At 73.3% G+C, this 57671-nt stretch carries 49 protein-coding genes and 3 pseudogenes (2 of these 52 cut by a window edge); 38 read left to right on the forward strand and 14 right to left on the reverse strand.

The window, feature by feature from the left end; all coding sequences use genetic code 11:
• On the forward strand, positions 1-162 hold the 3' portion of the coding sequence (locus AB0O48_RS21480) for a CDP-alcohol phosphatidyltransferase family protein (RefSeq protein WP_357250978.1). 528 nt of this gene lie to the left of the window's left edge; the window shows 162 of its 690 coding nt (coding positions 529-690); the start codon falls outside the window, past its left edge; the stop codon is at positions 160-162.
• Between the two features lie 10 nt (positions 163-172).
• Here the strand turns inward: AB0O48_RS21480 and crtI are convergent, their stop codons facing one another.
• From crtI to AB0O48_RS21510, 6 genes are read right to left on the reverse strand one after another with little or no spacing between them, the layout of a single operon-like run.
• Positions 173-1660, reverse strand: coding sequence for a phytoene desaturase family protein (gene crtI, locus AB0O48_RS21485; RefSeq protein ID WP_365067837.1), 1488 nt, complete (start codon positions 1658-1660; stop codon positions 173-175).
• An 11-nt stretch (positions 1661-1671) separates the two neighbouring features.
• On the reverse strand, positions 1672-2796 hold the full coding sequence (locus AB0O48_RS21490) for a glycosyltransferase family 2 protein (RefSeq protein WP_365067840.1): 1125 nt from the start codon (positions 2794-2796) through the stop codon (positions 1672-1674).
• Positions 2793-3629, reverse strand: coding sequence for a carotenoid biosynthesis protein (locus AB0O48_RS21495; RefSeq protein WP_365067843.1), 837 nt, complete (start codon positions 3627-3629; stop codon positions 2793-2795). Before AB0O48_RS21495 ends, AB0O48_RS21490 begins: the two co-directional genes overlap by 4 nt.
• Positions 3626-4177 carry a GNAT family N-acetyltransferase gene (locus tag AB0O48_RS21500; RefSeq protein WP_357250990.1) on the reverse strand — a complete coding sequence of 184 codons (552 nt, stop codon included), beginning with the start codon at positions 4175-4177 and terminating at the stop codon, positions 3626-3628. Before AB0O48_RS21500 ends, AB0O48_RS21495 begins: the two co-directional genes overlap by 4 nt.
• Positions 4174-4935 carry a monooxygenase gene (locus AB0O48_RS21505; RefSeq protein WP_357571470.1) on the reverse strand — a complete coding sequence of 254 codons (762 nt, stop codon included), beginning with the start codon at positions 4933-4935 and terminating at the stop codon, positions 4174-4176. Before AB0O48_RS21505 ends, AB0O48_RS21500 begins: the two co-directional genes overlap by 4 nt.
• On the reverse strand, positions 4932-5420 hold the full coding sequence (locus AB0O48_RS21510; protein ID WP_357250996.1) for a YbaK/EbsC family protein: 489 nt from the start codon (positions 5418-5420) through the stop codon (positions 4932-4934). Before AB0O48_RS21510 ends, AB0O48_RS21505 begins: the two co-directional genes overlap by 4 nt.
• Before the next feature lie 444 nt (positions 5421-5864).
• On the opposite strand from AB0O48_RS21510, the gene AB0O48_RS21515 reads away from it, so the two are divergent.
• From AB0O48_RS21515 to AB0O48_RS21555, 9 genes are all read left to right on the forward strand, one after another.
• The gene (locus tag AB0O48_RS21515) at positions 5865-6314 is read left to right on the forward strand and encodes an SAV_6107 family HEPN domain-containing protein (RefSeq protein ID WP_007463070.1); all 450 of its coding nucleotides are present in this window, start codon (positions 5865-5867) and stop codon (positions 6312-6314) included.
• Positions 6315-6428: 114 nt separating this feature from the next.
• Positions 6429-7154: a hypothetical protein gene (locus tag AB0O48_RS21520; protein ID WP_357250999.1), complete on the forward strand. Its 726-nt coding sequence runs from the start codon at positions 6429-6431 to the stop codon at positions 7152-7154.
• On the forward strand, positions 7151-8878 hold the full coding sequence (locus tag AB0O48_RS21525) for a DNA polymerase Y family protein (protein ID WP_357251002.1): 1728 nt from the start codon (positions 7151-7153) through the stop codon (positions 8876-8878). Before AB0O48_RS21520 ends, AB0O48_RS21525 begins: the two co-directional genes overlap by 4 nt.
• 42 nt (positions 8879-8920) lie before the next feature.
• Positions 8921-12286, forward strand: coding sequence for an error-prone DNA polymerase (locus tag AB0O48_RS21530; protein WP_357571472.1), 3366 nt, complete (start codon positions 8921-8923; stop codon positions 12284-12286).
• A 93-nt stretch (positions 12287-12379) separates the two neighbouring features.
• Positions 12380-12556: a hypothetical protein gene (locus AB0O48_RS21535; RefSeq protein ID WP_357251008.1), complete on the forward strand. Its 177-nt coding sequence runs from the start codon at positions 12380-12382 to the stop codon at positions 12554-12556.
• Between the two features lie 18 nt (positions 12557-12574).
• The gene (locus AB0O48_RS21540) at positions 12575-13324 is read left to right on the forward strand and encodes a methyltransferase domain-containing protein (protein ID WP_357251011.1); all 750 of its coding nucleotides are present in this window, start codon (positions 12575-12577) and stop codon (positions 13322-13324) included.
• A complete protein-coding gene (locus AB0O48_RS21545) occupies positions 13321-14487 on the forward strand; it encodes a nucleotide pyrophosphatase/phosphodiesterase family protein (RefSeq protein ID WP_357571473.1) in 1167 nt (388 codons plus the stop codon). The genes AB0O48_RS21540 and AB0O48_RS21545 overlap by 4 nt, the downstream gene beginning before the upstream one ends.
• 62 nt (positions 14488-14549) lie before the next feature.
• Entirely contained in the window at positions 14550-15809 is a 1260-nt protein-coding gene (locus AB0O48_RS21550) for a DNA polymerase IV (protein WP_357251017.1), read from the forward strand.
• A 116-nt stretch (positions 15810-15925) separates the two neighbouring features.
• On the forward strand, positions 15926-16324 hold the full coding sequence (locus tag AB0O48_RS21555) for a DUF3040 domain-containing protein (RefSeq protein WP_088988398.1): 399 nt from the start codon (positions 15926-15928) through the stop codon (positions 16322-16324).
• A 291-nt stretch (positions 16325-16615) separates the two neighbouring features.
• Here AB0O48_RS21555 and AB0O48_RS21560 read toward each other — a convergent pair whose 3' ends face one another.
• The 3 genes from AB0O48_RS21560 to AB0O48_RS21570 are packed head-to-tail and all read right to left on the reverse strand — an operon-like array spanning position 16616 to position 21462.
• The gene (locus AB0O48_RS21560; protein WP_357251020.1) at positions 16616-19093 is read right to left on the reverse strand and encodes a DUF3488 and transglutaminase-like domain-containing protein; all 2478 of its coding nucleotides are present in this window, start codon (positions 19091-19093) and stop codon (positions 16616-16618) included.
• 16 nt (positions 19094-19109) lie between these two features.
• A complete protein-coding gene (locus tag AB0O48_RS21565) occupies positions 19110-20408 on the reverse strand; it encodes a DUF58 domain-containing protein (protein WP_357251023.1) in 1299 nt (432 codons plus the stop codon).
• Between the two features lies 1 nt (position 20409).
• Positions 20410-21462, reverse strand: coding sequence for a MoxR family ATPase (locus AB0O48_RS21570; protein ID WP_357251025.1), 1053 nt, complete (start codon positions 21460-21462; stop codon positions 20410-20412).
• Positions 21463-21865: 403 nt separating this feature from the next.
• On the opposite strand from AB0O48_RS21570, the gene leuS reads away from it, so the two are divergent.
• On the forward strand, positions 21866-24706 hold the full coding sequence (leuS, locus tag AB0O48_RS21575; RefSeq protein WP_365067857.1) for a leucine--tRNA ligase: 2841 nt from the start codon (positions 21866-21868) through the stop codon (positions 24704-24706).
• 103 nt (positions 24707-24809) lie between these two features.
• Here the strand turns inward: leuS and AB0O48_RS21580 are convergent, their stop codons facing one another.
• From AB0O48_RS21580 to AB0O48_RS21595, 4 genes are read right to left on the reverse strand one after another with little or no spacing between them, the layout of a single operon-like run.
• Positions 24810-25595, reverse strand: a complete 786-nt coding sequence (locus AB0O48_RS21580) for a phosphotransferase (RefSeq protein WP_365067860.1) — start codon at positions 25593-25595, stop codon at positions 24810-24812.
• A gap of 2 nt (positions 25596-25597) precedes the next feature.
• Positions 25598-26281 (reverse strand): VTT domain-containing protein, encoded by a 684-nt coding sequence (locus AB0O48_RS21585; RefSeq protein ID WP_357571476.1) that lies wholly within the window; start codon positions 26279-26281, stop codon positions 25598-25600.
• Positions 26278-26997, reverse strand: a complete 720-nt coding sequence (locus AB0O48_RS21590) for a glutamine amidotransferase (protein ID WP_357251035.1) — start codon at positions 26995-26997, stop codon at positions 26278-26280. Before AB0O48_RS21590 ends, AB0O48_RS21585 begins: the two co-directional genes overlap by 4 nt.
• Complete coding sequence (locus AB0O48_RS21595) at positions 26987-28234, reverse strand: MurT ligase domain-containing protein (RefSeq protein WP_357251425.1); 1248 nt, start codon at positions 28232-28234, stop codon at positions 26987-26989. Before AB0O48_RS21595 ends, AB0O48_RS21590 begins: the two co-directional genes overlap by 11 nt.
• 355 nt (positions 28235-28589) lie before the next feature.
• Here AB0O48_RS21595 and mraZ point away from each other — a divergent pair, with 355 nt between their 5' ends.
• The 26 genes and pseudogenes from mraZ to AB0O48_RS21725 all read left to right on the forward strand — a co-directional run bounded on the left by mraZ (position 28590) and on the right by AB0O48_RS21725 (position 55643).
• Positions 28590-29021, forward strand: a complete 432-nt coding sequence (mraZ, locus tag AB0O48_RS21600) for a division/cell wall cluster transcriptional repressor MraZ (RefSeq protein WP_357251037.1) — start codon at positions 28590-28592, stop codon at positions 29019-29021.
• Positions 29022-29226: 205 nt separating this feature from the next.
• A pseudogene (gene rsmH, locus AB0O48_RS21605) lies at positions 29227-30336 on the forward strand (16S rRNA (cytosine(1402)-N(4))-methyltransferase RsmH).
• On the forward strand, positions 30326-30931 hold the full coding sequence (locus AB0O48_RS21610; protein ID WP_357251040.1) for a hypothetical protein: 606 nt from the start codon (positions 30326-30328) through the stop codon (positions 30929-30931). Before rsmH ends, AB0O48_RS21610 begins: the two are co-directional and overlap by 11 nt.
• A 3-nt stretch (positions 30932-30934) precedes the next feature.
• The gene (locus AB0O48_RS21615) at positions 30935-33142 is read left to right on the forward strand and encodes a penicillin-binding protein 2 (RefSeq protein WP_365067867.1); all 2208 of its coding nucleotides are present in this window, start codon (positions 30935-30937) and stop codon (positions 33140-33142) included.
• Positions 33143-33233: 91 nt separating this feature from the next.
• Positions 33234-34757 (forward strand): UDP-N-acetylmuramoyl-L-alanyl-D-glutamate--2,6-diaminopimelate ligase, encoded by a 1524-nt coding sequence (locus AB0O48_RS21620; RefSeq protein WP_357571478.1) that lies wholly within the window; start codon positions 33234-33236, stop codon positions 34755-34757.
• Entirely contained in the window at positions 34754-36151 is a 1398-nt protein-coding gene (gene murF / locus AB0O48_RS21625; protein WP_365067871.1) for a UDP-N-acetylmuramoyl-tripeptide--D-alanyl-D-alanine ligase, read from the forward strand. The genes AB0O48_RS21620 and murF overlap by 4 nt, the downstream gene beginning before the upstream one ends.
• Positions 36148-37272 carry a phospho-N-acetylmuramoyl-pentapeptide-transferase gene (gene mraY, locus AB0O48_RS21630; RefSeq protein ID WP_357571480.1) on the forward strand — a complete coding sequence of 375 codons (1125 nt, stop codon included), beginning with the start codon at positions 36148-36150 and terminating at the stop codon, positions 37270-37272. The genes murF and mraY overlap by 4 nt, the downstream gene beginning before the upstream one ends.
• A gap of 310 nt (positions 37273-37582) precedes the next feature.
• Entirely contained in the window at positions 37583-39025 is a 1443-nt protein-coding gene (locus AB0O48_RS21635; RefSeq protein WP_357251428.1) for a putative peptidoglycan glycosyltransferase FtsW, read from the forward strand.
• Positions 39025-40131 (forward strand): undecaprenyldiphospho-muramoylpentapeptide beta-N-acetylglucosaminyltransferase, encoded by a 1107-nt coding sequence (murG, locus tag AB0O48_RS21640; RefSeq protein ID WP_357251053.1) that lies wholly within the window; start codon positions 39025-39027, stop codon positions 40129-40131. The genes AB0O48_RS21635 and murG overlap by 1 nt, the downstream gene beginning before the upstream one ends.
• Positions 40128-41693, forward strand: coding sequence for a UDP-N-acetylmuramate--L-alanine ligase (murC, locus tag AB0O48_RS21645; RefSeq protein ID WP_357251056.1), 1566 nt, complete (start codon positions 40128-40130; stop codon positions 41691-41693). The genes murG and murC overlap by 4 nt, the downstream gene beginning before the upstream one ends.
• A complete protein-coding gene (locus AB0O48_RS21650) occupies positions 41690-42508 on the forward strand; it encodes an FtsQ-type POTRA domain-containing protein (RefSeq protein ID WP_365067876.1) in 819 nt (272 codons plus the stop codon). Before murC ends, AB0O48_RS21650 begins: the two co-directional genes overlap by 4 nt.
• Before the next feature lie 245 nt (positions 42509-42753).
• Positions 42754-43869, forward strand: coding sequence for a cell division protein FtsZ (ftsZ, locus tag AB0O48_RS21655; protein ID WP_357251061.1), 1116 nt, complete (start codon positions 42754-42756; stop codon positions 43867-43869).
• Positions 43870-43878: 9 nt separating this feature from the next.
• Positions 43879-44622: a YggS family pyridoxal phosphate-dependent enzyme gene (locus AB0O48_RS21660; RefSeq protein WP_365067880.1), complete on the forward strand. Its 744-nt coding sequence runs from the start codon at positions 43879-43881 to the stop codon at positions 44620-44622.
• Positions 44623-44811: 189 nt separating this feature from the next.
• On the forward strand, positions 44812-45504 hold the full coding sequence (locus tag AB0O48_RS21665) for a cell division protein SepF (RefSeq protein ID WP_357251067.1): 693 nt from the start codon (positions 44812-44814) through the stop codon (positions 45502-45504).
• A 31-nt stretch (positions 45505-45535) separates the two neighbouring features.
• Positions 45536-45841, forward strand: coding sequence for a YggT family protein (locus tag AB0O48_RS21670; protein ID WP_030334503.1), 306 nt, complete (start codon positions 45536-45538; stop codon positions 45839-45841).
• Positions 45842-45885: 44 nt separating this feature from the next.
• Positions 45886-46692, forward strand: a complete 807-nt coding sequence (locus AB0O48_RS21675) for a DivIVA domain-containing protein (RefSeq protein ID WP_357251070.1) — start codon at positions 45886-45888, stop codon at positions 46690-46692.
• Between the two features lie 116 nt (positions 46693-46808).
• A pseudogene (locus AB0O48_RS21680) lies at positions 46809-47114 on the forward strand (hypothetical protein); the annotation flags it as partial.
• Between the two features lie 249 nt (positions 47115-47363).
• A pseudogene (locus AB0O48_RS21685) lies at positions 47364-47597 on the forward strand (hypothetical protein); the annotation flags it as partial.
• A 10-nt stretch (positions 47598-47607) separates the two neighbouring features.
• Positions 47608-47913, forward strand: a complete 306-nt coding sequence (locus AB0O48_RS21690) for a DUF167 domain-containing protein (RefSeq protein ID WP_357251073.1) — start codon at positions 47608-47610, stop codon at positions 47911-47913.
• A 22-nt stretch (positions 47914-47935) separates the two neighbouring features.
• A complete protein-coding gene (locus AB0O48_RS21695) occupies positions 47936-49435 on the forward strand; it encodes a potassium/proton antiporter (protein WP_365067884.1) in 1500 nt (499 codons plus the stop codon).
• A gap of 230 nt (positions 49436-49665) precedes the next feature.
• Positions 49666-50085: a TraR/DksA C4-type zinc finger protein gene (locus AB0O48_RS21700; protein ID WP_357251079.1), complete on the forward strand. Its 420-nt coding sequence runs from the start codon at positions 49666-49668 to the stop codon at positions 50083-50085.
• Positions 50086-50150: 65 nt separating this feature from the next.
• On the forward strand, positions 50151-50765 hold the full coding sequence (lspA, locus tag AB0O48_RS21705; RefSeq protein ID WP_357251082.1) for a signal peptidase II: 615 nt from the start codon (positions 50151-50153) through the stop codon (positions 50763-50765).
• Positions 50762-51706 (forward strand): RluA family pseudouridine synthase, encoded by a 945-nt coding sequence (locus AB0O48_RS21710; RefSeq protein ID WP_357251084.1) that lies wholly within the window; start codon positions 50762-50764, stop codon positions 51704-51706. Before lspA ends, AB0O48_RS21710 begins: the two co-directional genes overlap by 4 nt.
• 42 nt (positions 51707-51748) lie before the next feature.
• Positions 51749-52780, forward strand: coding sequence for a hypothetical protein (locus AB0O48_RS21715; protein ID WP_365067889.1), 1032 nt, complete (start codon positions 51749-51751; stop codon positions 52778-52780).
• A 74-nt stretch (positions 52781-52854) separates the two neighbouring features.
• Complete coding sequence (locus tag AB0O48_RS21720; RefSeq protein ID WP_365067892.1) at positions 52855-54660, forward strand: AAA family ATPase; 1806 nt, start codon at positions 52855-52857, stop codon at positions 54658-54660.
• A gap of 266 nt (positions 54661-54926) precedes the next feature.
• Positions 54927-55643: a DUF2567 domain-containing protein gene (locus AB0O48_RS21725; protein ID WP_365068026.1), complete on the forward strand. Its 717-nt coding sequence runs from the start codon at positions 54927-54929 to the stop codon at positions 55641-55643.
• Here AB0O48_RS21725 and AB0O48_RS21730 read toward each other — a convergent pair.
• Positions 55558-56262: an LON peptidase substrate-binding domain-containing protein gene (locus tag AB0O48_RS21730; protein WP_357251095.1), complete on the reverse strand. Its 705-nt coding sequence runs from the start codon at positions 56260-56262 to the stop codon at positions 55558-55560. The two genes, AB0O48_RS21725 and AB0O48_RS21730, sit on opposite strands and share 86 nt — an antisense overlap.
• A 106-nt stretch (positions 56263-56368) precedes the next feature.
• Here AB0O48_RS21730 and hisD point away from each other — a divergent pair, with 106 nt between their 5' ends.
• On the forward strand, positions 56369-57671 hold the 5' portion of the coding sequence (gene hisD / locus AB0O48_RS21735; RefSeq protein WP_357251097.1) for a histidinol dehydrogenase. It continues 20 nt past the right edge of the window; only the first 1303 of its 1323 coding nucleotides appear in the window; the start codon lies at positions 56369-56371; its stop codon lies beyond the right edge, outside the window.

Raw genomic sequence — 57671 nt, forward strand, 5'->3', positions numbered from 1 at the left:
GCGCTGGCCGGCCTGGTGGTCGCCGGGCTGGCCGGCCTGATCGAGGCGGACCTGGCCGCCGGCACCATCACCATGGCGACCGCGGTGTGGGTGCTGCTGGCCGGCTTCGGCCTCGGGCAATTGCTCTCCAGCATCCGGCGCGCCCTGCTCGACGCCGGCTGAGCGGCTGGCCCTACCAGGCGGGGCCGATCTCGTCGGCGACGATCTGCGCGGAGAGGGTCACCATCGGCAACCCGCCGCCCGGGTGGGTGGAGCCACCCACCAGCCACAGCCCGTTCGCCGGGCCGCGGTTGGCGGGGCGGAGCAACCCGCCGGCGGTGCCGTAGATCGAACCGCCCGGCGCGCCGGTCGCCGTGCCCAGGTCGGCGGGGGTGCGGATCTCGCGGAACAGCAGCCGGTCGCGCACGTCCACGCCGCGCCGGGCCAGCACCTCCAGGATCCGGTCGGCGTACGCGTCGGCCAGCCCCGGGCGTCGCCAGTCGACCGCGCCCGCCGCGCTGCCGTGGCGGGGGGCATTGACCAGCACGAACCACGCCTCGTGCCCGGCCGGACGGACCATCGGGTCGTCGGCCACGGTGACGAACACCGTCGGGTCGACCGCCGGCCGGGCCCGTACGCCGCGCCCGGGGTTCCCGAAGACGGCGTCGAACTCCGCGTCGTAGTCGTCCGGGAAGAAGACGGTGTGGTGGGCCAGCCCGGTGCTGCCGGAGACACCGAGCAGCAGCACGAAGCCGGCGAGGCTGCGGTCGGTCAGCCCGGCCAGCCGACGCGGGTGCGGCAGCAGGTCACGGTAGACGGTCAGCGCGTCCACGTTGGCCACCACCACGTCGGCGGGCACCGGCGCGGTGACGCCGGCGAGGCGTACCCCGTGCACCCGGCCGCCGGTGGCGTCGATCCGGGTGACCGTGGTGTCGGTCTGCACGACCACGCCGAGGTCCAGGCAGCGGGTCAGCAGCGCGTCGGCGAGGGTGCCCAGCCCACCGCGCAGGTACCAGCCACCGAAGGCCAGCTCGGCGTAGGGGACCGCGACCAGCGCCGCCGGCGCCCGGCGCGGGTCGGCGCCGGTGTAGGTGGCGTACCGGTCCAGCATCATCCGCAGCCGCGGGTCGGACAGGTGCCCGCGGCCCAACCCGCGCAGGGTGCGGCCCGGGGCGATGGCGGCCAGGTCGCCGAGCCGCCAGGCCAACGACGCGAGATCGCGGGGGGAGTCGACGGTACGGCGCAGGATGTCGCGTTCGGAGGCCCGCCACACCCGTTCGGCGCGGTGCCACAGCCGTTGCCAGTCGGCCGCCGCCCGGTCACCGAGGGCGGCCCCGATCCGGGTGGTGAACTCCGCCGGGTCGGCGCACGAGTCCAGGGTCGGGCCGCCGCCGGGAAAGACGTGCCGGACGATCGGGTCCAACGGGACCAGGTCGAGATATTCGTCGAGCTTCGCCCCGGTCGCCTCGAACAGGTCGTGGAAGACCTGGGGCAGGGTGAGCAGGCTCGGCCCGGTGTCGAAGTGGAACGGACCGGCCGGGGTGTCGTGCGCGTACCGGCCGAGCTTGCCACCGACCGTGTCGGCGGCCTCGAAGACGGTCACCTGGTGCCCGGTGGCGGCCAGCCGGGCGGCGGTGGCGAGGCCACCCACCCCGGCGCCGACGACCACGATCCGCGCCATGCCACGCCCTCCTAGCTGACCGGGCGGCCCCGCCAGGTCAGGCGACGTCGCTTTCGCAGATGGTACGACCGTAGGGTCAACCAACCGAGGACCACGACCGACACGGGGTGTGCGAGCGCGTCGGGCCACCACCGGCCTCCGGTCGCCCGGGCGGTGAGCACCCGTCCGGCCACCCCCAGCAGGTATGCGATGAGCGCAACCATCGACACCCGCGGAGCTGTCGAGGCGAACCCCAGCGCGATCAGCGGCGGGGCGGTGTAGAGCAGCAGCAGCGCCGCCACCACGGCCGCCGCCGCGCCCGGGTGCCCGAACGACGCCCAGAGCGACTTCGCGTACCCGTCGCGCAGTTGCGGCCAGTCGTCGTACATCCGGCAGGTGGCCAGCCGGGAGCCGTCGGCCAGGGCGATCCGCCCACCGGCGCGTTTGACCGCCCGGGCCAGCTCGACGTCCTCCAGGATCTTGTCGGCGACCGCGGCGTGCCCGCCGGCGGCGGTGTAGCCGGCCCGGTCCAGCACCAGGAACTGGCCGCCCGCCGCGGCCAGCGACGGCCGCCGCGAGCGTTCCATCGCGCGCAGCGGCAGGAACGTCAACCACAACCACTGCAACAGCGGCTGCACCAGCCGGTCGGCCGCCGTCGCCACCACGATCCGGGGGTACGGCGACAGCAGCGTCACGCGGGCGTCGCGCAACTCGGTGACGGCCGCCGCCACCGCGTGCGGGGCGAGCACCACGTCGGCGTCGACGAAGACCAGCGCGGTGGCGTCCGGGTCGGCCCGGGTGGCCAACTGCCAGCAGGCGTGCGGCTTGCCCAGCCAGCCCGGCGGCGGGGCGACCCCGGTGAGCAGCGTGACCCGGGGATCGTCGCCGACCACCGCGCGGACCACGTCGGCGGTGCCGTCGGTGGACCCGTCGTCGAGGACCACGACGCGCAGCCCCGGTACACCGCGTTGGGCGAGCAGGGCGCGCAGGCAGGGCGTGACCCGGGCGGCCTCGTCGCGCAGCGGCAGCAGCACGGCGACCGGCTCGTCGAGGGCGTCGGGTCGGTCGGCAGGCCGGCGCAGCCAGCGGGTGGCGTTGAGCCAGGTGTGCCCGGTCAGCGCGGCGACGGCGATGAGCAGGGCGAGCAGGACGGTCATCGGGTCGCGTCGACGCCGGGGCGGTGTGGCTGGTGGGCCTTCCGACCGGAGTCACCGCCCCGGCGGGCACGCAGGACGGTCACCGCCAGGGGTATGGCGGTCACCGACATGCCGGCCGCCCCCCAGAGCGCCGACGCGGGCAGGTCGAGGAAGACCGCGTGGGCCAGGATGCTGGAGAAGTACGTCCACAGGTAGAGCGCGGCCATCGGGTCGTCGCGCCGGTCGGTGTGCTCGGCGGCCGATCCGGCCAGCGGACGCAGGGCGCTCATCATCAGCACCGCGAAGAGCAACCAGCCCAGGTAGTTGCTGACCGGAATGCCGGCCAGGCCGGGCAACGCGGGGGTGGCGTCCCGCCAGACCCAGTAGCCCTCGGCCACCATCTGCGGGTCGAGGAAGAGGTCCCAGGCGGCCAGCCCCACGGTGGCCAGCGCGATCCGCCGTACCCACCGAGCAGCCGCCGACCCGCCGCCGCCGGTCAGCCGGACCGCCGCCAGCCAGGCCGGCCAGGCCATCCAGGTCCAGGCCAGCGGAATGATCAGCGGCACTCCGGCCAGCTTGGGACCCAGTTCCCCGGAGTAGTCGTAGCTGCCGAACGGCACACCGGTGGCCACCCCGACCGCCTCGATCGCGAACCCACCGCCGGTGGCCACCGCCACCAGCGCCGCCGCGACCCGCGGACCCCGGCTGAGCAGCGCGTGGCCCACCGAGAGCAGCCACCCGAGTACGACGGTGGCCACGGTGAGCCTGGCCCGGGTGGCGCCGGTGGTGAGCGGGTAGCAGATCTGGGCGAGCACCAGGACGGCGAGCAGTGTCCAGGAGATCCGCCGGGTCATGACGCCGGTGGCTCGAGCGGCAGATCCCGACCGAGCACGCCGAACGGTCGCTCGTCGCCGGGGAAGTGGAAGTTGCGCAGCACGTCGACGAAACCGAAGCGCCGGTACAACCGCCAGGCCCGCGAGGTCTGCTCGTCGGCCTCCGGGGTGGACAGCAGCGTGGTGTCGCCCTCGGCCATGCCGAGCAGCGCGCGCAGTTGGCCGGTGCCCAGGCCGTGGCCCTGCGCCGGTGGCCGGACGTGCAACTCGACCACCTCGAAGCAGTGGGTGAGCCAGCGCGTGCGGGTCGGGGTGTCCAGCGCCCGGTACACCTGGTCGTGCCACCACTGACCGGAGGCGCCCAGGTAGCCGTAGCCGAAACCGGCGAGGTGCCCCTCGCTGGTCAGGCTGGCGACCGCCCGGAAACCCGGCCGGCGGACGTGGGTGGCGATGTAGCCGCGTCGGGCCTCGAGCAGGTCGGTGCGGTATCCCATCGCCTCGCCGTAGACGGCCACCACGTCGTCCAGCCGCCGGACGAGATCGTCCGGCGTCCAGCGCACCAACCTCATGCCCGTCCACCCTTCACCGTTTCCGGGCCACCGTCGGCGACCCACCCGAGCACCGACCGGTCGCCGACCACGTCGCGCACCTCGAACCGGGCGAACAACTCCTCGGCGTACCAGCCCTCGGTGGGGGTTCGCATGATCGCCGCCCGGTGCTCCGGGTGACGGTACGCGAACGCCACCAGGTCTGTCGGGTCGCGCCACACGCTCACCGTGCCCTGCCAACCCAGCGGTGCCTCCCCGACCCCGAACCGGGCCAGCAACCCGGGCGCGTCGCGCAGGGCGGCGGCCACCGGCGGGATCGCCCGCCAGAAGGTGGCCGCCCGGCGTACCCGCAACCGGGCCCGGGTCAGCGCCAGCACCGGGCCGGTGACCCGGCCGCCCGCGGGCTCGCCGAACGGTCGTTGACCGGACCACTCGCCCCGGCTGCTCAGCGGACGCAGGTCGACCCGGGCCTGGGCGCGGGCGATGCGGGCCCAGGCGCGGCCGACCGGCGAGTCGTCGAAGTCGGCCGCCGAGGCGGGGGAGTCCCAGACGGTCAGCGCCGCCCACCGGGTCAGGTCGGCGTCGCCGGGTCCGAAGCCGGTGCCGGTCCCGGTGCCCAGCAGCTTGCCGAACCGGACGCCCGGGTGGGTCCGCAGCCGGCGCGGGTCCACCGCCATCCGGATCAGCGCCCGGGGCAGCGCACCGGGGGAGGTCCGCCAGACGTGCAGGGTGACCAACTCCGGTACGGCGCTGCCGGGCTCACCGGTTGGCTCGCTCACGCCACCTCGGCCGGGGTGCCGGCGGTGACCCGCAGCAGTTCGGCGTAGGTGGTCGGAAAGACCGCCTGCGGTACGCCACCCGCGGCCCAGATCTCGGGGTACGTCGCCAGCGCCGTGTCCACCAGGGTGCGCAGCGGGTGCGGGTGCCCGAGCGGGGCGACCCCGCCGATCGGCTGCCCGGTGTGCGTCCGGACGAACTCCGGGGTGGCCCGGCGCAGCCGGGTGACCCCGATCGACGCGGCCAGGCCGGCGGTGTCCACCCGGTGCGCGCCGGAGGTGAGCACGAGCAGCGGCGCGTCGTCCGCGTCGAAGATCAACGAGTTGGCGATCTGGCCGACCTCGACGTCGAGCGCCTCGGCGGCGGCCGCCGCGGTGTGCACCGCCTCGGGCAGCAGGCGGATCGTGCTGGGCTCACCGGCGCCGTCGAGCGTGCCGGCGGCGGTGAGCGCGTCCTGCACCGCCCGTACGTTCGGGTGTGGCTGCATCCCGCCATTCTTCCCGGTCCGCTGGCGCCCGGTTCAGTCGGCCGGCACGGGCGGCGCGTCACACGTTGCATTTTCGTCGGAGGGGAGGTGTACTGTCAGCAGCAGTTAGAACGAGTGTTCGATTGCCTCGAACGCCCGTTCCAACCAGCCGGAGCGCGGCGTTTCGCGGCGCCAGCTCCGGCCGGTGTGGCTCCGCGGGCCGCACCTGGGTTTCCGGGCAGTCGCGAGCCTGGTCCCGACAGGCAGGAGCGTCGCTCGCCGCCCACGACCCCCGGGCGGCGGGCGACGCACCCGCCGGTACGCCGGCCGGGTGTGGTGTGGGGAAGCGTCCACACCCGGCCGGCCACACCCGGTGCGTCTTCCTCCGCACCACCCGACCTCGGCGTCTCGTCGGTGGCATCAGCCGCCGGAGCGACGTCTCGGCCACGTGGAGGAGAGACACCCATGCCGACCAACCCGGCTCAGGCACCGACGGTGCCGGCGCACGTGCTGCCGCACCGCACCCCCGCCCAACTCCTCACGTTGGCGCGGCGCGGGCTGGTCGAGGCCGGCCAGACCCGACCCGACGGCCTGCGCTACGCGGCTGCCCACCTGGCGGCGCTGCGGGCGGCGGCTGCCCTGCTCGCCGCCCGCGCCCGGCCCGCGCCCAGTCGACGCAACCGGATCACCAGTGTCTGGGTCCTCCTCTGCGCCGTCGCTCCGGAGCTCGACGAGTGGTCCCGATTCTTCGCCGCCGGAGCCAGCAAGCGCGCCGCCGCCGAGGCCGGCATCCCCCGGGTGGTCAGCGCCCGGGAAGCCGACGACCTGCTCCGCGCCGCCGAACAGTTCGTCACGGTGGTGGAGACCGCGCTCGGCGTGGCCCACCAACCGGCCCTGGACGGCCTCGCGGCATGAGCCCGCCGTGCCACCGACCGCCCCGCGGGGGGAGCCGGGCGGGCGGTGGCACGGCGTGCCGGTCCTGAATGTGATCCACAGCAGCAGCAGCAGCAACGACGGGGGGTTGGTCCAATGGCGGGCCGCATGGTGGTCGGTTCCGCCGCACTGGCCGATCTGGTGCGCCCGGCGAGCGCACCCGACCCGGTCGGCGGTCATCGGGTGCTGCCGGTGGCACCCGAGCTGACCGGTCTGCTGCCCAACCGAGGCCTGCGCCGGGGGAGCACCATCGCGGTCGCCGCCGGCCAGCCCCAGCGCAGCGGCGGCACCTCGCTGATGCTGGCCCTGCTCGCTGAGGCGTCCCGGGCCGGCTCGTGGTGCGCCGTGGTCGGTGTGCCGACGTTCGGTGCGGGTGCGGCCGCTGAGCTGGGCATCGCCCTGGACCGGCTGGCCCTGGTGCCGAATCCCGGCCCGGAGTGGGCCACCGTGGTCGCCGCGCTGATCGACGGGGTGGACGTCGTGGTCACCACCGTGCCGGCCACGGTCTCCGCCTCGGTCGCCACCCGGCTGGCCGCCCGGGCCCGGCAGCGCGGCAGCGTGCTCGTCCCGTACGGCCGGTGGGACGGCGCGGACGTGACACTGCGGGTGGTCCGTGGAGTGTGGGAAGGGCTCGGCCAGGGCCGGGGGCGGCTGCGCCGCCGGGAGGTCACCGTCTCGGCGCGCGGGCGCGGGGCGGCCGCCCGACCCAAGGAGATCAAGGTCTGGCTCCCGGGTGACGAGCTGACCCGGGTCATTCCCCGCACGGTGCCGTCGACCGTGGGCCGACCGGCCGCGCCGCTTGCCCTGGTCGGTCGGGGGTGACCGGTTCTCCACCACGCACCCTGCTGCTGTGGTGCCCGGACTGGCCGGTGCTCGCCGCCGAGATCGTCGACGGGGTGCCGGCGACCAGCCCGGTGGCCGTGCTGCACGCCAACCGGGTGGTCGCCTGCTCCGAGCGGGCCCGCGCCGAGGGGGTACGCCGAGGTCTGCGTAAGCGGGAGGCGCAGGGTCGCTGCCCGCAACTCACCGTCGTGGAATACGACCCAGGCCGGGACGCCCGGGCGTTCGAGCCGGTGGTCGCCGCGGTGGAGGAGTTGGTCGCCGGCGTGGAGGTGGTCCGTCCGGGCGCCTGCGCGGTGGCCGCCCGGGGGCCGGGCCGCTACCTCGGCGGTGAGGAGGCGGCCGCTGAGCGGATCATCGAGCATGTCGCCCAGTCGTGCCTGGTGGAGAGTCAGGTAGGCATCGCCGACGGGGTGTTTGCGGCCGGGTTGGCCGCCCGCGCCGGCCGGGTGGTGGCACCGGGCGGGACACCGGAGTTCCTGGCCGGGTTGCCGGTCGAGGCGCTCGGCCGGTCGGCGTTGGCCGACCTGCTGCGCCGGCTGGGGGTGCGTACCCTCGGCGACTTCGCCGCGTTGCCGGCCGGCGACGTGGTGGCCCGGTTCGGGTTCGACGGAGCGTTGGCCCACCGGCTCGCGGCCGGGCGCGACCACCGACCGCTCGCCGTCCGGCAGCCACCGGCCGACCTGACGGTGACCGCCGGGTACGACGAACCGATCGACCGGGTCGACGCGGCGGCGTTCGCGGCCCGGGCGTTGGCCGAACAGTTGCACGAGGGGCTGGCCGGGCGCGGGCTGGCCTGCACCCGGCTCGGCATCGAGGCGGTCACCGAACACGGTCAGGAGCTGCACCGGGTGTGGCGGCACGATGGCCTGCTCACGGCCGCGGCCATCGCCGACCGGGTGCGCTGGCAACTCGACGGTTGGCTCTCCGGCAGCAACGGCCGTACCGGCGCACGACCGGCCCGGCCGACGGCCGGCATCATCCGGTTGCGGCTGGTCCCGGACGGGGTGATCGCCCAGGCCGGCCTACAGGTCGGCCTGTGGGGGGAGGCCGGTGAGGAGCGGGACCGGGCACACCGGGCGTTGAGCCGCGTGCAGGGCATCCTCGGCCCGGAGGCGGTGGTCACCGCTGTGCTCGGCGGTGGTCGCTCCCCGGCCGACCAGGTGCGACTGGTGCCGTGGGGCGACGAACGTCTCCCCACCCGTCCCGGCCCGGCGCCGCTGCCCGGCGAGGCGGTCGCGCGTTCTGGTTCGGTGCCGTTGTCGGGTGAGGCGGTCGCGCGTTCCGGTCCGGTGTCGCTGGCCGGTGAGTCGAGCGCCGGCGGCGCTGCCCGGGCCGGCGGTGCCGGTCGGCCTGCTGCCCGCGGCACGGGCGGGGTGCCGCCGTGGCCCGGACGACTCCCGGCGCCGGCGCCGGCGGTGGTGCTGCCCAGCCCACTCGCCGCGACCGTGCACGACGCCGCCGGCGAGCCGGTGGTGATCAGCGCGCGGCTGGCGGTGAGCGCCCCACCGGCTCGGTTGGTGGTCGGCACCGGTCAGCCGGCGGAGATCGTGGGCTGGGCCGGCCCGTGGCCGGTGGACGAGCGGTGGTGGGCCCCGGCCGAGGCCCGCCGTCGGGCCCGGTTCCAGGTCAGCCTGGCCGACGGCGCCGCCCTGCTGCTGGCCGTCGAGGCCGGGCAGTGGCTGGTGGAGGCGATCTATGACTGAGCACACGTCCCCTCGCCGTGATCGGTGCGAGGTGGCGGCCAGGTGAGCTTCCACAACCCGAAGATGCCCTGGTCGGAGTTGGAGCGGGTGCTCTCCGGGCGGGCCGGCGGCGGGCGGTCGCGTGAGGAGCGGCACCTGCACGTGGTGGACCCGCTCGCCGTGGACGCCGACGGGGGAGACTCCCCGGCCTGGAGTCGCCACCGCGAGCGGTACCAGCCGCCGGAGCTGACCCGCCCCGACGGCGTGGTGCCCTACGCGGAGCTGCACGCGCACACCAACTTCAGCTTCCTCGACGGTGCCAGTCACCCGGAGGAGCTGGCCGAGGAGGCGGCCCGGCTGGGGCTCACCGCGCTCGCCGTCACCGACCACGACGGCTTCTACGGGGTGGTCCGCTTCGCCGAGGCGGCTCGGACGCTGGGCCTGCCGACCATCTTCGGCGCGGAGCTGTCCCTCGGGCTGCCCGGCCCGCAGAACGGCGAACCCGACCCGCACGGCGCGCACCTGCTGGTGCTCGCGCACGGCCACGAGGGGTACGCCCGGCTGGCCACCACCATCGCCCGCGCCCAGCTGCGCGGCGGGGAGAAGGGCCGCCCGGTCTACGGGGAGCTGGAGCAGGTCGCCGAGGAACTGCGTGACCACGTGCTGGTGTTGACCGGCTGTCGCAAGGGGCACGTGCCGGGGGCGCTGCTCACCGAGGGCGTGGACGCGGCGGCGCGCGAGTTGGACCGGCTGACCGCGCTCTTCGGCGCGGAGACGGTCGCGGTGGAGCTGACCGACCACGGTCATCCCGTCGACGCCGACCGCAACGACGCGCTCGCCGAGCTGGCCGCCGCGGCCGGGCTGCCGACGGTGGCCAGCAACAACGTGCACTACGCCAGCCCCGGCCGGCGTCGGCTGGCCACCACCGTCGCCGCCGTCCGGGCCCGCCGCAGCCTGGACGAGATCGACGGTTGGCTGCCCGCCGCGGCCACCGCCCACCTGCGCAGCGGCGCGGAGATGGCGGCCCGGTTCGCCGCGTACCCGGGTGCGGTGGCGCGGGCCGCCGAGTTCGGCGCCGAGTTGGCCTTCGACCTGCAACTGGTCGCGCCGCAGTTGCCGGCGTACCCGGTGCCGCCGGGGCACACCGAGATGAGCTGGCTGCGCAAGCTGACCGCGGACGGCGCGCACGAGCGCTACGGGCCGCCGCAGGCGCACCCAGCGGCGTACGCGCAACTCGACCACGAACTCAACATGATCGAGGAGCTGGGCTTCCCCGGCTACTTCCTGGTGGTCTACGACATCGTCTCGTTCTGCCGTGAGCAGGACATCTACTGCCAGGGCCGGGGGTCGGCGGCCAACTCGGCGGTCTGCTACGCGCTGCGGATCACCAATGTGGACGCGGTCCGGCACCGGCTGCTCTTCGAGCGGTTCCTCGCCCCGGAGCGGGACGGCCCACCGGACATCGACGTGGACATCGAGTCCGACCGCCGGGAGGAGGTGATCCAGCACGTCTACACCCGCTACGGCCGGGAACACGCCGCCCAGGTCGCCAACGTCATCTCCTACCGACCCCGGTCGGCGGTGCGGGACGTGGCCAAGGCGTTCGGCTTCTCGCCCGGTCAGCAGGACGCCTGGAGCAAGCAGATCGACAGGTGGGGCTCGGTCGCCACGGTCGACGTCGAGAACATCCCCGAGCAGGTGGTGGAGTACGCCAACGAGTTGCAGACGTTCCCCCGGCACCTGGGCATCCACTCCGGCGGCATGGTGATCTGCGACCGGCCGGTGATCGAGGTCTGCCCGGTGGAGTGGGGGCGGATGCCCGGGCGCAGCGTGCTCCAGTGGGACAAGGACGACTGCGCGGCGGTGGGCCTGGTCAAGTTCGACCTGCTCGGGCTCGGCATGCTCTCCGCCCTGCACTACGGCTACGACATGATCGGCGAGAGCCTCGACCTGGGTGACATGACCCTGGACGACCCGGAGGTCTACGACATGCTCTGCCGGGCCGACTCGGTCGGGGTGTTCCAGGTGGAGAGTCGTGCCCAGATGGCCACCCTGCCCCGGCTCAAGCCCCGCGAGTTCTACGACCTGGTGGTCGAGGTGGCGCTGATCCGCCCCGGCCCGATCCAGGGCGGTTCGGTGCACCCGTTCATCCGGCGCAAGAACGGCCAGGAGCCGGTGACGTTCGCGCACCCGCTGATGCGCAACGCCCTGGAGAAGACCCTGGGTGTGCCGCTGTTCCAGGAGCAGTTGATGCAGCTCGCGATCGACCTGGCCGGCTTCGACGCGGCCGAGGCCGACCAGTTGCGCCGGGCGATGGGCGCCAAACGGTCGGTCGAGCGGATGACCCGCATCGCCGACCGGCTCTACGCCGGGATGGCCGAGCGGGGCATCACCGGCGAGCTGGCCGACGACGTGTACCGCAAGCTCACCGCGTTCGCCAGCTACGGCTTCCCGGAGAGCCACGCGATGAGCTTCGCCTACCTGGTCTACGCCAGCTCGTGGCTCAAGCGCTACCACCCGGCGCCGTTCCTGGCGGCGCTGCTCAACGCTCAGCCGATGGGTTTCTACTCCCCGCAGACCCTTGTCGACGACGCGCGCCGGCACGGCGTGGAGGTACGCCGGCCGGACATCAACGCCAGCGGGGCGGTGGCGGTGCTGGAATCCACCCCGGACACCCGGTGGGGCAGCGGGCCGGGGGAGCCACCGCACGCGTGGGGGCTGGGCGGCCCGGCCGTCCGGCTCGGCCTGTCCAGCGTGCGTACCCTCGGCGCCGACGTGGCCGAGCGGATCGCGGCGGACCGGGACGCCGGTGGGGCGTACCGGGACATGTCGGATCTGGCCCGGCGGGTCGGTCTCACCGCCGCGCAACTGGAGGCGCTGGCCACCGCGGACGCCTTCGCCTGTTTCGGGCTGACCCGGCGGGAGGCGCTCTGGGCCGCCGGCGCGGCGGCCCAGGACCGGCCGGGCCGGCTGCCCGGCACGGTGACCGGCGCGGCGGCCCCCACGCTGCCCGGGATGGAGGCGGTGGACCGGCTGGTCGCCGACGTGTGGGCCACCGGGCTGTCCCCGGAGAGCCATCCGGCCCGCTTCATCCGGGGTCAGCTCGACGTGCTCGGCGCGGTGCCGATCGCCCGGCTGGGCCGGGTGGAGCCGGGGCAACGGATCCGGGTCGGCGGCATCGTCACCCACCGGCAACGTCCGGCGACCGCGGGCGGGGTCACCTTCCTCAACCTGGAGGACGAGACGGGGATGCTCAACGTCACCTGCTCGCCGGGGTTGTGGCAGCGCTACCGGCGGGTGGCCCGGACCAGCGCCGCGCTCGTGGTTCGGGGGCGGTTGCAGCGGCACGAGGGGGTGACCAACCTGGTCGCCGACCGACTGGACGCCATCGAGCCGCCGGTCAGCCCCGCCTCCCGTGACTTCCGCTGAGAGAGTGACCCACATTACGGTTTCCTGGGTCGTTGGGCGGGAGACTCGTCCCGAGCGGGCAGAGCCGCCCGTGATCCGTGAGGGAGAACGACAATGACGGGAAATCACGCGTACACCGGTGGAATCGCCAACGCCCGGCGGACCCGGCTGGGCACCGGCTGGGTGCCATCGCACCTCGCCGACCCCCGCGAGTACGAGGTGACAAACGGTCCGGTGGCCAACGAGCGCCGGTCCCGGGCCGAGGACGAGGCCGAGGGCACCGACTCCTGACCCACTAGGCTCGACCGGGTGGAGCAGACCCGAGGCCGGTTCGCCGAGCCGCCGCTGACACCCCGTACCGCCGTGATCTGGTCGGTGCTCCGTGCCGAGTTGGACCGGCGCGGAGACGCCGAGCTGACCGTGCTCGACGTGGGCGGTGGCACCGGCGGTTTCGCCGTTCCGCTGGCCCGCGCCGGGCACCGGGTCACCGTGGTCGACGCCAGCCCCGACTCCCTCGCGGCGCTCACCCGTCGGGCCGCCGAGGCCGGGGTGGCCGACCGGATCGCCGCCGTGCAGGGCGACGGTGACGCCCTCGCCGGGCTGGTCGAGCCGGCCGGCGTCGACCTGGTGCTCTGCCACGCCGTGCTGGAGGTGGTCGACGACCCGACGCCGGTGGTCGCCGCGCTGGCCACCGCGCTGCGTCCCGGCGGCGCGGCCAGTGTCCTGGTCGCCGGCCGGGCCGCCGCCGTGCTGGGCCGGGCGATGAACGGGCACCTGGACGTCGCGACCGCCCTGGCCACCGATCCCGCCGGCACGGCCGGGCCGCGCGACACGCTGCGGCGGCGCTACGACGCCCCCGGTGCCGCCGCGCTGCTCGGCGCCGCCGGGCTGGTGGTCGAGGAGATCCACGGGGTACGAGTGCTGGCCGACCTGCTGCCGGCCGCGGTCGCCGACGGGCAGTCCGCCGCCCTGGTCGAGCTGGAACGCGCGCTGGCCGCCCAACCGCCGTACCGGGACCTGGCCGCCCAACTGCACCTGTTCGCCCGCCGACCGGCATGAGCGACCCGCCACCCGGGCCGCCGCTGGCGGTCCTCGGGCCGCACCACGGCGGTGGCCGTCTCGCGGACGTGCTGCCCAGCGCGCTCGCCGTGCTGGGCGTGCCCGGCTCGGCCGACCCGCTCGGGCTGGCCCCCACGCTGGCCGGGGTGCGCCGGATCGCCGTGCTGCTGGTCGACGGGCTCGGCTGGTACCAGGTACCGACCGCCGCCCCGTACGCGCCGACGCTCGCCGGGCTCGCCGCGACCACGGCCCGGCCGCTCATCGCGGGTTTCCCGTCCACCACCCCGACCAGCCTGGTGTCGCTGGGCACCGGTGCCCCGCCCGGCGCGCACGGGGTGCTCGGCTTCACCGTACGGGTGCCGGGCACGGACCGCGTGCTCACCCACACCGACTGGGCCGGCGATCCGTCGCCGCTGAGCTGGCAGCCGGTGACCACCCAGTTGGAGCGCGCCCGCGCCGCCGGTGTGACGACGACTGTGGTGAGTCGGCCCGAGTTCGGCGGCAGCGGGTTGACCCTGGCGGCCAACCGGGGCGGCGACTTCCGGGGCGCCGCCGGTGGGGACGCGGTGGCCACCGCCATGCTGGCCGCGCTGTCCGCCGGCGCCGGGCCGACGCTGGTCTCCGGCTACCACGCCGACCTGGACCGGCACGGCCACCTCAGCGGCGTCGACTCGGCACCCTGGCGGGCCGCCGCCACCGAGGTGGACGCGCTGGTCGCCCGACTCGTCGACGGCCTCCCGCCGGACGCGGCGCTGCTGGTGACCGCCGACCACGGCCAACTCGACATTCCCGCCGAGCACCGCTTCGACCTGGACGCCGACCCCCGCCTGCGCGACGGGGTCCGGGTGGTCGCCGGTGAGGCCCGGGTGCGGTACCTGCACGTCGCGCCGGGCGCGCTCGACGACGTGGTGGCCACCTGGTCGACCGTGCTCGGTGACGCCGCGCGGGTACGCACCCGCGACGAGGTGGTGGCCACCGGCTGGTTCGGGCCGGTGCCCGAGGACCACCTCGGGCGCATCGGTGACGTGGTGGTGATCTGCAACGACACCTACGCGGTCATGGCCAGCCGCACCGAGCGGCCGATGGCGTCGAAGCTGGTGGCGTACCACGGGTCGGACACCGCCGTCGAGCTGACCGTGCCGCTGCTGGTCGTGCGCGGCTGACCGGGGCACGGTCCGGCCCGCCGGCGGCTGGTGGTGTCGTACCTTCGGGTTAACCTGCCCGGATGGGCCGCAGTCAGTCGTTGCCCCGGGGTGGGGATCCGCGCTTCGGGCCGGATGCCGACGACTCCGGCAGCCCGATCCTGCACGTCGACATGGACGCCTTCTTCGCCGCCGTCGAGGTGCGCCGCCGACCGGAGCTGCGCGGCCGGCCGGTCGTCGTCGGCGGGGTGGGGCCGCGCGGCGTGGTCAGCTCGGCCAGCTACGAGGCCCGCCGTTACGGCGTCCGCAGCGCGATGCCGACCAGCCAGGCTCGGGCGCGCTGCCCGCACGCGGTCTACCTGCCACCGGAGTTCAGCGCCTACACGGCCGCCTCCCGGGCGGTGATGCAGATCTTCCGGGACATCACCCCGCTGGTCGAGCCGCTCTCCCTCGACGAGGCGTTCCTCGACGTGAACGGCGCCCGTCGGCTCTTCGGCTCCCCGGCCGCCATCGCCCGACTGATCCGCCAACGGGTCGCCGACGAGCAGGCGCTCACCTGTTCGGTCGGGGTGGCGCCGAGCAAGTTCGTGGCGAAACTCGGTTCCACCCGAGCCAAGCCGGACGGCCTGCTGGTGGTGCCCTCGGGGCAGGTGCTCGACTTCCTGCACCCGCTGCCGGTGGACGCGCTCTGGGGAGTGGGGGAGCGGGCCGCCGAGTCGCTGCGCAGGCTCGGCCTGGCCACCGTCGGCGACCTCGCCGAGGCCCCGTTGGGCCTGCTCCGCAAGGCGGTCGGCGCGGCGTCGGCGGCCCACCTGCACGAGCTGGCCTGGGGACGGGACCCACGCCGGGTCAGCCCCGAGCACGTCGACAAGTCGATCGGCGCCGAGGTGACCTTCGACGTCGACGTGGCCGACCCTTTGGAGATCCGCCGCGCGTTGCTCGCGCTCAGCGCCAAGGTCGGCGTCCGGTTGCGTGGCTCCGGGCAGGTCGGGCGCACCGTCGCACTCAAGGTGCGGCTGGCCGACTTCCGGACCGTCAGCCGCTCCCGCACCCTCGACGTGGCCACCGACACCGCCCGCGAGATGTTCGACACGGTCTGGGCGCTCTACACCGCACTGGACCCGGGCGAGCGGATCCGGCTCGTCGGTGTCCGGGTGGAGGGGCTCGCCCCGGCGCAGGGCGCGCACCGACAGCTCACCCTCGGCGCGCCCGAGCGCGGTTGGCGGGAGGCGGAGGCTGCCGCCGACGCCGCCGCTGCCCGATTCGGGCGGTCCGTCATAGGTCCGGCCAGTCTGATGGGCGACCGCGACGCTCAACGAAAGGAAAATCCACCCCACCCGTAGGTCGTCCCGCTTTCCGACGCGCGACCCCCCTCGTAGACTTGCGGGTAAGCAGTCGGATGGCTGCCACGGTCTGTCGGCCCGAGTGGGCCCGACCAACGTGACCGGGGAGGAGTGCCGTGCCGCTCTCGGAGCACGAGCAGCGGCTGTTCGAGCAGATCGAGCGGTCGCTTGCCGAGGACCCCAAATTCGCCTCGGCCGTGCGCGCCAGCGATCCGCGCTTCCATGCGCGGCGTCGCCTGCTCGTCGCCGCCGGCGTCATCATCGCTGGCCTGGCTCTACTGGTCTACGGGGCGGTGATCAAGACTCCACCGCTGGCGGTGGCGGGCTTTGTCGTCATGCTGGCCTCGGCCGCGTTCGCGGTGCAGTCGCACCGGCGAGCACAGTCACCCGACCTGCACGTGGTGGGCGGCACGACAAGTCGTCGTCGTCCCCGCGGTGGCCGGTCCGGTCGCCGGTCGTCGCTCCTGGACCGCATGGAGGACAGGTGGCGGCAGCGCCCGGAGGGGCACCGCTGAGTCAGTCCCGCCTCTGAGGCGGGCCGAACGCCGCGACGAGCGGGTCGCCGGGCGCAGCTCCCGGCGACCTGCGTCGTAGCCGCGCGCCCCTATCCCATTTCCGCTGCCCGCAGCGCCCTGCTCATGCGTCGACCCCGCACGTCCTGATCATGCGCTTGGCCTTGATCAAGCGAGTTGACGGCACCCGGAGTCGGCGGGGCAGGCCTGATGTGGCGGGACGGGCTGTCGGGCGGGGTGGCGGTCGGTGGACCGCCACCCCGGCCCTGGACGGGCGTCGCTCAGCTCGGCAGGTCAGCGGGCCGCTCGGTCCGCCAACAGCCGTCGAGGGTTCCAGCGCAGCAGCCGGTACCGGGCCCGCCCGGTCAGCGCCACCATCCGGCCGGATGTGTCCGCCATGGTGGTCCGCCACCGCAGCAGCACCGACGGCGGCAACACGGCGGCGACCAGGCGGGTGCGTCGGTCGGCCCGTGCGGCGAGCGCCCCACGGACCGCGCGTAGCGCCGGCAGCAACCGCTCACCGGTCAGCGGGTCCCGTGCGTAACGGGCCCGCTCCTCCGCCTGGCCGAGCAGCCGCGCCGACCCGGTCGCGGCGGTGTCGTCGCCGAGGGTGTCTCGGACCAGCCGGTCGGCGGTGGCCCGGGGCGTCTCGGTCAGGTCGACCGGGACCCGGAAGTCCACCATCGTGTCGAGCAGTTCCGCCCAGGCGGCGTGTGCGTCCGCGCGGGCACGGTCGGCGTCCACGCCGACCACCACCACCCGCGACCCCGGCTCGACACCGTCGCCGACGGCTGCCGTGGCGGCCATCGCGGCGCTCGCCGGCTGGCCACCCCGTCGACGGCGCAGCATCAGCCGGCGCAGCGCGGGAATGGCGAGCAGCGCCAGCAGGGCCAGCAGGCCCGCCGTCCACCACGGCCAGACCGGTGGCTGCTCGGCCGGCGTGGTGCCGCCCAGGGACAGCCCGTCGTCGACGTCCCGGTCGGCGTTGTCCGGCCCGGCCGGACCGGCCGACTCCTCCGGGCCCGCCGGGGCGTCCGTGACGCCGGTGCCCGGGGTGGACGGCTCCGGCGCGTCAGTGTCCGGCGCCCAGGCCGAGCGGGTGGACCCCGGCACCCCGTACGTCGGGGTGGCGTCGAACGGCACCCAGCCGACCCCGTTGAAGAAGACCTCGGTCCAGGCGTGCAGGTTGAGGTTGGTCAACGTGAACGTGTCACCGTCGCGCTTGCTGCCGTTGGTGAACCCGAACGCCACCCGGGCCGGAATGCCCGCCGAACGGACCAGCCAGGCCATCGCGGCGGCGTACTGCTGGCAGTAGCCGACCTTGTTGGTGAGGAAGTTGACGATGTCCTGCCCGCTGCTGCCGCTCTCGGTGCTCAGCCGGTAGCTGAACCCGTTGTCCGCCGAGAAGTGCTGGTAGATCGCCAACACCTTGTCGTAGTCGGTGCGCTTACCCTGGGTCAGGCCGTTGACCAGTTCCTCCACCTCGGGCACCGGCCCGGGGGTGGCGGTCATCTGCCGACGTACCGGGTGGTCGGTCGGCAGCGATTGGACGGCCCGCAGCGTCGCCGGCGTGTACGTCGAGCGGACGTAGTCGAAGGAGTACTTCCGGCCCCGGGAGTTCTCCCGGTTGGAGAAGACGACCTGCTGGGTGGGGTCGTAGAGCCAGTTGCCGCTGAGGTCGTCGGTGCGCACCGGCTCGGCGTACACCGGCATGAGCGACATGCTCAGGCTCTTGGTGACCTCGACGGTGGCCCGGTAGCTGGTCTGCTGCACGCCGGGGCGCGCCCGCTCGGCCGGGTTGGGCAGGTCCCGGTTGGCCGGCCGGCCGCTCGGGCTGCGCGCCTGGAAACCGTTCGGACGCAGCTCGTCGGCCACCGCGTAGCGCAGGTAGAACGGGTCGCGTTCCGAGGTGGTGACCTTGACCAGGTCGGCCACCTGGGACTGGTTGAGCTGACCGGCGAGCGAGGCGAAGAGGTCGATCCGACCCGAGGTGCCGCCCGAACCGGACCCGTTGCCGTTGCCGTTGCCCGGACCTCGACTGAGGGAGTCGAGGAGCCCGCCGCTCATGCCGGGCACCGCCAACGGCAGCGCCACCGCCAGCACCACCCCGACCACCGCGAGCCGACGGCCAGCCGACGCCAGCGGCGAGGCCTCCCACACGTTGACGTCTCGGCCGTCGCCGGTGAACCGACGCCCGAACCGGCGTACCCGGTCGACGTTGTCGGTGACCAGCAGCCAGAGATAACCGGCGGCGCCCACCACGAACGGCGTCGCGGGGACGCTGTCCACGTAGACGGCGACCGGCACCGAGTAGATCGCGAGCATCGGCAACCCCGCCAGCGCGGGCCGGCGCAGCCCCACCGCCAGGACATCCACCAGTACGGCGACCGCGCCGACGCCGAGCACGGCGATGAACAGCAGCGGGTCGGTGTCCGGGACCTCGACCCCGTACGTGCGCATGTCCTGCAGGGAGGCGTTGAGCAGGTCGGCGAAGTGCGCGAACGTGCTCGGCGTGGGCACGACGGCGAGCAGTTCCTGGTCGCTGGGGAACATCCAGGTCAGCGCGAGGGCCAACCCGGCCAGCATGCCCAGCACCTGACCCCACAGTGGTGCCCGGACCAGCCTGGTCAGCGCGGCGGCCCCGGCCACCACGGCGACCGCGATGATCGACTCGACGAGCCACGTCCAGCTCTGGAAGATGGCCGACAGCGGCGCGGCGGCCAGCAGCGTGGCCGTGGCCGCCACCAGGCCGATGTGGCGACTGGCGATCATGAGGGGACCCTTCCGTTCATCGCACGCCGCCGGCGACCGTCTCCGCCAGCGCGGCGCGCAGGGCGAAGCCCTGGGAGCCCCGACCGGTCTGCGGCCACAGCGTCGGCAGTCGGGCACCGTGGTCGACGCCGACGACCCGCCAGCCACTCTGCAACATGGCGAGGACGGCGGCGGCGTGCGCGTGCTCCGCCTCCGCCCGGGCCTTTTCCGGCAGGCTGAGCCAGGTGGAGCTGTTGAGCAGGAAGCCGATGCAGGTGGCGCCGTTGCCCCGCAGCCCGGCCAGCAGCTCGGCCTCGGCCACGCTCACCGTGCCGAACAGCCCGATGATCAACCCGCCGTCGGCGCGCTGACGGACCCGCTGCACGAGACCTGTCACCTCGGCGCGCTGATCGAGGCGCACCTCCGCGAGGTGGTCGAGCAGCGCCCCGTCACCGCCGGCCTCCGACGCGTCCACGTCGACGCCCGAGCCGGTGACCAGGCGCAGCTTGTAGCCGGCCTGGCGCAGGTGGACGGCGATGCTCGCGGCGGCGGAGACGGACCACTCGAAACTGGCCGTCGGCCCCTCGCCGCGGTGGCCGTACGCCCGGGTGTCCAGCACGACGGTGGCTCGGCTCTCCCACGGCTGCTCCTCGCGGCGCACCATGAGCTCGCCGGTACGCGCGGTGGACTTCCAGTGCACCCGACGCAGGTCGTCGCCGCGCCGGTACTCCCGGGTCGCCGCGTCGTCCTCGCCGTGCACCGCCACCGACCGGGCGCGGCTGTCGCCGCTGCCCGCGTACTCCCCGGGGAGCCGGACCGACGGCAGGGGAGTGACCTGCGGGATGACCGTCAGGTGGTCGGTGCTGGGGAAGGACCGGGTGAGTTCGCAGAGGCCGAACGGGTCGGTTATCCGGACCACCAGCGGACCCACGTCGTACCGGCCCCGCACATCGGCCCGCACGGTGTACGCCACCGAACTTGCCTGGTGCGCGCCGAGCCGCTCCAACACCACCCGGGGTCGGCTGCCCAGGGCGTAGGGCAACCGGTCCTCCAGCAGGAGGGTGCCGGTCGGTAGCCGGGAGAGGTTCTGCAGACGCAGCACCACGCGGGAGTTGGCACCGACCGGAACCCGGTGCGGGTCCAGGGACCTGTTGCAGGCCAGCTTGTAACGGCTGCGCCCCACGTAGGCCGCGGCCAGCAACGGCAGGACGGCCAGCAGCACCGCCACCCGCAGCAGGTCCCTCTCGCCGAGGATGCCGGACGAGATCGCCGCCGCGGCCGCGGCGGCGAGGAAGGAGCGCCCGCGGGTGGTCAGCCCGCGCAGCCCGGCACGCACGTCATGGCCTCCGCGGCTCGTAGGGCGCGCGGCCGTTGCCGGAAGCGGGCCGGGTGTCGTACGGGTTGCGCTGCCGGTCGTGCGGCAGCGGCAGGCGGTGCACCAGCTCGGAGACGATCGCGTCGGTGGTGCGCCGGGCGAGCTGCGCGTCGGCGGTCGGGATGATCCGGTGCGCGAGCACCGGCACCGCCAGGGCCTGCAGGTCGTCGGGGAGCACGTAGTCGCGGCCCTCCAGGGCGGCGACCGCCCGGGCGGTGCGTAGCAACTGCAGGGTGGCCCGGGGGGAGGCGCCGAGCCGCAGGTCGGGGGCCTCGCGGGTGGCGGTGACCAGGTCGATCGCGTACTGCTTGACCGCGTCCGCGACGTGCACCTGCCGGACGGTGGCGATGAGCTGCCGGACGATTGCCGCGTCGGAGACCGCGCGCAGCTCGTTCAGCGGGTCGGTGGCACCGTGGCCGTCGAGCATGGCCAGCTCGGCGTTGGAGTCCGGGTAACCCATCGCGATGCGGGCGGTGAACCGGTCGCGCTGCGCCTCGGGCAGCGGGTAGGTCCCCTCCATCTCGATCGGGTTCTGGGTGGCGATGACCATGAACGGGGTCTGGAGCTGGTACGTCACCCCGTCGACGGTGACCTGCCGCTCCTCCATGCACTCCAGCAGCGCGGACTGGGTCTTCGGCGAGGCCCGGTTGATCTCGTCGCCGACCACCAGGTTGGCGAAGACGGCACCCGGGCGGAACTCGAAGTCGTGCGTCTCCTGGTTGTAGACACTGACCCCGGTGACGTCGCTGGGCAGCAGGTCGGGGGTGAACTGGATCCGTCGTACCGTGCAGTCGATGGACCGAGCGAGGGCCTTGGCCAGCTTGGTCTTGCCGACACCGGGAACGTCTTCGATCAGGAGGTGACCCTCGGCGAGCAGGACGGCCAGGGCGAGCCGCACGGTGGCGGTCTTACCCTCGATGACCTGCTCGATGTTGGCCACGATGGCCTCGCTGGCGGCGCGGAACTCGTCGTGCGGCAGTAGGCCGCCCACCTCGTCCCAGGTCTGTTGTGTCACGGGCCTCCTCCTCGTCGCCGTCACGGCAGCTCTCTAGAGAGCACCTGGACCCGCCGTTGGGTTCGCGACGTCGAGCCTCGTTTGCCGCAGGATTCTCACTAGCCTCTCAGGCTAACCATGTTTGTCGTTATCGCCGACCCCCGCAGGTAGTCCGTCGGTTACGCCCCGATATTCGCCGCCTCGGGGGACCCGGCCCGGCGTACCCCTGCGGCCGGCGGGGCGGGCGGCCGGCGCGGTACACTGCGGAACATGGCCGGAGTCTTCCTGCTTCTTACCGGGCCGTGCTGATGCGCTGAACGCAGCGACAGCACGGCGGCCCCTCCTGTGCGAGGGGCATTTTTGTGCCCGCCGCCGGCCCGGCCCGGCGACGCCGAGACGAAGCGAAGCGAAGCGAGGAGAGACGATGAGTGAGGCAGCCGCACCGGCGGGCGACATTCCCCCGTTCCGGTACACCGCAGCCCTGGCCGACGAGATCGAGGTCCGTTGGCAGGACACCTGGGCGCGCGAGGGCACCTTCCACGCACCGAACCCGACCGGCCCGCTGGCCGACCCGACCCACCCCCGCGCCGGCGCGGAGAAGCTGTACGTGCTGGACATGTTCCCGTACCCCTCCGGAGCCGGCCTGCACGTCGGCCACCCGCTGGGCTACATCGGCACCGACTGCTACGCCCGCTACCAGCGGATGGCCGGTCGCAACGTGCTGCACGCGATGGGCTTCGACGCGTTCGGCCTGCCCGCCGAGCAGTACGCGGTGCAGACCGGCACCCACCCCCGGACCACCACCGTGGCGAACATCGAGCGGTACAAGGCGCAGCTGCGCCGGCTGGGGCTGGCGCACGACGAGCGCCGTTCGGTGGCCACCATCGACACCGACTTCTACCGCTGGACCCAGTGGATCTTCCTGCAGATCTTCAACTCCTGGTACGACCGCGACGCCGGCAGGGCCCGTCCGATCGCCGAGCTGATCGCCGAGTTCGAGGGCGGTAACCGGCCCACCCCGGACGGCCGCGCGTGGGCCGAGCTGAGCGTCGCCGAGCGCCGTCAGGTCGTCGACGACCACCGCCTGGCGTACGTCTCGTACGCCCCGGTCAACTGGTGCCCCGGGCTGGGCACCGTGCTGGCCAACGAGGAGGTCACCGCCGACGGGCGCTCCGACCGGGGCAACTTCCCGGTCTTCAAGCGCAACCTGAAGCAGTGGAAGATGCGGATCACCGCGTACGGTGACCGGCTGCTGGACGACCTGGACGCGCTGGACTGGCCCGAGCCGATCAAGCTGATGCAGCGCAACTGGATCGGCCGCTCCACCGGCGCCCACATCGACTTCGCCACCGAGCAGGCGCCGGTGCGGGTGTTCACGACCCGGCCGGACACCGTCTTCGGTGCCACCTACATGGTGCTGGCGCCCGAGCACGAGCTGGTCGACACGCTGGTGCCGGCCGCCTGGCCGGACGGCACGAGGGACGCCTGGACCGGTGGGCACGCCAGCCCCCGGGTGGCCGTCGAGGCGTACCGCAAGGCGGCGGCGGCCAAGACCGACGTCGAGCGGCAGTCCGACACCAAGGAGAAGACCGGCGTCTTCATCGGCGCGTACGCCACCAACCCGGTCACCGGCGGGCAGATCCCGATCTTCATCGCCGACTACGTGCTGGCCGGCTACGGCACCGGCGCGATCATGGCGGTGCCGGCCCAGGACGAGCGGGACTGGGCGTTCGCCGAGGTCTTCGAGCTGCCCATCGTGCGCACCGTGCAGCCGGCGGAGGGCTTCGACGGCAAGGCGTACACCGGGGACGGCCCGGCGATCAACAGCGCCGCGCACGACCGCGGCCTGGACCTGAACGGCCTGGGGGTCGCCGACGCCAAGGCGGCGACCATCGCCTGGCTGGAGGCGAACGGGCACGGCACCGGCGCGGTGACCTACCGGCTGCGCGACTGGCTGTTCTCCCGCCAGCGGTACTGGGGTGAGCCGTTCCCGATCGTCTACGACGAGACCGGCGCGGCCATCGCCCTGCCGGAGGAGATGCTGCCGGTCGAGTTGCCGGAGGTGGACGACTTCTCCCCGAAGACGTTCGACGCCGACGACGCCAACAGCGACCCGGAGACCCCGCTGTCGCGGCGGCGCGACTGGGTCGAGGTCGAGTTGGACCTGGGTGACGGGCCGAAGCGCTACACCCGCGAGACCAACGTGATGCCGCAGTGGGCCGGCTCCTGCTGGTACGAGCTGCGCTACCTGGACCCGACGAACAGCGGGCGGTTCGTCGACGCGGAGAACGAGCGCTACTGGATGGGCCCGCAACGCGAGGGTGACTGCGGAGGCACCGACCTGTACGTCGGTGGCGCCGAGCACGCCGTGCTGCACCTGCTGTACGCGCGGTTCTGGCACAAGGTGCTGTTCGACCTGGGGCACGTGTCGTCGTTCGAGCCGTTCCGCAAGCTGTTCAACCAGGGCATGATCCAGGCGTACGCGTACACCGACTCGCGCGGCAGCTACGTGCAGGCCGAGGAGGTCATGGAGCGCGACGGCGCCTACTACCTGGGCGACCTGGCGGTCAACCGCGAGTACGGCAAGATGGGCAAGTCGCTGAAGAACGTGGTGACCCCCGACGACATGTGCGCCGCCTACGGCGCGGACACCTTCCGGGTGTACGAGATGTCGATGGGTCCGCTGGAGGTGTCCCGCCCCTGGGAGACCAGGGCGGTGGTCGGCTCGTACCGGTTCCTGCAGCGGGTCTGGCGGGCCGTCGTAGACGAGGAGACCGGCGAGCCGCGGATCACCGAGGACCCGGCCGACGAGGCGACCCGCCGGCTGCTGCACACGGTGATCGACGGGGTCCGTGGCGACATGGACGGCATCCGGTTCAACACCGCGATCGCCAAGCTGATCCAGTTGACCAACGGGCTGACCGGCCTGTCGGCCACGCCGCGTGAGGTGGCCGAGCCGCTGGTGCTGATGGTGGCGCCGTTCGCCCCGCACGTTGCCGAGGAGTTGTGGCGCAAGCTGGGCCACGACACCTCGCTGACGTACGCGGACTTCCCGACCGCCGACCCGGCGCTGCTGGTGGCCGACACGGTGACCTATCCGGTGCAGGTCAACGGCAAGGTCCGTGGCCGCATCGAGGTCCCCGCCGACGCCGCCGAGGAGACCGTCCGCGCGGCGGCCCTGGACGCGGTGGCCGCGACCCTGGCCGGCAAGGAGCCCCGCAAGGTCATCGTGGTCAAGGGCCGAATGGTCTCGGTAGTCGCCTGACCGGCGTCGATCATGGAGTTGTGGTGCCTGGTATGCCCCTTGGCAGGGGTTTGATCCCCCACCACAACTCCATGATCGACCTGGGTGGTGGGTGGGCGGCCGGTCAGGCTTTCAGCGCGGCCGTAACGACCTCGCGGTGGGTGTGCAGCCAGTCCTGCCAGCGGCGTATCCCGTCGACCGCTCCCTCGTCGCGCAGCCGGCGCATGCCCGGCTCGTCGCGGTCGGCGCCGGCGTCGATGCCTCGCCAGGTGCTCTCGATCTGGTCGAGCATCACGCCCACCAGCTCACCTCGCGCCAGCCTGCCCGGTGCGGTCTCGGTGGACGCCGCGTCGTAGGCGTCGCAGAGGATTCGGCAGCGCCTGCCCAGCTCGACGGGGTCGGCGCCGTCGCCCAACGCGGCCCAGTGCCAACCGGCGAACGCGACGTCCTCGATCCGCCGGCCCGGGGCGGCCAGGTCCCAGTCGACGAAGACCACTGGGAGCGGCCCGGCGGGGAAGTCGCGGTACACCGTGTTCTTCGGCGACAGGTCGCGGTGACACACCGTCTCGGCGTCGCCGGCCAGCTCGGTGCCCGCGCACGCGTCGTGCAACCGTCGGATCAGCTCGGCCAGCCGCACCAGCGCCGGGTCGCTGAAGAACGCCGGATCCTCCTGGTTCCGCCACGGCACCCGCCCCGCGACGTAGCTGAGCATCTGCCGGCCGCGGTCGTCGACGCCCAGGTGGCGAGGCGCGAGGTCCGCGCCCACCTCGGCCAGGTGGCGCAGCAACGCACCGACGAAGTCCAGGTTGACGGGCGGGGTACGTCGTACCGTGTCGCCGATCCGGACCACGTCGGTGACGAACCCGCCGGACAGGGGCTCCTCGGCCGGATCAGCGGTCGGCTCGGGCACGGTCAGACCGGCATTCGTCGACGTCGGCGCTCAGCGCGCCACCACTGGTGGATGAGCACCACGCCGGCGATCAGGCCGAGGCTGGCCGGGGCGGCGGCGTACCAGTTGATGTGGCCCGGGGAGCTGACCGCGGCACCGATCGCCGCGTAGCCGAAGGCGGTCGGCGCGGAGGCGATGACGCTCCCGGCCAGGAACGGCAGCACCCGGGCGCCGGTCGTGCCGTAGCCGTAGCTGACCAGCCCGAAGCCGGCGATGGGTAGCAGCCGGACGGTGACCACACCGACCACGCTCTGCCGGGCGAACCAGCCGTCGAGGCGGGCCAGGCGACCACGGACCCGTTCGGCGACGAACTCCCGGCCGAGCAGCCGGCCGACCCCGAACCCGATCGCCGCGGCCACCAGCGCGGCGCCCAGGGCGTACGCGGCGCCCTCCAGCGGGCCGAAGATCGCGCCCGCGGCGAGCGTGACGAAGGTCCGGGGGACCAGGGCGACCAGCAGCAGCGCGCCGCCGAGGATGGCCGCCACCGGGGCGAGGTCACCCAGCCGGTCCGCCAGCCGGGGTAGCTGCGCCGGATCCGGCCGGGGCACCAGGAGCAGCAGGAGCCCGCAACCGCCGATCAGCAGGACGAGCAGGGCGAACCGGGCGGCCGACGGCTGCCGGAGCAGCCGCCGGACGGCTCGGATCATGCCCGGGCGGGGGCCACTGCGGAGCGGCGCTCGTTGCGGAGCCGGTCCGACCAGGTGTCGTCCAGAGGGGGAAGCTGGTGTGCGCCGGTGGCCCAGCGCAGCAGCAGGTCGGCCAGGGCCGGGTTGCGGGCCAGTGCCGGGCCGTGCGAATACGTGCCCAGCAGCTTGCCGCGCCACGCGCCCTCGGTGGCGCCGTCGTTGCCGACCCCGACGCTGACGCGGGCCAGCGGGGCGACCTCCGGACCGAGGTGGGTGCGACCGCCGTGGTTCTCGAAACCGGTGAGCGGGGGCAGACCCAGCCGGGGGTCGATCTCACCGGCCAGCTCGCCGACGGCCCGGCTCTCGCCCCGGTCGGACTGCAGGTCGAGCAGCTCCAGCCCCCGACACTGCACACCCTTGGCGAAGAAGGAGGTGCCGAGCAGTTGGTAGCCGGCGCAGACGCCGAACACCACCGACCCCTGGGCGACCGCCCGGTGCAGGCCGCCGTCGGCGATCAGCCGCTGGGCGCCCAACGCCTGCGGGCCGTCCTCGCCGCCGCCGACCAGGTAGATGTCGGCGGTCGCGGGCAGCCGCTGGTCGGAGCGGACCTCCAGCACCTCGACCGGCATGCCGCGTTGGCGGGCCCGGCGGGCGAGGATCAGGGCGTTGCCCCGGTCGCCGTAGGTGGACAGCAGGTCGGGATAGATCCAGACGATGCGCAGGCTCTCAGATGACACGGTCCAACTCCGCTCGGATGTCCTGGAACGCGGTGTAGTTCGCGATGACCTCCAGCCGCCCGGGCGGGACCGACCGGAGCGCGTCGTCGAACGTGCGGACGTGCTGGAACGGGACGTCGTTGACGTCCAGTCGAACCGCCAGGTCGTATGCCCGGTCGCCGGTGATCAACACCTGCCGGCCACGGAGCGGGGCGAAGTCGACGTCGTAGAGCCAGGAGGTGTCCAGACCGTCGGGGTCGCGCGCGTTGATGGAGAGCAGGGTCGGCGCGTCGTCGGCCATGTCGAACGCCTCCAGCCAACTGGCCGGGTTCTTGGCCAGCAGCAGCCGGATGTTGCGCCCGTCCTTGTCGACCTGCGCGTAACGGCCGGCCACCGAGGTGACGATGCCGAGGCGGGACACCGCGTCGACCGGGCGTACGCCGAACTCGGCGGCCACCGCCAGCGCGGTCGCCGCGTTGCCGAGGTTGACCTTGCCGGGCAGCTGGAGGGAAACCTTGTGCCAGGCTCCGGTGGGGTCGAGCACGCCCTCGTCCTCGACGACCCAGTTCGGCTCCGGTCGGCGCAACGGGCAGCCGGTGCACCACCACTGCTCACCGGAGCGCTGGATGGTGGAGCCGCACTCCGGGCAGACCCAGGAGTCGTCGTGCCAGCGCTGGCCGGCGCTGAACCAGGTCACCGGCGGCGGGTTGATGCCCCGGGCGGGGTCCCCCGGCGGGGTGGCCGCCCAGACCACGAGCGGGTCGTCGGCGTTGGCCACCACCCGGACGTTCGTGTGCCGGACCAGCGCCGCACGCCAGAGCTGCGCCATCATGGCGACCTCCTTGGCGCGGTCGAGCTGGTCGCGGGAGAGGTTGAGCAGCGCGACCACGTGCGGCTCGGTCGCCTCCAACACCTGGGCGAGGTAGTGCTCGTCCACCTCCAGCACCGCGTACGGGGTGCTGCCGGCCTTGGCCAGTGCCGAGGTGTGCCCGCTGGGCATGTTGGCGCCGAACGAGTTGGTGGCGACCCGGCCGAGCACGCCGACCGCTGCGGAGGTCAGTCGGGTGGTGGTGGTCTTGCCGTTGGTGCCGGAGACGAGCGCGATCGCACGCCCGGCCGACAGGTGGGCCAGCAGGTCCGGGTCGATCTTCAGGCCGATCCACCCGCCGATCACCGAACCGTCGCCACGGCCGGCCGCCCGGGAGAGCGCCGCGGCGGTCCGTGACACGGAGCTGGCCACCTTGGCCCGTAGGGGCATTTTCGCGTCCGTCACGCGAGCGAGGTTACCGGACCGTCCGCCCCGCCAGATCGCCGCCGACGGTGAACCGTTCGGCCGTGGCAGCGGCGCGGGCGGCCGGGAGGGCCTCCACCGGACGGAGTCGATCTATGTCGGAAAGCGGACCACGCCGGCGGGCCGCCGCGGCCCTCCACTCCGCTCCACCCCTCGTGACGTGCAGTTTTGCCACCGGATCGGACACGCCGCGCGGGCCAATCTGGTTGCAGGTGGAGGGAAGTGGAGTAGAGTGGGGGCCAATGGTGAGGCCGGGAGGGCTCACCGGCCCGGGGGGTCAGCGGCGCCGCGAACGCCGCTCAGGGGCGAGGGGGTAGGGCCGGTGTTTCTCGGCACCCACACTCCACGCCTGGACGAAAAGGGCCGGTTGATCCTTCCGGCCAAGTTTCGGGATGAGCTGGCGGGGGGTGTCGTGGTCACCAAAGGGCAGGAGCGCTGCCTCTACGTCTTCCCGACCCCTGAGTTCCAGCGGATCGCGGACCAGTTGCGCGCGCAGCCGATGACGCACAAGGCGTCCCGGGCCTACAGCCGGGTCTTCTTCGCCAGCGCGCACGACGAGGTTCCGGACAAGCAGGGTCGGGTAACCATTCCGGCCCACCTGCGGGCGTACGCCGCGCTGGACCGCGACCTGGTCGTGATCGGCGCGAGCACGCGGGTGGAGATCTGGGACAAGGCAGCCTGGGAGACCTACCTCGCCGACAGCGAGGACGACTTCGCCGACATCTCGGAGGGGGTGCTGCCCGGCGGTCTGTAGGGCGGAACGGCGCCCGACGTACTGCGAGATCTCCAGCCGCTTTCGAGTTCCTGGCACCCCTTCCCCGGTGCCAGGCGCACGATCCAGTCACCGGGCGACGGTCCGGTGTCCGGCGGGAGCGGATGGGGATCTGGCGGTACGACGGCAGCGCCGTCCGACGACAGGCGCACGAGGAGAACGGACGTTTCAACCAGTGGGGGTCAACATGGGGGAGTTGCGCGGCACGCACGTGCCGGTGCTGCTCGAGCGGTGTCTTGAGCTGCTGGCCCCCGCGCTGGGTCGAGGCGGCCGGACGGTCCACGTCGACGCGACGCTCGGTCTGGCCGGGCACGCGGAGGCGGTGCTCGAGGCACACCCGGAGACGGTCCTGATCGGGCTCGACCGGGACACCGAGGCGCTCGCTCACGCGCGGGTCCGGCTGGCCCGGTTCGCCGATCGGGTGCATCTGGAGCACGCCGTCTACGACGAGTTGCCCGAGGTACTGGACCGGCTGGGCTATCCGGGCATCGACGGCATCCTGTTCGACCTGGGTGTGTCGTCGTTGCAATTGGACGCGCCCGACCGCGGGTTCGCGTACGCCCAGGACGCGCCACTGGACATGCGGATGGACCAGACCCGGGGGGTGACCGCCGAGGAGGTGGTCAACACCTACGCGCATCCGGACCTGGCCCGGGTGCTGCGGGTCTACGGCGAGGAGAAGTTTGCCGGCCGGATCGCCTCGGCGATCCTGCGGGAGCGGGAACGCGGCCGGATCACCTCGTCCGCGCGGTTGGCGGAGCTGGTCCGGGAGTCCATTCCGGCGCCAGCCCGACGAACGGGCGGTCATCCGGCAAAGAGAACGTTTCAGGCTTTACGGATCGAGGTAAACAGAGAGTTGGCGGCGCTGGAGTCAGCGTTGCCATCAGCACTCGACGCACTGACCGTGGGCGGTCGCATGGTGGTCCTGTCCTACCACTCCCTGGAGGACAGGCTCACCAAGGTGGCGCTCGCGGACCGGGTCCGCAGTAAGGGCCCGGTCGACCTCCCGGTCGAGCTTCCCGGGTCGGGTCCGACGTTCCGGCTGCTCAGCCGGGGCGCCGAACTGCCCGGGGAGGCGGAGGTCGCCGTGAACCCGCGGGCCGCCTCGGTGCGGCTGCGGGCCGCGGAACGACTCGATCCGAACGCGACAGAGCTTGGGCGGACCGACCGCGAACGGTCTCGCCGACGGGTGAAGGGAATGCACCAACCGGGCCCGGGGTCCGCCTGATCCGTGGGGGGTCAGGGGCACCGGGACGGCAGAGGGACGGACGTTGAGGGGGAGGGACATGAACATTGACAAGCGCGGCCGCCGGGACGTCACCGGCGACGGGCAGCGCGCACCGCGGTCGGGGGGCCGGACCGCGGCGGAGCGGGCTCCGCGCCTCGGAAACGGTACGCCACGCATCGATCGAGTGAACCAGCAGGGGGAGACTCGCGCCCGGGGGGCGCGCGAGTTCCCGACCCAGGGCGCCGCCGCGCTGCGGCCGGTCGAGAAGGCCGCCAGCGCCTCCAGCGCCCGGCCGCCGCGGCTGCGGGTCGCACCGCCGTCGCCGATCTCGGTGCCGCGTGCGCCGTTCGCGGCGCTGATCGTGGTGCTGGTGGTCGGCGGGGTGCTGGGCATCCTGGCGGTCAACACCAAAATCAACGAGAACGCGTTCCGGCTGGAGCGGTTGCAGCAGCAGCAGGCTCGACTGGACCTGGAGAAGCAGCAGTTGGACAAGCGGATCGCCGAGTACGAGGCGCCGGGCAACCTGACCGCCGAGGCGCGGCGGCTGGGCCTGGTGGACGCTGGCGAGCCGGGCTACATCCGGCTGCCGGACGGTAAGACCATCGGTGTGCCGCAGCCGGCGACCGGTAAGCCGTCGGTGACCAGCCAGGGTGCGGGAGGCTGACCCGTGCCACGAAGGTCGGACGAGCCGCGCCGGGACCCCACAGGGTCCCGGCGCGGTTCTTCGCGTGACGCCAGCCCCACCGACTCCGAGCCGCGCACCGGCGAGCCCGGCATCGGGGGCATCTCCGGCGCCCGCGCGTACACGCCACGGGGTCGGACCGTCCGCGACGAGCGCGGCACGCCGCCGCGCGCGGTGGGCGCCGAGCAACGGCGTACCCCGCGCAGCACCCGATCCGGCGACCCGTTCCGGCCCGCGTTGCAGGTGCTCGACGGTGGTCGGGCCGCCGCCCGGGCCGGTCGCCGCGACGCCCCGGCCGCCGGACGGGGTGGCGTGGTGCGCACCGTCGCGCCGCGTACCCCCCGAGGACCGGGCGTCGAGGAGCCGCCGCCACGCCGACGGACCACGCCGCGCGCGCCACGCCGCGCCGACCGCCCGACGGCCCGGCGGCCGTCCCGCAAGCCACCGCGCCCGCCGAAGCTGGCCGACTCGCGGCTGCGGCTGCGGCTGGGCACCGCCCTGGCCCTGACGTTGTTCGCGAGTATCGGGATCCGGCTGATCTTCCTCCAGGCGGTCGACGCCCCGGCGTATGCCGGGGGCGGCGTCATCGACCGCACCCGCACCGTGGAACTGCCGGCGGCGCGGGGCGCGATCTACGACCGCACCGGCGCCCCGCTGGTGCGCAGCGTCGAGGCACGGTACGTGTTCGCCGATCCCACCGAGGTGAAGGACCAGGCCGGCACCGCCCAGGCGCTCGCACCGCTGCTCGCCATCCCGGCGTCGAAGCTCACCGGGCTGCTCAAGCCCCGCAAGTTGGAGAACGGCAACGACTCCCGGTTCGTGTACCTGGCCCGGGGGGTGGAGATCTCCACCGCCAAGCAGGTGCAGGCGCTGGAGCTGCCGGGGATCGGGGTGCACCGCGACGAGCGTCGCGAGGTGCCCGGGGGTGACCTGGCGGCCAACCTGATCGGCTTCACCAGTCAGGACATGGTCGGGTTGGAGGGGCTGGAGGCCCGCTACAACGACGTGCTCGCGGGTCAGGACGGCAAGCGGAGGTACGAGGCCGGCCGCCGTGATCTCGACGCGGCGATCCCGGGCGGTTACAGCCTGACCACGCCCGCCAAGCCGGGCAGCTCGCTGTGCCTCACCATCGATCGGGACCTGCAGTTCCGGACGCAGCAGATCCTCAGCGAGGGCATGGCCCAGGTGCGGGGCGGCACCGGCGCGGCCGTGATCATCGAGATTCCCTCCGGGGAGGTGCTGGCCCAGGCCAGCAATCCCACCTACAGCGCGGCGAAGCCGTTGCCGAGCGACCCGGTCGCCCGGGAGGACGCGGCGACCAGCTTCGTCGTCGACCCCGGCTCGGTGCACAAGGCGATCACCTACGGCGCGGCCCTGCAGGAGGGGGTGATCACCCCGGACACCACGCTGCCCATCCCCAACAACATCAAGATGGGTGACACCTGGTTCTCCGACACGCATCCGGCCAACGGCAAACGGATGAGCATCCCCGGGATGCTCGCCTACTCGTCGAACGTCGGCACCATCACGATCGCCGAGAAGCTCGGCCGGGACCGGTTGATCGACTACCAGAAGCGGTTCGGGCTGGGCAAGCCGACCGGCGAGGGAATGCCGGGGGAGGCCGGTGGGCGACTGCTGCCGGCCGACGAGTGGAGCGAATCGTCGCACGGGTCGGTGCCGATCGGGCACAGCGTCGACGCGACGCCGCTGCAGATGGCCGCCGCGTACGCCGCCATCGCCAACAACGGCACGTACGTGCAGCCGCACCTCATCAAGGAAACGATCAGCCCGGACGGCAAGCGCACCCCCGCGCCCGCCCCGGTGACCCGGTCGGTGCTCAGCCCGCAGAACGCGGCGGCCCTGCGCACCATGCTGGAGGCGGTCACCACTGTCGACCACGCCACCGGCGTCAACGCCGCGGTCCCCGACTACCGGGTCGCCGGCAAGACCGGGACCGGCTCGCGGGTGGTCAACGGCAAGATCGAGACCGACAAGGTGTCCTCCTTCATCGGCATGGCCCCCGCCGAGAATCCCCGCTACGTGATCGCCGTCTTCGTGTACTCGCCCGACGGTGGGGGCGCGGCGATCGCCAATCCGGCGTTCCGCGACATGATGCAGTTCACGCTGCGTCACTACCGGGTGCCGCCGTCCACCGGCGGTTCGGCACCCAAGTTCGTGGTCTATCCGCGCTGAGCAGCGATGGCGGGACATCATCGGTGAGTGCCGACGAACCACCGGGGCGGCTGTACGGCCGGAACCGGACGACCGGGTAGGGTCTGACGCCGTGCCTGGCAATCCACGTCCACGTACCGTGACCGGAGTCCGGCTCGGTGCTCTCGCCGTCCGGCTCGCCGTCGACCTTCCGGCGGACGCCGCCACGGTGAACGTCACCGGGGCCACCCACGCCAGCCAGGAGGTTCGCCCCGGCGACCTGTACGCGGCGTTGCCCGGCGCCCGCCGGCACGGCGCGGAGTTCGCCGCCGCCGCCGCCGAGGCTGGCGCGGTGGCCCTGTTGACCGACCCGGCCGGCGCCGAGCTGGCGGCGGCCAGCGGCCTGCCCGCCCTCGTGGTGCCCGACCCCCGCGCCGTCCTCGGCGAGCTGGCCTCGGCGGTCTACGGCGACCCGACCGCCGCGCTCACCGTGGTCGGCGTGACCGGCACCGCCGGCAAGACCTCCACCGCGTACCTGGTCGAGTCGGGGTTGCGGGCCGCCGGGCACACCACCGGGTTGATCGGCACCGTGGAGACCCGGCTCGGTGACCTGGTGATCGACAGTGTGCGCACCACCCCCGAGGCGACCGATCTGCACGCCATGCTGGCCACCGCCCGCGAGCGTGGGGTCACCGCCGTGGTCATGGAGGTCTCCAGCCACGCGCTCGCCATGGGCCGGGTGGGCGGGGTCCGCTTCGCCGTCGGGGGGTACACCAACTTCGGCTCCGACCACCTCGACTTCCACGCCGACAGCGACGACTACTTCGCCGCGAAGGCCCAGCTCTTCGACGGGCGCTGCGCGGTCGAGGTGCTCAACCAGGACGACCCGGCGTTGCAGCCGTTGCACAAGCCGGCGACCGTCACCTACTCGGCGGCCGGTGACCGGGGCGCGACCTGGTGGGCCGACGGTGTGGACGGCGAGGGATACGCCCAGCGCTTCACCGCGCACGGCCCGGACGGGGTGGTCCTGTCCGCCGGGGTGGCGCTGCCCGGCCGGCACAACGTGGCGAACGCGTTGCTGGCCATCGCCGCGCTGGTCGGCGTCGGGGTGGACCCGGCGACCGCGGCGGCAGGGGTGGCAGCCTGCGGTGGCGTGCCCGGCCGGTTGGAGCTGGTCGACAGCGCCGGACCGGTGCGCGGGGTGGTCGACTACGCGCACAAGTCGGACGCGATCGTGGCCGCGCTCGCCGCGCTGCGCGAGCTGAGCGTCGGCCGGTTGATCTGTGTGCTCGGCGCCGGCGGAGACCGGGACCGCGGCAAGCGACCGGTGATGGGCGCGGCCGCCGCCGAGGGCGCCGACGTGGTGCTGGTGACCGACGACAACCCGCGGACCGAGGACCCGGCGGAGATCCGCGCCGAGGTGCTCGCCGGGGCGTACCGGGCCGGCACGGCCGCCCGGATCATCGAGGTGTCCGGTCGGCGTGCCGCGATCGACGAGGCGGTCCGGTTGGCCGAGCCGGGCGACGTGATCGCGCTACTCGGCAAGGGGCACGAGCGGGGCCAGGAGGTGGCGGGCGAGGTGTTTCCGTTCGACGACAGCGTCGAGTTGGCCGACGCGTTGCGGGCCCGCTTCGGAGACCTGGCGGGTCGGCGATGATCGCGCTGAGCCTGGCCGAGGTCGCCGCGGCGGTCGACGGGCGGCTGGTGGGCGCCGACCCGGCCGCCACCGTCACCGGTTCGGTGGAGTTCGACTCGCGCAAGCTGGGGCCCGGTTCGCTCTTCGTGGCCTTCCCGGGGGAGAAGGTCGACGGGCACGACTACGCGGTGACGGCGGTCCAGGCCGGGGCGGTGGCGGTGCTCGGCAGCCGCGAGGTGCCCGGGGTGCCGATGGTGCTCGTCGACGACGCTTTGACCGCGATGGGCCGGCTGGCCCGCGCCGCGGTGGACCGGCTGCCCGGGTTGACCGTGATCGGCGTGACCGGCTCCTCCGGCAAGACCACCACGAAGGACCTGATCGGGCAGCTCACCACCCGGCTCGGGGCCACGGTGGCGCCGCCCGGGTCGTTCAACAACGAGCTGGGGCACCCGTACACCGCGTTGCAGGCCGGGCCGGACACCCGCTACCTGGTGATGGAGAAGGGCGCGCGCGGGATCGGGCACGTCCGTTACCTGTGTGAGTTGGTGCCGCCCCGGATCTCCGTGGTGCTCAACGTCGGCACGTCGCACATCGGCGAGTTCGGTTCGCAGGAGGCCATCGCGCAGGCCAAGGGCGAGCTGGTCGAGGCCCTGCCGCCGGACGGGCTGGCCGTGCTGAACGCCGACGACCCGCGGGTGGACGCGATGGCGAGCCGGACGCGGGCCCGGGTGGTCCGCTACGGCGAGGCGGCCGACGCCGACGTACGCGCCGAGGACGTCACGCTCGACGAGCGGGGGCGCCCGTCGTACACCCTGGTCACCCCGGAGGGGCGCGTGCCGGTGCGGCTCGGGCTGGCCGGCCGGCACCAGGTCGGCAACACCCTCGCCGCGGCGGCGGTGGCCCGGGAGCTGGGCATGCCTCTGGCGGACCTGGCGCCGGCCCTCGCCGAGTTGGGGCTGGTGTCGACCCGTCGGATGGACGTCTTCGACCGCCCCGACGGGGTGACTGTCATCGACGACTCGTACAACGCCAACCCGGCCTCGATGGCGGTGGCGGTGCGGGCGCTCGCCAGCATCGGCCAGGGTCGGCGTACCGTCGCGGTGCTTGGTTACATGGCCGAGCTGGGTCCGTTCGAGTACGACGGCCACGCCGAGATCGGCCGCCTCGCGGCTGACCTGGGTGTCGACCGGCTGCTCGTGGTGGGCGAGCCGGCCGCGCCGATCCACGAAGGCGCGACAGCGGTAGCGAACTGGGGAGGAGAGTCGGTGTTGCTCACCGATCAGGCGGCGGCCGTCGAGGTGCTGCGGAGCGAACTACGACCGGGTGACGTCGTCCTGGTCAAGGGCTCCCGGTACCGGACCTGGGAGGTGGCCGACGCCCTGCGCGCCGACGCCGGTGCGGAGTCCACCCGATGAGGGCGGTCATCGTCGCCGTCGGGGTGGCCTTCATCGTGTCGCTGTTCTGCACCCCCCTCGCGATCAAGGTGTTCACCCGGCTCAAGGCCGGTCAGCCGATCCGGTCCGACGGCCCGGCCATGCACCAGGGCAAGAAGGGCACGCCCACGATGGGTGGCGTGGTCTTCATCCTGGCCACGGTCATCGCGTACGTGGCCGGGCACCTGGCGCTGACCACCCTGCCGGACAAGCAGATCGCGCAGGTGGAGCCGACCATCACCGCGCTGGTGCTGCTGGGGCTGATGGTCTTCTCCGGCGCGGTCGGTTTCCTCGACGACTTCCTCAAGGTGCGCAAGCGCAACAGCGCCGGTCTGAACAAGCGCGGCAAGCTGCTCGGTCAGATCCTGGTGGGCGCGCTCTTCGGCGTGGTCGCGTTGTGGTTCCCGAGCACGATGACCGACGGTTCGGGCAAGGCGACAAACACCGAGACGGTGGGCAGCACCACGCTGAGCTTCATCCGGGACATCGACGCCCTGGAACTCAGCAAGGTCGGCGCGGTGATCATCTTCATCTTCGTGGTGATGGCCACGACGAACGGCGTGAACCTCACCGACGGTCTGGACGGTCTCGCCACCGGGGCCTCGGTCATGGTGCTGGCCGCGTACGCGTTGATCGCGTTCTGGCAGTACCGGCACTGGTGCGCCGACCCGAACTACACCCAGCCGTACTGCTACGAGGTCCGCGACCCGTTGGAGATCGCGCTGATAGCCGGGGCGGCGGCCGGGGCCTGTGTGGGCTTCCTCTGGTGGAACACGTCCCCGGCGCGGATCTTCATGGGCGACACCGGGGCGTTGGGGCTGGGCGGTCTGATCGCCGGCATGGCGATGTCGACCCGCACCATCCTGCTGCTGCCGATCATCGGTGGGCTCTTCGTGATCATCACGATGTCCGTGGTGATCCAGATCATCTCTTTCAAGACCACGGGTAAACGGGTGTTCCGGATGTCACCGCTACAGCACCACTTCGAACTGGCCGGCTGGAGTGAGGTCAACATCGTGGTGCGCTTCTGGATCATCGCCGGCATCGGCGTGGCCATCGCCCTGGGCCTGTTCTACAGCGAGTTCCTGGCAAACATGACCTGATCTCCACCCCGTTCGAGCGGGTCACCGTCCGAGTAGTCGATCGTGCGTAGCCGAGGCGGCGGGGTGTGCGGCATGCGCGGGTGCCGCCCCCCGGATCCGACACGCCCGGTGTGTCGTTGTGGGCCGCTCGGGCGCGCCCAGCGGTGATGATGTCGGGGTGGGGGAGGATTCAGGCACCGACGACAGGACAGCCGGCCGCCCGCGGCGGTCACCCGGCGCGGCGCGAACCGCGGAGGCCGTCGCGCAGCCGGACGACACGCGCGGCCCGGAACCGCCCGCGACACCGCGCACGGCGCAGCCGGCGCAGCCCGTGCCGCTGCGCGGGCTGGACGCGGCCGGCGGGCTCGCCGCGCTGCGCGGCCTGCTGGACCGGCCGCTGGCCTCCTACTACCTGCTGTTGTCCAGCGCCGGCCTGCTGCTGCTGATCGGGCTGACCATGGTCTTCTCGGCGACCAGCGTGAAGGACTACGCCCAGGACGGCAACGCCTCAGCCTCGGTGACCAAGCAGGCGATCTTCGCGGTGATCGGCATCGGGGTGTTCTGGGCCTGCCAGCGCCTGCCCGCCAGCACCTACCGGTCGCTGGGCCGGCCGCTGCTGTTCACCGCGATCGGGCTGCTGCTGGTGCTCAACCTGCTGCTCGCCTATGCGCGCCTGACCCAACAGGACTCCGCTCGGATCGGCCCGATCGAGGCGCGGCTGCTCTGGCTGTTCATCGGCGGGATCCAGGTGCAACCCTCCGAGCTGGCCAAGATCGCGTTGGTGCTCTGGGGGGCGCACGTGATCGCCCGCAAGGGCGCCGCGCTGGGCTGGTGGCGGGAGTTGGCCACCCCGCTCTTCCCGGTGATGGGCCTGCTCTTCGTGCTGGTCGGCTACAACGACGTGGGCACCATGCTCTGCCTGCTGGCCCTGGTGGTCGGTCTGCTCTGGGCCGCCGGTGTACGGATGCGGGTCTTCGGTGCCCTGACCGTGGTCGGTCTGCTCGGTGTCGGCCTGCTCATCGCGGTGGCCTCACTGGGCGCCGGCTCCGGCGAGAAGGGCGCGGACAACTACCGCCTGGCGCGACTGACGCTCTTCCTCAACCCACCGCCGCCGGACAAGTGCGGAGACCCGTGTTACCAGGTCTACCAGGGTCGGCTGGCCATCGAGCACGGCGGCTGGTTCGGTGTCGGGCTGGGCAAGGGCAGTCTGAAGTGGGACTGGCTGCCCGAGGCACACAACGACTTCATCTTCGCGATCATCGCCGAGGAATTGGGCGTGATCGGGTGCGTCGTCATCCTCAGCCTGTTCGCGGTCCTCGCGTACACCGGGTTGCGGATCGCCCGGCGGGTCGACGATCCGTTCCGCCGGCTCGCCGCCGCCGCCGTCACCACCTGGCTGGTCAGCCAGGCGGTGATCAACATCGGTGGGGTGGTCGGGCTGCTGCCGATCACCGGCCTGCCGCTGCCGTTCATCTCCGACGGCGGAAGCGCCCTGGTGGTGACGTTGGCCGGCATCGGCATGCTGGCCTCCTTCGCCCGCGCCGAACCCGATGCGGCCAGAGCCCTGCATGCCCGTCCGCCGGCCCGGTGGGTCCGACTACTCTGGGCCCCGTTGCCGCCGCTTCCCGGCCGGCGTCGCCGACCGGCGACGCCGCCCGCTGGCCGAGGGTCCGTGCCCCGGTCCCGCGAGCGGCGCCATGACGACCAGGCCGCACCGCGCGGGGTCCGACAGGACCGCACCCGCGGCGGTACGGCGAGCGAGAGGAGACGCTGATGGGTCCGCTGCGTTCGGTGGTGCTCGCGGGAGGTGGCACCGGGGGGCACATCTACCCGCTGCTCGCCTTCGCCGACTGCCTGCGCCGACACGACCCGGGCGTCCGGATCACCTGCCTCGGCACACCCAAGGGCATGGAGAACGACCTGATTCCGCCGCAGGGCTACGACCTGCGGCAGATCCCGGCGTACCAACTGCCCCGGTCGGTCAACATGAACCTGGTCCGTACCCCGGGCCGGATGTGGACCGCGGCCCGCGCCGCGGGCAAGGTGATCGACGAGGTCAAGGCCGACGTGGTCGTCGGCTTCGGCGGGTACGTCTCGGTGCCGGCCTACCTCGCCGCCTGGCGCAGGGAACTGCCCATGGTGATCCACGAGGTGAACGTGCCACCGGGCGTGGCCAACCGCCTGGGCATGAAGTTCACCAAGAACATCGCCGTCGGCTTCCCGCACCAGCCGAGCCAGGCCGAGTCGCTGCGCGACGCCACGATCGTGGGGGTGCCGCTGCGCCGCACCATCGCCGGGCTGGACCGGTACGCGCTGCGCAACGCCGCCCGCGCCCACTTCGGGCTCCGCCCGGACCTGCCGGTGCTCTTCGTCTCCGGCGGCTCGTCGGGCGCCCGCTCGATCAACCTGGCGGTCTCCGGGGCGGCCAAGGAGTTGGCCCGCAACGGCGTGCAGGTGCTGCACGTGATGGGCGCGCGCAACGAGCCGGTGCCGATCCCCACCGATCTGCCGGTGCCGTACGTGACGTTGCCCTACCTGTCCGAGATGGAGCTGGGCTACGCCGCCGCCGACCTGATGCTGGCCCGGGGCGGGGCGATGACCGTCGCCGAGGTGGCCGCGATCGGGCAGCCCACGATCTACGTGCCGTACCCGCACAGCAACCAGGAGCAGCGGCGCAACGCGTTGCCCGTGGTGGAGGCCGGCGGTGGGCTGCTCGTCGACGACGCGGAGCTCACCCCGGACTGGCTGGAGCGCACCGTCATCCCGCTCATCCGCGACCCGCAGCGGCTGGCCGCGATGGGCGCGGCCGCGGCGGCGTACGGGCGGCGGGACGGTGACGAGGCACTGCGGTCCTTCGTCCTCGCGGCGGTGGCCCGATGACCGCGCAGTTCACCCCGGCCGGCACGCTCACCGCGGAGGACCTGGGGGCCGTCCACCTGATCGGGGTGGGTGGGGTGGGCATGCTCGGCGTGGCCCGGCTGCTGCTCACCCGGGGCATCCGGGTCTCCGGCAGCGACCTGCGGGAGTGGCCCTCGCTGGAGGGGCTGCGGGCGCTCGGCGGCACCATCCACCTCAGCCACGAGGCGAGCAACCTCGACGGTGTGGACACCGTCGTCTACTCGTCGGCCATTCCGCAGGACCACCTGGAGCTGGTCGAGGCGCGTCGGCGCGGCCTGCGGGTGCTGCACCGCTCGGAGGCCCTGGCCGCGGCGATGACCGGACGTCGGGCGGTGGCGGTGGCCGGCACACACGGCAAGACCACCACCACCTCGATGGTGACCATGGTGCTCCAGCAGGCGGGTGTGGACCCGTCCTTCGTGATCGGCGGGGAGATCTCCGAGGTCGGCTCGGGCGCCCACCACGGCACCGGCGAGCACTTCGTGGTCGAGGCCGACGAGAGTGACCGCTCGTTCCTCATCTACCGCCCGTACGTCTCGATCATCACCAACGTCGAGGCCGACCACCTGAACACCTACGGCGACTACGCGACGCTGGAGGCGGCGTTCGTGGAGTTCGCCCGCCTGACCGACCCGGACGGGTTCATCATCACCTGCGCCGACGACCCGGGCGGCCGGCGGCTGGCCGAGAGCCTGCGCGCCGAGGGGCGGCGGGTGTTCACCTACGGCGAGGCCGCCGACGCCGACCTGCGGTTGACCGACATCGTCTCCTCCGCGCGCGGGGTGCGCTACCTGGCCGCGATCGACGGCCGGTCGCTCGGCGAGTTCCGCCTGCCGGTGCCGGGGCGGCACATGGGTCTGAACAGCGCCGCCGCGGTGCTGGCCGCGTACCTGCTGGAGTTGCCGCTGGAGGCGGCCGAGGCCGCGCTCGCGGTCTTCCCCGGCGTGCGGCGGCGCTTCGAGCGCAAGGGTGTCGCGGACGGCGTGCTGGTCTACGACGAGTACGCCTACCACCCGACCTCGATGACGCTCGCCATGCAGACGCTGCGCGAGGTGGCCGGGGACGGCCGGTTGATCGTCGTCTTCCAGCCGTACCGGCTGTACCGCACCCGCGACAACCAGGCGGAGATCGCCGACGCGCTGGCCATCGCCGACGAGGTGGTGCTGCTGGAGGTCTTCGGGCCGGGCGAGCTGCGGCAGCCCGGCGAGGGTTCGGCAGCGCTGATCGCGGCCGTGGACCTGCCCGCCGACCGCAAGGTCTTCGTGGAGTCGTGGGAGCAGGCCCCGGTCGAGGTGGCCCGTCGCGCGCGTACCGGGGACGTGGTGGTCACCATGGGCGCCCCGCCGATCTCGCTGATGGGTGACGAGTTGCTGGTGGCCCTGGGTGAGCGTACGGCCGGCCCGGCGCCGACCGCGACCGTCGACCCGGCGGCCACGTCCCCGGCGATCGCTGACGCGGTGCCGGGTGGGACCACTGCCGGCGGCGACGGAGCGGCTCTCGGTGGCACCGCCGCGCCCGGCGGCGCGGCGCCCCTGGCCGGATGAGTCCCGGCCCGGCCCGGGGGCGGACCAGCGCCGCCGACGGTGGCGCCCCGCGTCGTGGGCCGGCGCGGCGGTGGCAGTTGGTCCGGGCGGGGCGCGACGCGGTACCGCCCTCGACGCGCCGGTTCATGGCTCGTGCCCGGCAGCGTCGGATGCGCGCGGCGCTGCCGTGGGCGGTGACGGCCGGGGTGCTCGCGCTGGCCGGGCTGGTCGCCTGGACGGTGCTCGGCACCGGGCTGTTCGGGGTCCGGGAGGTGCGGGTGGAGGGCGCCGGCCTGGTCACCCCGGTGCAGGTGCACGAGGCGGTCGGCGTGCCGGACGGGGTGCCGCTGGCCCGGGTGGACCTGGCCGCCGCCGCCCGCCGGGTCGGTGCGCTGCCGGCGGTGGAGCGGGCCAGGGTCTCCCGGGACTGGCCCGGCGCGCTCGTGGTGCGGGTGACCGAGCGGACTCCGGTGGCGGCGGTGCCGCAGGGGGCGGCGTTCGCCCTGATCGACCGGAGTGGGGTGGCGTTCCGGACGGTGGACCGGCGTCCGGCCGATCTGCCGCAGGTGACGGTGGGCCGTCCGGCCGCCGACGACCCGGGCACCCGGGCCGCGCTGGAGGTCCTCTCCGCCCTGACCCCGCAGCTCCGCGCGGAGTTGGTGGACCTGCGGGTGGAGGGGTTGGCGCGGATCAGCCTGCGGTTGCGGGGGGACCGGACGGTGGTCTGGGGCGACGCGACCCGGGGCACGGACAAGGCGAAGGTGGCCACCGCCCTGCTGGACGAGGACGCCGCCCGGATCGACGTGAGCGCTCCCGATGTGGTGACCTTTCGCTGACGGATGAGCGCCCGCGGAGGTGACCCGTCGCGCTCGGCTCGGCGACACGCCGGTCGGGTCCTTGGCTCCTGGCGCGGTGGCGCTTACGTTGCCCGGAAGAGGAACAGTGGTTGACATAACTGTAAGCCTCTAGTAGAGGGTGAGGGTTCACCTCTGAGCCTCGCTGGTGACAGCTGTCGTCGGCCGCTGGTCTGGCCACGCCGTAACCGGTCGGCCGAAGCCAATCTCGAAGGAAAGGACCGGAGATGACACCTCCGCACAACTACCTGGCGGTCATCAAGGTCGTCGGCATCGGGGGCGGCGGGGTCAACGCCGTCAACCGGATGATCGAGGTTGGGCTCAAGGGCGTCGAGTTCATCGCGATCAACACGGATGCCCAGGCGCTGCTGATGAGTGACGCCGACGTCAAGCTCGACGTGGGCCGGGAGTTGACCCGCGGCCTGGGCGCCGGCGCCAACCCCGACGTCGGCAAGAACGCCGCCGAGGACCACCGCGACGAGATCGAGGAGGTGCTCAAGGGCGCCGACATGGTCTTCGTGACCTGCGGTGAGGGCGGTGGCACCGGCACCGGCGGCGCGCCCGTGGTGGCCAACATCGCCCGCAAGCTCGGCGCGCTGACCATCGGCGTGGTGACCCGGCCGTTCTCCTTCGAGGGCAAGCGCCGCCAGGTGCAGGCCGAGACGGGAATAGACGAGCTGCGTAACCAGTGCGACACGCTGATCGTGATCCCGAACGACCGGCTGCTGGCCCTGGGTGACCGCAACATCAGCATGATGGACGCGTTCCGGACGGCGGACCAGGTGCTGCTCTCCGGTGTGCAGGGCATCACCGACCTGATCACCACCCCGGGTCTGATCAACCTGGACTTCGCCGACGTCAAGAGCGTGATGAGCGGCGCCGGCAGCGCGCTGATGGGCATCGGCAGCGCCCGTGGGGAGAACCGCGCGGTCGAGGCGGCCGAGGCGGCCATCTCCAGCCCACTGCTGGAGCAGAGCATGGACGGTGCGCGGGGCGTGCTGCTCTCCATCGCCGGTGGTTCCGACCTGGGCCTGTTCGAGATCAACGACGCGGCCCAGCTGGTCACCGACGCGGCCCACCCGGACGCCAACATCATCTTCGGCGCGGTCATCGACGACGCGCTCGGCGACGAGGTGCGGGTGACTGTCATCGCGGCGGGCTTCGACGGCGGCACTCCCGCGTACAAGGCGGCCGAGCCGACCCGCAAGACCAACACCAACCAGCCGGCGCCGCAGAGCACCCCGGTGCCGGCGCCGGTCAGCAACCCGACACCGGCCCAGTCGCCGCGGCGCGTGCTCTTCGACGACGTCGACGTCCCCGACTTCCTCAAGAACGGGTCCTGAGCACCGCCGATGACCGACAGCTCAGCCACGGTACGACCGGACCGGCACGCCGAACTGGCGGCCGGCCTGGCCCACATCAGGTCCCGCATCGCCGACGCCTGCGCGCAGGCCGGTCGGGACCGTGCCGAGGTCACGATGATCGCCGTGACGAAGACCTACCCGGCCAGCGACGTGGTGGCGCTGGCCGGGCTCGGGGTGACCGACGTGGGGGAGAACCGCGACCAGGAGGCGGCCGCCAAGGCCGCCGAGGTGGCCGCGGCCGGGGTACGTCCCCGCTGGCACTTCATCGGTCAACTGCAACGCAACAAGGCCCGCTCGGTGGTCCGCTACGCCGACGCGGTGCACTCCGTCGACAGTGTCCGGCTGGCCCGGGCGTTGGCCACCGCGACCGCCGACCGGCAGACGCCGCTCGACGCCCTGATCCAGGTGAGCATCGACGGCGACGCGGCCCGGGGCGGGGCCCTGCCCGACTCGGCGGATCCGGGCTCCGGACTGGAGCCGGTGGCCGAGGCGATCGCCGACGCCCCAGGGCTGCGTCTGGTCGGGCTGATGGCGGTCGCTCCGCTGGGGTGGGAGCCGGAAAGGGCGTTCGCCCGGCTCGCGGAGGTTACCGACGCGTTTCGGGCTGTCCATCCGGGAGCCACCGCACTGTCCGCGGGAATGAGCGGAGATTTCGACATCGCGATCCGATACGGCGCGACACATGTCCGCGTCGGTAGCGCGTTGCTCGGAATGCGTCCCACGCTGCGGTAGCCTGACCGCGAGACAAGCAAATTACATCAGTGTTGTTTCAGGGGCGGCGTCTCCTGTCGGGGGTCGTGCGCGCGACGCGAATCGCGCGCTGGGGGGATTGCGGTTCCGGTCCGATGGGCATGGTTGTCCACTCGCGACGGGCGACATGGCACGGGGGCGCGTGCCGCACGGCGGACGGAAGGGCGCGGGATGGGTGCACTGCGCAAGGCGGGGGTCTGGCTCGGTCTGGTCGAAGAAGACGACGAGCGGGCCTACGACGACGGTGGCTACGACAAGGGTGGCTACCGTGACTCGCGGTACCGGCAGAGCCGGTACGCCGAGGAGTTCGCCGACGAGGACGAGGACGACACCGAGGAGCCGCCGGCTCCCCGGCCGCGCGCCACCGAGCGGGGTCGACTCTCCGAGCGGACGAGCGGGCGGTTGAGTGAGTCCGAGCGTGGTGACGGCGAGCGCGCGGAACGGGCCGAGCGGTCCAGCGTGCGGTCGATCACCCGGTCGTCGGCGGGCGAGACGTCCGGCGCGCTGACCTACCACACCCGGGACAATCTGGCCCTCGCGCCGCAGGTCACGTCGCGGGAGCGGGCGCTGCCCGAGGAGGAGCAGCGGTACCAGATCACCACGCTGCACCCGACCACCTACCGGGAGGCGCGCACCATCGGTGAGCACTTCCGCGACGGCGTTCCGGTGATCATCAATCTCACCGAAATGGATGAGGCGGATGCCCGCCGTCTGGTTGACTTTGCGGCCGGGCTGGCGTTCGGCCTGCGCGGTACGATCGAGCGCGTGACCAATCGGGTGTTCCTGCTCTCACCGGCTAACGTCCAGGTCACCGCTGAGGACAAGGCCAAGATCGCTGAGGGCGGCTTTTTCAGTTTGAGTTGACCCCCGCCCGACCCGAGGGACGTCGCTGACCGTGTTGTCGATCTTACTGCAAGTGTTGTACCTGATCCTTTATGTCTTCCTGCTTCTTCTTCTGTCCCGGTTCGTGTTGAGCGCCGTCCTGCAGTACGGCCGGCGCTGGCAACCGGGCCGTGGCGCATCGGCAGGATTGGAATCCGTGTGGAGCGTCACTGATCCCCCTCTCAACGCGTTGAGGCGTGTGATCCCTCCGCTGCGAATTGGTACCGTGAGCATCGACCTGGCCTCCCTTGTGCTCCTGGTTATCCTGTTCGTGCTGATGGAGTTCGTGTTAGGGCCGTCGATCAGGGCATCTGCCTGATGACCGACGCGCTTTCGCGGCCGCAACTGACCCGAGGAGTTTCGATGCCGCTGACCCCGGCCGACGTCCACAACGTCGCCTTCAAAAAGCCGCCGATCGGCAAGCGGGGGTATGACGAGGAGGAGGTCGACGCCTTCCTGGACGAGGTCGAGCGCGAGCTCGCCCGTCTCATCGAGGAAAACAACGAGCTGCGCGCCCAGGTGGAGCGCGGCGGCCGTGGCGGTGCCCCCGCAGGCCCCGGCGGCGACGCCCGACTGGCGGCGGAGCTCAACGACGTCAAGGCCCAACTGGACCGGGTGCAGCGCGACAAGTCGGCGGCCGAGCAGGCTGCCCGCGCGATGCAGGCCGAGCTGGAGCAGGTCCGCGCGACCGGCGGCCCGGCCGGCGGCGTCACCGGTGACGGTGAGCAGCAGGCCCTGCGCGTGCTGATGATGGCCCAGCGCACCGCCGACGACCACGTGTCCGACGCGCGCCGCGAAGCCGACCAGCTGCTGTCCGAGGCCCGTGGCAAGGCCGAGGAGGTGACCCGCGAGGCTCGCGCGAAGGCCGACGCCCTGGAGCGGGACGCCCGCCAGCGGCACCAGGAGGCCATGGGCGGCCTGGACGCCAAGCGCACGGCCCTGCAGAAGCACATCGAGGAGCTCAAGCAGTTCGAGCGCGAGTACCGCACCCGGCTCAAGGCGTACCTGGAGAGCCAGCTGCGTGACCTCGACGGTCGTGGCCAGGGCCTGGAGGCCGAGATGACCCGCTCCGAGGCAGGCCGGGTCGCCGGCGGCAACGGGCTGGCCGCTGCGGGTCTCGCCGGTTCGTACGGCAGCGGGCGTTCCGGCGCCCTCGAAGCCGGACGCTGAGCGCCGGCCGGCGATCGTTCTCCGCCAATGGTGACGGTCGCCGGCCCTGTCTGGACGGTACGACGCGGCGGGGGTGAGCCGTGATAGTCGCAAGTCTCCTGCTCATCCTCGTCGCGGTGGTGCTCCTGGTGCTCGGCCTGGCCGGTGGCTCCAGCATCATGTTGATCATCTCTATCGCGGCCAGTCTGCTGGCCGCCGTGGCGTTGGTGGTGGGTGCCCGTCAGGCAGCCGCCAATCGCGCCACGGCGGATCCCGGTCGGACCGGCCGGCGGCAACCCGACGCACCCCGTACGGCCAGCCAGGCCACGCCGGGTGTCGCGTACGGGCCGCCGCTGGTCGGCCCGGAAGTGCCGGTCCAGCATGTGCCCACGACGGTTGGTACCGGCGGCACCGGGTGGCGGCAACCACCCGCGCCGCCGGTCGACCACGAGGCACCCGCCGACGCGCCGCTCGACGACGTGCCCCCGTTCGACGGGCGGGTCGACGACGCGCCGGGCTTCGATGCGCGGGTCGACGACGCGCCGGTCTTCGACCCGCGGGCCGACGGCGCGCCCCCGTTCGGAGCGTGGCCCCCGTTCGGGCCGCCGGCCGACCACACGTCCTCGCCGGTCCGCCCGGTCAGCCCGGCGACGTCGACCGACGACGATCTCCGCCATGGCGCCCCGGCCACCGACGAGCCCGGCGAGCAACTGATCACCCCCGCCGAGGCGGCCCGGGTGGCGCGGCTTGCCGACGACGTCGAGGTGGTGGACGGCCACCCCCGCTACCACCTCGCCAGTTGCCCGCATCTCGTCGGCCGGGTGCCCGAGACGCTGCCGGTCGCCGAGGCCGCCGAGCTCGGTTTCACCCCGTGCGCCGACTGCGCGCCCGCCACCGCCCTGCTCGCCGACGCCCGGCCGATCTGAAGCGGCCCCGGTGCCCGCGCAGGACACGCTCACCGTGGCGGTACGCGTGAAACCCGGCGCCTCGTCCGCCCGGGTGGGCGGCTGCTTCGACGGCCCGCACGGTCCCGCCCTCGTGATCGCGGTGCACGAGCCGGCCGTCGACGGTCGGGCAACCGAGGCGGCTCGCCGGGCACTGGCCGCTGCTCTGGGTGTCCGGCGGTCCGAGGTCGCCCTGCGCGCCGGCGCGGCCAGTCGGGACAAGCTCTTCCTCGTCGATCGGCCCAGCCCGGACCTGTCCGAGGTGCTGTGCCGACTGCGCGACGGATCCGCCGAGTGAGGAACGTCCAGGCCGGGCAGCCGTGACGCCCGGGTTTGATATCGCGCTGCTGCTGGGAGCGGCCGTGCTGCTGGTCGCCGTCGGCGCGGTGCGACTCTCCACCCGGCTGGGTGTGCCAAGCCTGCTGGTCTACCTGGCGCTGGGCGTGGCGATCGGTGAGAGTGGTCTGGGCATCCGCTTCGACGACGTCGAGTTGACCCGTACCCTCGGCTTCTGCGCACTGATCGTGATCATCGCGGAGGGCGGTCTGACCGCCCGGTGGTCCGCGCTGCGACCGGTGCTCGGGCTGGCGTCCGCGCTCTCCACGGTCGGCGTGATCGTGAGCATCGTGGTGGTCGGCGTCGCCGTGCACCTGCTGCTGGGGCTGGACTGGCGTTTGGCGCTGCTCTACGGCGCGGTGCTGTCGTCCACCGACGCGGCGGCCGTCTTCGCCACCCTGCGCCGGCTGCGGTTGCCGCCCCGCCTGGTGGCGACGCTGGAGGCCGAGTCGGGCATGAACGACGCCCCGGTGGTGCTGCTGGTGGTGCTGCTGTCGCACCAGGGCTGGTCGCACCCGTGGTGGTACGAGGTCCTGCTGGTCTGTTACGAGCTGGGCGCCGGCGCGGCGGTGGGCGTGGGCGCGGGCATCGCCGGCACCTGGGCGCTGCGGCGGGCCGCGCTGCCCTCGGCCGGGCTCTACCCGATCGCCGCGGTGGGCATCACCGTGCTGGCGTACGCGGCGGGGGCGGTGCTGCACGCCTCGGGGTTCCTCGCCGTCTACGTGGCCGGGGTGCTGCTGGGCAATGCCCGGCTGTCCCACCGGCAGGCGATCCTCGGCTTCGCGGACGGGCTGGCGTGGCTCGCCCAGATCGGGTTGTTCGTGCTGCTCGGGTTGCTGGCCTCGCCGGGCCGGCTGGACGCGGCGGTGGTGCCGGCGGTGGTCGCGGGGCTGGCCCTGGTGCTGCTGGCCCGCCCGCTGTCGGTGGCCGTCTCGGCGCTGCCGTTCCGGGTCGGCCTCCGCGAACAGGCGTTCCTGTCCTGGGCCGGGCTGCGCGGGGCGGTGCCGATCGTGCTGGCGACCATCCCGCTCTCCGAACGGGTGCCCGGGGCGGAGCGCCTCTTCGACGTGGTCTTCGTCCTGGTGGTGATCTTCACGCTGGTGCAGACCGGCACGCTGGGGCCGTTCGCCCGCCGGTTGCGGGTGACCGCGCCGGCGGAGGCCACCGAGATCCACCTGGAGACCGCGCCGCTGGAGCGGATGCGGGCGGACCTACTCCAGTTGGAGGTGCCGCCGGGCTCGCGGTTGGCGGGCGTGCACGTCGACGAGTTGCGGCTTCCGTTGGGCGCGTCGGTCACGCTGGTGCTGCGCGACGGGGTGGGTTTCGTGCCCACTCCGGGCACCCGGCTGAAGACCGGCGACAGTTTGCTGATCGTGGCGACGGCCGGGGCGCGCGACGCCGCCGAACGGCGGTTGCGGGCGGTCAGTCGGCGCGGTCGGCTGGCCCGATGGTTTGGCGAGTACGGGGATGAGGCGGTCGGTTGACCTGCTAGCGTTCCCTTTGCCCCAGTTAGGCAGGGCTAGGGGTAGTTAAGCGGGGCGACGGTGCGGCACATTGTCGGACGCCTGTACGCACCGTATTCTTGCCAACCTCCGGAGTGCGCGGCGATCGTCGCCGTGCGCCCCTTTTCGTACATCTAGGGGACGTCGTCATGATTGGCGCCCCCTGACCAGGTGCCGCGGACAACGCGGCTCCCCGGCCGAGGGAGCGACCCATGGCGAAGCCAGCCGACACCAGGACCGCCGGGCGCAAGCCGGTGGTCAAGGCCACCCGCAGCACCGCGGAGACCGAGAAGATCCGGGCGGCGCTGGCGGCGCGGCGGGACGAGCTTCGCGCCGAGTACGATCAGACGCTGAGTGAGATCACCGAGCTGCAGCGCGATCGGCTGACCGACTCGGCCGGGGACGACCAGGCCGACACGGGCACCAAGACGCTCGAGCGGGAGCAGGAGATCTCTCTCGCCAACAGCATTCTGGAACGGATCACACAGGTCGAGCGCGCTCTGGAGCGTCTCGACGAGGGTGGTTACGGCTGGTGCGAGCGGTGCGGCAACCCGATCCCGGTCGAGCGCCTCGCCGCCTTCCCGTCGGCCACCCAGTGTGTGACGTGCAAGCAGCTGGAGGAGCGGCGCTGAGGTCCGCTCCCCGGCGGCGATGAGACGGTGAGCGATCACCGCCGAGACACCTCGATGGGGAGCGCATGACCGCAGCACCGTCCGCCGAACCCGGCCGTACCGGCCCGGATGCCGGCATACGCCGGCCCCGGGCCGTCGCGATTCTCGCCGGAGTCGCCCTGGTGGCCCTGCTGGCCGACCTGGTCACCAAGCACCTCGCGCTGGCCGCGTTGACCGACCGGGAGCCGGTCCGGCTGCTCGGCGGGGCCGTCTACCTGAGTCTGACCCGCAACAGCGGTGCCGCCTGGAGCATCGGCGCGGACCACACCTGGATCTTCCCGCTGATCACCATCGGCGTGGTCGGCTGGATCGTCTGGATGGCGCTGCGTCTGCGTTCGCTGCCGTGGGCGATCTGCCTCGGCCTGGTGCTGGGCGGCGCGCTGGGCAACCTCGTCGATCGGATCTTCCGGGCCCCCGCGCCCTTCCACGGGCACGTGGTCGACATGATCAGCCTGTTCGACCCGTACGGCCAGGTCTGGCCGGTGTTCAACCTGGCGGACAGCTCGCTGGTCTGCGGCGTGCTGCTGGCCATGCTGTTGGAGTTGACCGGCCGCCAGCGGGACGGCCGGCGGGCCGGACGCGACGGCGCCCCGGTCGAGACGGACGCCACCCAGGGCGCGGACCAGCGGGAGCGGGCATGACCTCCGCGTTCGCCGCGGGCGGCGACCACCGTTCCCTCCCGGTCCCGGACGGCCTGGACGGCATGCGCCTGGACCAGGCGGTGTCCCGGCTGTTCGGGCTCTCCCGCACCGCCGCCGCGGCCCTGGTCGATGCCGGGGACGCGCTCGTCGACGGCACCTCCCGCGCCAACTCGCACAAGGTCAAGGCCGGCTCGTGGCTGGACGTCACGCTGCCCGCCCCGGTCGCCCCGCCGACCGTGGTGCCGCAGGCGGTGCCCGGCCTGCGGGTGGTCTACGCCGACGACGACATCGTGGTGGTCGACAAGCCGGTGGGGGTGGCCGCGCACCCCAGCCCCGGGTGGACCGGCCCGACCGTGATCGGCGCCCTCGCCGCGATCGGGCACCGCATCTCCACGAGCGGTGCCGCCGAGCGGCAGGGCGTGGTGCACCGGCTCGACGTGGGCACCACCGGGATCATGGTGGTGGCAAAGAGCGAACAGGCCTACACGGCGTTGAAGCGGGCCTTCAAGTACCGCGAGGTGGACAAGGGCTACCACGCGGTGGTGCAGGGTCACCTGGACCCGCTGCGCGGCACGGTCGACGCGCCGATCGACAGGCACCCCACCCACGACTACCGCTGGGCGGTGGTCTCCGGCGGTAAGCCGAGCATCACCCACTACGACACCCTGGAGGCGTTCCCGGCGGCCAGCCTGGTCGACGTCCGCCTGGAGACGGGTCGGACCCACCAGATCCGGGTGCACTTCTCCACCATGCGGCACCCGTGCGTGGGTGACCTGACCTACGGTGCCGACCCCACCCTCTCGGCCCGTCTCGGCCTGGCCCGACAGTGGCTGCACGCCCGCGAACTGAGCTTCCTGCACCCCCGAACGGGGGACGAGGTCCGGTTCGTCAGCGACTACCCTGACGACCTGGACCGCGCGCTCCAGATCCTGCGTGACTGAGCGGCGACCGCCCGACACCGACCCGACGAGGGGATCCCGCCCGTGCGCGCCGGCAACCTGCTGCGGCAGCTGGACCAACGGTTGCTGCCGCAGCTGACCCGGGCCGCGGCCCGGCTGGGCGACCGGCCGAGCCGGTCCGGGGTGCTCACCTGGGCGGCCGCGCTGTCCGCGGCGGCGGTGCTGGGCACCGCGCTCTGGGCCGCCGACGAGACTCCGCTCGGCGACCGGACGGTGGGCGAGGTGACCCGGGTGGGCGTCTCCGACGGCGACTCCGTGCCCGGCTACCTGCGGTCCGCCGCCGCCGACCTCGCCGCGCTCACCCAGTCCGCCCCGGCCGCCGAGGACGGGACCTACGCGCTCGTCACACTCGTCGCGTACCTGCCGCCGCAGCGTCTGGCGACGGTGCTCGGCGACGTCGGAGTCTCGACGGTCTTCGGGCGGGTCCCGCTGCCGGGGCGGCAGACCGAGATCGTCAGGATCCCCGCGATGCGGGTGCCGGACGACGTGGTCGCCGGAATGGGTCAGGTGGCGGCCCGCAAGGAGACCGAAGCCGCCGACTACCGGGCCCGGGCCGCCGCGGTCGACGGCGACGGCGACGGCGAGCGGGAGTTGCGGGCGCGCTACGCCAGCGGCGCCGAGGTGGCGACCGCCGAGGCGGCCGCGTACCGCTCCGGCTGCTCCTGCGTCTACGCGGCGGTGGTACGAGCGGCGCCGGGGGTGTTGCGCGGCATGGCGGCCCGGCCGGACGTGCGGGCGGTCGACCCCGCCCCGGAGGTGTACCGGCTGGACCGCACGGTCTTCACGCCGCCCCTGCCCGAGCAGGATGACGTGGTGCGCCCGCCGGTCGACACCGGGCCGAGCCCCGAGCCGACGCCGGCGCAACCGTCGGAGCCGACACCTGGCACCCCGGAGCCCGTGGCGTCGGTGGGCGAATCGTCGGAACCCGCACCGGTCGTGACGATTCCGTTACCAACGCCGTCCTCGGCGGAACCCACCGAGCCGCCCCCGCCGAGCATCACCACCTCGCCGGACGTCACCACCGCCGTCGAACCGCCGACGCCCACGTCGTCGTGATCTGCGTCGGCTGGTGTGCGTTCTGAGGTGTGGTCCGAATAGGGTTTGCTTCGTAGCCTGTCAGACGGAGATCGATGGTGCTGGGAGGGCGGGCCGTGGAGGGCAGTGAGACCGGCTGGGGCCGGCCGGCCGAACCAGCGCCGCGGTGGCGCGCGTTGTTGGACCGCGCCCGGTTGGGCGGTCGTGGCGCGGAGCAGACCGAGCCGGAGCGGCGGGCCGACGAGGCGCCGCCGGACCCGCTGCCACGGCGTGCGGCCCCGAACGGGTACGCCGGGCGGGCACCGGCCGTCGGACAACCGGCGGAGTCGCCGTACGGCACGGACCCCGCCTACCGGGCCGAGGCGACCTACCGCGTCGACCCCGCCTATCGGGCCGAGCCGGCGTACCGGGCGGATCCCGCCTACGGGGCCGAGCCGGACTACCGCTCGGAGCCGGCGTACCGGAGCGAGCCGACCTATCGCGCCGAGCCTGGCTACCGTGCGGAGCCTGGCTACCGTGCGGAGCCTGGCTACCGTGCGGAGCCTGGCTACCGTGCGGAGCCGGAATTCCGCGCCGAGCCGACCTATCGGGCCGAGCCGGATTACCGGGCCGAGCCGGGTTATCGCCCCGAGCCGGGGTACCGGGCGGAGCCGGATTACCGCGCCGAGCCGGGTTACCGCCCCGAGCCGGGCTACCGGGCCGAGCCGGACTACCGCGCCGAGCCGGGTTATCGCCCCGAGCCGGACTACCGGGCCGAGCCGGCGTACCGGACCGAGCCGGACTACCAGGCGGAACCGGCGTACCGGGCCGAGCCCGAGTCGCCGCCTCCCGCGCCCGACCCCGCCCAGTCCCGCTACGCGCTGCTGGACAACGGCTATCGGCAGGGTGACCCGCCGGCGGAGTCGCGGTACGCGCTGTTGGAGACCGGCTACCAGCCGGAGACCGGTTACCCGGTGGCCGCGCCGCCATCCGCACCTGTCACGCCCCCGCCTGCCCCGCCGGTCGTGCCGCCGCCCAGCCCGTCGGTCGGCTCGGCGGTCGCCGAACGCGCCTACCCGGCTCGGGTCGAGTGGCGTCCGCAGGGTGCCGACCCGGAGCAGGAGCGGGCCAACGGGGTGCTCCGCCGCGACCTGGGCACGCCCCGGGTGTTCGCCTTCGCCAACCCCAAGGGCGGGGTGCACAAGACCACCGCCACCGTGCTCGCCGCCGCCACCGTCGGCAGCGTGCGCGGGCAGGGCGTACTGGCCTGGGACGACAACGAGTTGCGCGGCACCCTCGGACTGCGCGCCGGCAGCGCCCGGCACGCCCGCACGATCCGGCACCTGGTGGCCGACCTGGCCCAGATCGAGATCCTGGAGGGCTCGACCCTGCTGGGTCGGCTCGACGACTACCTGCGGCACGCCTCCGACAGCTCGTACGACGTGCTGGCCGGCGAGGAGAGCCCGCGCTTCGCCCAGCGACTCGACCAGTTCACCGTCCGGCGGGTGTTGGAGCTGCTGCGGCGTACCCACGACGTGGTGTGCGTGGACACCGGCAACAACGTGGAGAGCCCCAACTGGCGCACGGTGATGCAGGCCGCGGATCAGCTGGTGGTGACCACGGTGCCCCGCGAGGACGCGGCGTTCAGCGCGGACTGGATGCTCGACCTGCTGCACGAGGAGGGCATGGGCGAGCTGGCGGACAACGCGATCACGCTCATCTCCTGCCCGACCCCGGGTCGCTCGCCACTTCAGGACGACCTGGAGCGGCACTTCGCCACCCGTACCCGGGGGGTTGCGGTGGTGCCGTACGACCCGGCGTTGGAGACCGGGTCGTCGATCGAGTACCACCAGCTCCAGCCGGAGACCCGCCAGGCGTGGCTGCGCGCCGCGGCGATGATGGTGGAGCCGTTCGCCCGGTGAGCTGGTCTGCCGCCACCGGGGCTCCGGCCCGACACCGGGCCTGAGAGGATCATCGGGTGAGCCCGGACAACCCCGACCGTGAGCGGCCCGCCGACGAGCCCGACCGACCCACGCCGCCCCGAGCGTCGGGCCCGACACCGTCGGTCGGTGAGTCGCCGTCAGCGGGCGAGCCGCCGCCGGTCGCCGAGCCACCGTCAGCGGACGAGCCGAGGTCAGCGGGCGAACCACCGTCGGTCACCGAGCCACCGTCAGCGGGCGAGTCGCCGCTGGTGGGTGAGCAGTCGGCCGGCGCTGGCCCTTGGGGGGCGTACCAGAGCTCTCTGGAGCTCAGCTTCGACGAGCCGCGCCGCCCGCTGCGCGCCGCCGTGACGGTGCTGGGCACCGTGTTCGCGCTGGCCGTGCTGGGTGTGCCGTTCGGGCTGCTCTGGGCCGTGCTCGCGCCGGACACGCCGGTGGTCAAGACCGTCGAGGGGGCGATCTACGCCGATCCGCAACCGGAGCAGCCGATCGCCGCGGACGGGTGGTTCAGTCTGCTGGGGCTCGGCTTCGGGCTGCTGGTCGCGCTCGCCCTGTGGTTCGTGCTGCGGCGTCGGCGCGGTCCGGTGGGGCTGCTCGCCGCGGTGCTCGGCGCGTTGGTCGCCGCACCGGTGGCCTGGCAGGTGGGTCGGCGCGTCGGCCTGGCCACCTTCGACCGGCTGCTGGCCACCGCCCCGGCCGGGCAGGCCTTCACCAAACCCGCGGACCTGCGGGCCGGTGGGGTCGACTGGCTGCTCGGCGTGCTGCCGGTGCCGCACGGCAACCTGCTGCTGCCGGCGTTCGGTGCCGCGATCATGTACACCCTGCTGGCCGGCTGGTCGCGGTGGCCGGGGCTGCGCCCGGAGCCCGAGCCGGCCGATCTCAGTTGGGTGTCGGCGGGGACGCCAGCTCCGACAGCGGCACCGGCACCGCCCGCACCTGACGAAGCAGAGCCGCCTCGCGGTTGAGCAGCCGCAGCTCGGCGCGGAGCCGGGCGGCGGTGTCGTCGATGGCCAGCAGGCGCTGCCGGTCGTCGACGGTGAGCGCCGCGGTCGCCGCCACCAGGTGGGAGAGCACCGTGGGGTCCTCCGGCAGTTGCTCGGAGATCTCCTCCGGGTCGGAGCGGATCAGGCCGAGGTACTGCCGGAACACCGCGATCACCCGGGCGGCCAGCAGCTCGGCCACCTCGTCCGGCCCGGCCGGGTCGGGCAACCACTCCACGTCGGCGGTCAGGTAGGGCGCGGCGCTGTCGTCGACCTCGGCGATCCGGAAGCGACGCCGGCCGACCGTGACGATGTCGAAGCCCCCGTCGGCCAGCTCGGTCACCTGGCGCAGTTCGGCGGTGCAGCCCACCTCGTGCAGGGTGACGGCGCCGGCGCTCGGCGTGGCGTGGGCGCCGGGACCGGCGGGCGCGACCTCCCACCCGGCCTGGATGGCCACCACGCCGAACTCACGTGGCGCACCCTCGGGCAGGTCGACCAGGTGTCGCACCAGCGCCCGGTAGCGCTCCTCGAAGATGTGCAGCGGCAGCACCAAGCCGGGAAAGAGCACTGTTGCGAGCGGAAACACCGGCAGCCGTGCGGTCACACCGTCGAGCCTAACCAATCTCGCCCCCGGAGGCGTGGCCCGGCTCACCGTCCCGGCGGACGGGCGGCTCGGGTGCGCTCCGCGCCGGCCGCCTAGACTCGCAAGGGTGCTGAATCGGATCGACCTGCGCAACGGTCTCGGTGACCCGCGCCGCCTGCTGCCCCGTGCCCAGCTCGACGTCTCGGTTGCCGTCGAGCGGATCCGCCCTCTGGTGGAGGCGGTCCGCGAGCATGGATACCCGGCGATCCGGGAGGCCAGTGAGCGGTTCGACGGCATCTCCCCGGAGGTGCTGCGGGTGCCGGTCGAGGCGATCACCGAGGCCGAGGGGGTGCTCGACCCGGCCGTGCGCGCCGCGCTGCTGGAGTCGATCACCCGGGCCCGCCGGGTGCACGACGACCAGCGGCGCACCGACCACGTCACGCAGGTGGTGCCCGGCGGCACGGTCACCGAGCGCTGGCTGCCGGTCGACCGGGTCGGCCTCTACGTGCCCGGCGGCCTGGCGATGTACCCGTCGACGGTGGTGATGAACGTGGTGCCCGCCCAGGCGGCCGGGGTGCGGTCGCTGGTGGTGGTCAGCCCGCCGCAGAAGGACAACGGCGGCCTGCCCGACGCCCGGGTGCTCGCCGCGTGCGCGCTGCTCGGCGTCGACGAGGTGTACGCCGTGGGCGGAGCCCAGGCGGTGGCGATGCTGGCGTACGGCGCGGCGGTCGACCCGTTGGGTGAGCTGCGGTGCGACCCGGTCGACCTGATCACCGGCCCCGGCAACATCTGGGTGACCGCCGCCAAGCGGCTGCTGCGCGGCGTGGTCGGCATCGACGCCGAGGCCGGGCCGACCGAGATCGCCATCCTGGCCGACGACACGGCCGATCCGGCGCACGTCGCCGCCGACCTGATCAGTCAGGCCGAGCACGACCCGCTCGCCGCGAGTGTGCTGGTCACCCCGTCGCTGACGCTCGTCGAGTCGGTCGAGCGGGAGTTGGCCCGGCAGGTGCCGGCGACCAAGCACGCCGACCGGGTCACCACCGCGTTGACAGGTGAGCAGAGCGGCGTGGTCCTGGTCGACGACCTGGAGGCGGGGCTGCGGGTGGTCGACGCTTACGCGGCCGAGCACCTGGAGATCCAGACGGTCGACGCCCGGGAGTGGGCGCTGCGGGTCCGCAACGCGGGAGCGATCTTCGTGGGGGCCTGGTCGCCGGTGTCGCTCGGCGACTACTGCGCCGGGTCCAACCACGTGCTGCCCACCGGCGGCTGCGCCCGGCACTCCTCCGGGTTGTCGGTGCAGTCGTTCCTGCGCGGGGTGCACCTGATCGAATACACCGAGACCGCTCTGCGGGAGGTGGCCCCACACGTGGTCACCCTGGCCAACGTGGAGGACCTGCCGGCGCACGGCCAGGCCGTCCAGGCGCGTT

The organism is Micromonospora sp. NPDC085948 (genome assembly GCF_040686315.1).
GTDB lineage: Bacteria > Actinomycetota > Actinomycetes > Mycobacteriales > Micromonosporaceae > Micromonospora.

Bases quoted from the DNA above. Each gene is read 5' to 3' on its own strand.
- AB0O48_RS21720 (WP_365067892.1), top strand. From the start codon at position 52,855: ATGGTGCTGGGAGGGCGGGCCGTGGAGGGCAGTGAGACCGGCTGGGGC.
- crtI (WP_365067837.1), bottom strand. From the start codon at position 1,660: ATGGCGCGGATCGTGGTCGTCGGCGCCGGGGTGGGTGGCCTCGCCACC.
- AB0O48_RS21710 (WP_357251084.1), top strand. From the start codon at position 50,762: ATGACCTCCGCGTTCGCCGCGGGCGGCGACCACCGTTCCCTCCCGGTC.
- AB0O48_RS21515 (WP_007463070.1), top strand. From the start codon at position 5,865: ATGCCGACCAACCCGGCTCAGGCACCGACGGTGCCGGCGCACGTGCTG.
- AB0O48_RS21610 (WP_357251040.1), top strand. From the start codon at position 30,326: ATGAACATTGACAAGCGCGGCCGCCGGGACGTCACCGGCGACGGGCAG.
- AB0O48_RS21545 (WP_357571473.1), top strand. From the start codon at position 13,321: ATGAGCGACCCGCCACCCGGGCCGCCGCTGGCGGTCCTCGGGCCGCAC.
- AB0O48_RS21500 (WP_357250990.1), bottom strand. From the start codon at position 4,177: ATGAGGTTGGTGCGCTGGACGCCGGACGATCTCGTCCGGCGGCTGGAC.
- murC (WP_357251056.1), top strand. From the start codon at position 40,128: ATGACCGCGCAGTTCACCCCGGCCGGCACGCTCACCGCGGAGGACCTG.
- AB0O48_RS21700 (WP_357251079.1), top strand. From the start codon at position 49,666: ATGGCGAAGCCAGCCGACACCAGGACCGCCGGGCGCAAGCCGGTGGTC.
- AB0O48_RS21495 (WP_365067843.1), bottom strand. From the start codon at position 3,629: ATGACCCGGCGGATCTCCTGGACACTGCTCGCCGTCCTGGTGCTCGCC.
- lspA (WP_357251082.1), top strand. From the start codon at position 50,151: ATGACCGCAGCACCGTCCGCCGAACCCGGCCGTACCGGCCCGGATGCC.
- AB0O48_RS21660 (WP_365067880.1), top strand. From the start codon at position 43,879: ATGACCGACAGCTCAGCCACGGTACGACCGGACCGGCACGCCGAACTG.
- AB0O48_RS21595 (WP_357251425.1), bottom strand. From the start codon at position 28,234: ATGCCCCTACGGGCCAAGGTGGCCAGCTCCGTGTCACGGACCGCCGCG.
- mraY (WP_357571480.1), top strand. From the start codon at position 36,148: ATGAGGGCGGTCATCGTCGCCGTCGGGGTGGCCTTCATCGTGTCGCTG.
- AB0O48_RS21675 (WP_357251070.1), top strand. From the start codon at position 45,886: ATGCCGCTGACCCCGGCCGACGTCCACAACGTCGCCTTCAAAAAGCCG.
- AB0O48_RS21665 (WP_357251067.1), top strand. From the start codon at position 44,812: ATGGGTGCACTGCGCAAGGCGGGGGTCTGGCTCGGTCTGGTCGAAGAA.
- murF (WP_365067871.1), top strand. From the start codon at position 34,754: ATGATCGCGCTGAGCCTGGCCGAGGTCGCCGCGGCGGTCGACGGGCGG.
- AB0O48_RS21535 (WP_357251008.1), top strand. From the start codon at position 12,380: ATGACGGGAAATCACGCGTACACCGGTGGAATCGCCAACGCCCGGCGG.
- leuS (WP_365067857.1), top strand. From the start codon at position 21,866: ATGAGTGAGGCAGCCGCACCGGCGGGCGACATTCCCCCGTTCCGGTAC.
- AB0O48_RS21550 (WP_357251017.1), top strand. From the start codon at position 14,550: ATGGGCCGCAGTCAGTCGTTGCCCCGGGGTGGGGATCCGCGCTTCGGG.
- AB0O48_RS21650 (WP_365067876.1), top strand. From the start codon at position 41,690: ATGAGTCCCGGCCCGGCCCGGGGGCGGACCAGCGCCGCCGACGGTGGC.
- AB0O48_RS21490 (WP_365067840.1), bottom strand. From the start codon at position 2,796: ATGACCGTCCTGCTCGCCCTGCTCATCGCCGTCGCCGCGCTGACCGGG.
- ftsZ (WP_357251061.1), top strand. From the start codon at position 42,754: ATGACACCTCCGCACAACTACCTGGCGGTCATCAAGGTCGTCGGCATC.
- murG (WP_357251053.1), top strand. From the start codon at position 39,025: ATGGGTCCGCTGCGTTCGGTGGTGCTCGCGGGAGGTGGCACCGGGGGG.
- AB0O48_RS21520 (WP_357250999.1), top strand. From the start codon at position 6,429: ATGGCGGGCCGCATGGTGGTCGGTTCCGCCGCACTGGCCGATCTGGTG.
- AB0O48_RS21585 (WP_357571476.1), bottom strand. From the start codon at position 26,281: ATGATCCGAGCCGTCCGGCGGCTGCTCCGGCAGCCGTCGGCCGCCCGG.
- AB0O48_RS21510 (WP_357250996.1), bottom strand. From the start codon at position 5,420: ATGCAGCCACACCCGAACGTACGGGCGGTGCAGGACGCGCTCACCGCC.
- AB0O48_RS21560 (WP_357251020.1), bottom strand. From the start codon at position 19,093: ATGATCGCCAGTCGCCACATCGGCCTGGTGGCGGCCACGGCCACGCTG.